The sequence below is a fragment of the Campylobacter sp. IFREMER_LSEM_CL1097 genome (assembly GCF_025772225.1).
Lineage (GTDB): Bacteria > Campylobacterota > Campylobacteria > Campylobacterales > Campylobacteraceae > Campylobacter_D > Campylobacter_D lari_D.
Genome location: NZ_JAKMRT010000005.1, coordinates 57,672 through 115,342, shown reverse-complemented (window position 1 = coordinate 115,342; position 57,671 = coordinate 57,672). Strand labels below are relative to the sequence as shown.

Below are 57,671 nucleotides of genomic sequence, written 5' to 3'. Positions count from 1 at the left end.
TTGGTAATCCTGCTAGGGTTAGACAAGGTGTGAGAGCGCTCGATCATTTTGTCAATGCTACTTTGTTTAATGGTTATGCTTGGGAGTCTTTATCGTCTCATGCTTGGAGAGAGCGTGATAAAAGATGGGCTAAAATAGTTATTAAAATCACAGATTTTTTTGATAAAAATCACTGCCAAAAGGCAAATAAAAGAGAACAACCTATAGTGGATTTAGTTTTAGAAAGAAAGCTTACCGAGCAAACTGTCGGTAAGCAGCTTTAGTTTTCTCCAAATAAAGCTTTAAGGTTTTTAAACGCTTCTTCTTGGTTATTAGTTTTATCCTCATTATTTACTTCATTAAGTTCTATCCCATATCCAAGAAGCATGCTAGCTAGGCGTATATTGATACCACTTTTTCCTATGGCTTTGCTTTTTTGCTCGCTATTTAGCGTTACAATAGCTTTTTTATCTTCAATACTAACTGAGTTTATAATGGCTGGAGCTAAGCTTCTAGTGATTAAAATTGCCATTTCGTTAGAATACTCAATGCAGTCAATATTTTCATTTTTTAATTCTTTGCTTACAGCATTGATTCTAACTCCTTTTATACCCACAGTTGCTCCTACTGCATCAACACTCGGGCTATTAGCTTGCAAGATGATTTTTGCTCTCTCGCCTGGAATTCTTGCACTTGCATAAATATTTATAAGGCCATCTTTGATTTCAGGAACTTCAGCTTTTAATAAAGCTTCTAGAAATTTAGGGCTAGTTCTACTAAGTTCCATTCTCATACCCGATTTATCAATATATACATGTCTAATAACAGCTTTAATCACATCGCCTACTTTAAATTTTTCACCTTTGATACGATTTTTTCTAGGTAAATATGCACGAAACTCATCAATTTCTACATAGGTATTTTCTTCACTATCTACTCTTACTACGCTACCAAAAACCATATGTCCTACCATTTTTTGGTATTTTTCATAGATTTTTTCTTCTAAGAGTTTTTGAATGTTATATTCTAATTCTTTATGTAAGATATTTACAGCAGTACGGCCTAAATTTTCCAAAGAACATTCATAAGTTAGCTCATCGCCAATTTCTACATCTTTAGCTTCAGCCCTTGCTTTACTTAAAGCGATAAAATGCTCATTTTCATTTTCTAATCTTTCATCATTATCAGCTACTACGATGATTTTTTGATAAAGTTGCAAATTTTTACCCGAATCAACAAAAAATTCATATTTATCGCCATAAATTTTCTTAGCAGTATTAATAAGTGCTTTTTTAACTCTTTCTCTTACATCTTCTATTTGTAAATTTTTCTCATTAGCAATGGATTCAATTATATCTGTGATTTTTTCCATAATGACAATACAACCTTAATTTTGGATTTTAAAAGTTTGAAGAATAAAATTATATCTTTAATAAGTTTAATTAAAAGTAAAATTTGCTATAATTTCAGATTAAAAAAAACTTGAGGATGATGATATGGACTTAAAAATAGCAAGAACCTCTGTTGATGAAAAGCCAAAAAGTATAAGTTTAGAAAGTATTGAAAAGGCTGTGGATAAAGAAGGTCAAAAATTTTTCTATTTCGATAAAGATAATGCCCATAAGCAATTAATCGCTTTGGTGGAGCATTTTGAAAAAAAAGGAAAATGTGTTTATCATAGAACAATCAAATATGGTTTAGATGATGCAGATTTTATGTATGAGGTACATATTCTTTGAGTAAAAAACTTTTTATACAAACTTTAGGTTGTGCTATGAATGTGCGTGATTCAGAGCACATGATAGCTGAACTTAAAGAAAAAGAAAATTATGAATTAACTCAAGATGCAAAAGAAGCAGATTTGATTTTAATCAATACTTGCTCGGTGCGTGAAAAGCCTGTACATAAGCTTTTTTCAGAAGTTGGAAGTTTTGAAAAAATCAAAAAAAATGGAGCTAAAATAGGAGTTTGTGGTTGCACTGCTTCACATTTGGGAGATGAAATTTTCAAGCGTGCTCCTAGTGTGGATTTTGTTTTGGGTGCTAGAAATGTTTCCAAAATCACAAAGGCCGTAAATACTCCAAAATTTTTAGGTAATGATATAGATTTTGATGAGAGTAATTATGCCTTTGCAGATTTTAGAAATAGCCTTTATAAGACCTATATTAATATCTCCATAGGTTGTGATAAGCATTGTACTTATTGTATAGTGCCTCACACAAGAGGAGATGAGATTTCTATACCTTTTGAGATTATTAAAAATGAAGCATTGAAAGCTGTTTCTAAGGGTGCTAAAGAGATTTTTTTACTAGGACAAAATGTTAATAATTACGGCAAAAGATTTTCTAATGCTCATGAAAAGATTAATTTTTCAGATCTTTTGGAAAAGCTAAGTGAAATTGAAGGTTTGGAGCGTATCCGCTTTACAAGCCCACATCCATTGCATATGGACGATAGATTTTTAGAGGTTTTTTCTAAAAATCCTAAAGTTTGTAAGTCTATGCATATGCCTTTGCAAAGTGGTTCAAGTGAAATTTTAAAGGCTATGAAACGCGGATATACTAAAGAGTGGTATTTAGATAGAGCATTAAAACTTCGTTCTATGTGTAAAGATGTGAGTATTTCTACTGATGTGATTGTGGCTTTTCCAGGTGAGAGTGATAAAGACTTTGAAGATACCATGGATGTGCTTGAAAAAGTGCGATTTGAGCAAATGTTTTCTTTTAAATACTCTAAAAGACCATTAACTAAAGCTGCAACTATGCCAAATCAAATTCCTGATGATATAGCTTCAAAACGCTTGAGTGTTTTACAAGCAAGACATACAGAAATTTTAGATGAAATTGTTGTAAAACAAAAAGACAAAGAATTTGAAGTTTTATTTGAAGAATTAAGAAGTGAAGGTTTTGTAGCAGGTAGAAGTGATAATAATTTTTTGATTCAAGTTAAAGGCAGTGAAGAGCTATTAGGACAAATGAAAAAAGTAAAAATCACCAATCCTAGGCGTATGGTGTTAAATGGCGAAATCCTTTAAGATTAATCTTTTAGCCTTTGGAATTTTTTTATTACAATGGCTAATTTTTTTAACTTGTAGAAAGGTTTATTTAGGGCAAAAGCTTCCAAAAAGATCATGTGTGATACTTTTTTGGCATGGGCGTCTTGCTCTAATGCCTTTTGCTTATCGTAAAATGGGTATTAAAGGAAAAAAGGCTTATGTGATGATTTCACACCATAAAGATGGGGAGATCATTGCTAGAAATATTGCTTTTTTTGGTTTAGATACTTTAAGAGGTAGCACAAGCAAAGGTGCTTTGGCTTTATTAAAACAATCTTTTAAAATTTTAGATCAAGGCGATGATGTGATTATCACTCCAGATGGGCCAAGAGGACCTTATCATAGTGTTTCAGATGGTTCTGTGATGATAGCTTTAAAAAAAAATGCTCCACTTTTTTTGCTAAATTATGAAGCAAGTTCTTTTTGGGAATTTAAAAGTTGGGATAAAATGATTTTACCTAAGCCTTTTTCTAAGATTACTTATAGATTAAGTGAAGAAATCAAAATACAAAATTTGAATTTAGAAGAAGCTAAAGTATTGATAAAAGAAAAATTTGATATGATAAGTCAAATAGACAAAGGATAAACACCATGTTATCTTTTTTTAGAAAGTATATTTTACAGCTTTTAATTTGTATTTGTTATGATGAAAAACAATACATTATAAGATGTCATACTTGGAAAAAATCTCAACCAGTTGATACTTTTGAAAAAAGTTTTGAAGATAAAGAAAAAGCAATAGAATATGTTAAAAATTTAAGTAAAGACTTTCAAATTTATTATATTTGTACCTTTTTTACACCTATTGCTCAAGGTGTAGTGCCAAGTTCAAATTTCAAAGAGCTTTCTAATTTTGGAGTAGAAGCAAATAATGTTAAATGTATTCCTTTTAATAATGCTTTGTTGTATGTTTCCAATCAATCTTTGAGTTCTTACAAAGAAGATTATGAAGCTTTTGGTGGTTTAGATTTGCTTTACTCACCTTTTTCTTTGCTTTATCATTGTATAGCAAATAGAGGTTTTGAAGAAAAAATAGGCCTTTATGTGTATAGATATCATGATTTTGTTGCGATGTTAATTTGTAAAAATGAGATTATATTATTTGGAAGTTATTTTAATATAGCTAGTCAAAATTATGACGAAGTTGATTTTTTTGATGACATTAAAGAAGAATTTGATTTGCAAATTGATGATGAAAGCCAAGAAGAAGAAAATGAACAAAATTATGATTTAAAAAGTTTAGAAGAGATGAGTAAAGAACTTGATAAGCTTGAAGATTTAGATGAGAATGAAGAGCAGCTTCCTATGGAATCTTTAGAAAATTTTAGTTCAGATATGAAAATGATTGAATACATCATTTCAAGTGTAAAAGAATTTTATCATAATCCCTTGTATGATAATAGTTTTTTAGAAGAAATTGTAATTTTTGATGAGGAAAGTTTTAGTGCAACCTCGCTAGATTATTTAGAAAATGAGCTTTTTATAAAGCCAAAAGTAGAGCTTATAGATACTTTAAATTTGATGAATGAGCTTGTAGTTAAGGATTTGAAGCTATGAGATATAGTTTAATAAAGCCTAAGATAAAACCAGTTTTTAATCTTTTTACTAGAATTTGGATTTATTTTACTAGTATTAGTGTGTCTTTGATTTTTGTGGTGTTTATTGTTGTTGTTTTTAAAAGCTACTATGCATCTGTGCAACTTGATGATAAGAAAAAAGAATTGGCTCAAATCATAGCTCAAATTAATTCCAATAAACTTAAATATCAAGAATTAGTAAGACAAAATAATAAAGCAGAAATGATTTTAGGGGATTTAGAACAAGAACGAGAGAATGGTAAAAATAAAGTTTTATTAAAAAGTATTCAAAACCTTTTTACTTTAGTGCCTAAAAATATATCTTTAGATGAGGTTTTAATGGAAGATAGGTCGCTTATTTTAAGAGGTATTACACCTACTAAAGAAATGTTTGCTTTGTTGTTAGAAGCCCCATTAAGAAGTATTTTTTCAAATTCTCAAACAAGCTATTATCAATTAGAAAATGGGTGGTATCGCTTTGTTAGTGTAAATATTACTATACCAGAGGAAATGTATGAACAAAAAAGATAAGAGCTTAGAAGAAGCTGATATATTAAAGATATTGATTTATTCTTTTTCATTTGTTGCACTTTGTGCAATATTGATTTTATTCTTAATTGTACCTTTTTTGAAGGATTATAAAATCGAACATTCCAGATTAGCCGCTCAACAAATTCAAAATACCAAAGCATTAAATGAATTACAAGCTTTGGAAAAGGTTATTAGAGATTTTCAAAGCACAAACGCGCAAAATTTAGCTCAAATCAATGCGGAATTTTCTCAAAAAGAATTAATGGATTTTATGAAAAATTATTTTGATGATGTTAAAATAAATCTTATTCCTATTAAAAAAAGACAAGAATATTTAAAATATCAATTTGGAGTTAGCGTAAAGATGAAAAATCCACAAGCTTTTTATTCTTTTTTAAATGATTTACAAAGATATAAAAATTTAATAGAAATAAGTACGCCTGTTGAATTTAAATCAGAAGAAAAACACATTGATCTTAAATTTAGAATCAAAGTGTTTCATGCTTTAGCTATTCAAAAATAATTACTTCATTATTTTGATAAGGAGAGGTTTTTTCTTCCTTTTTACTATCTTGTTTTATATCTTGAGCTTCTAAATTTTCTTGTGCTTTTGATTCTTCCTTGATTTCTTTTATATTGGTTTTTAAACTAGAAGTGATTTCTTTGTAAAAAGCAATAAAAACTTTATCAATTTCCAAAGCACTAGCCGCAAGACTTTCATTTACTTGGGTTGGGACAGCACTATAAACTTGTCTAAAACTTTCTATACTTGCTTGACCTTTTATAGGATAGTTTAAAATAATAGGATCATTTAATTTTGCAGAGCTTGTTGTGCTTTGGAAGGTATCTTCTTGATGCAAATTATTTAAATGACTTTGAGCTTCTAAAATAATCATAAAAGAAGATTCTACACTATCGCCTCCAAGACTTGAATTTCTTGTAACTTTATCCTCATATAAGTTAGCACTGATGGTAATATTAAAAGTATAATCAGGATTTTCATTATCTATAGTATATCCTTTACTTTCTAATAGTGCTTTACTATCTTTAAATAGCTGTTTTTTTAGTAATTCTAGGCTTTTATTGATTCTTTGATTTAGGGTAGATTGTTCAAAATAAGAACTGTAAAAAGTATTTTTAATAATTTCTATTTCATTGATTTTAACTTTTGGGCCATTTTCTTTTGTATTGTTATGTTCTTCAAAAGAACTTTTAAAACTTGGCATAGAAATATAATAAGTTTTTTGATTACCAGTGCAAGCACTTAAAAATAAAATTATGCTAAAAAATAATAATATTTTTTTCATTTTCTCTCCTTGTTATTTTTATAATTATACAATTTTTTGCTATATTATGTGTTTTATTATAAAGGCTTTTTTATGGAATTTTGGCAAAATATTTATGCAAATTTTGATGTAGTGGCTTTTGAAATTTTTGGTTTAAAAGTGCATTGGTATGGTATTATGTATGTATTAGCCTTACTTGTTGCTTTAATGGTTGCAAAATACTATGCTATTAAAGACAATATGGGAATTTCAAAAGCTATGCTTGATAGTTATTTTATATGGGTTGAAATTGGTGTAATTTTAGGTGCAAGATTGGGTTATATTTTAATTTATGATGCAAATACTTTATGGTATCTTACGCATCCTTGGCAAATTTTTAATCCTTTTTATAATGGAGAATTTGTAGGAATTAGAGGTATGAGTTACCATGGTGCTGTTATAGGATTTTTAATAGCAACTTATGCTTTTTGTAAAAAAAATAAACAAAATTTATGGAAATATTTAGATTTGGTTGCTATTAGTGTGCCATGTGGTTATATTTTTGGGCGTATTGGAAATTTTTTAAATCAAGAGCTATTTGGTAGAGCTACGGATGTACCTTGGGGTATTTATGTAGATGGGATATTGCGTCATCCTTCGCAACTTTATGAAGCATTTTTAGAAGGTTTTATAGTTTTTATCATTTTATTATTGATAAAAAAATATAAAAAATACAATGGAGAGCTTATTGCTTATTATACAATTTTTTATGCTTTAGCGCGTTTTGTTTGTGAGTTTTATAGAGAGCCTGACTTTGGTATAGGCTTTGTTGCTTTTGGTATGAGTATGGGTCAAATTTTAAGTATTATAATGTTTTTATTAGGACTAATTTTATCTTTTTATTTAAGAAATATTAAAAAAAATTTATAAATTTTTATTTTTTTTAAGAATAAAAGTTCTATAATTGCTCCGATATTATAAATTATCAACTTTTTAAAGGAGTAAATATGAGCCAACTCATTGAAGGTTTTTTAGGCAAGAGTGTTGATGGCAAAAAAAGCAAAATGCCAGCAAAACTTGACTATATTCAAAGTGCAACAGGCTTGATTTTAGGCTTGTTTATGTGGGCACATATGTTTTTCGTTTCTACCATTTTGGTTAGTGATGATTTTTTTGATTCAGTAGTTCACTTTTTGGAACTAAAATTTATCATTGATAGCCCTATGATGAGCTACATCACTTCTTTTTTAGCCGCCTGTGTTTTAGTGATTTTCTTTGTGCATGCAGGTCTTGCAATGAGAAAATTTCCTATCAATTTTAGACAATATCAACTTTGTAGAACACACTTAAAATATATGAATCATGGTGATTCTTCTTTATGGTGGGTTCAGGCTGCAACTGGTTTTGTAATGTTTTTCCTAGGTTCAGCGCATTTGATTTTTGTTATAACTAATGCAGATAAAATCAGTGCTGATATGTCAGGCGATAGAGTGGTAAGTCATTTTATGTGGTTATTTTATATTGCCTTATTAATCTGTGTTGAGTTGCATGGAAGTATTGGTTTATATAGATTATGTGTAAAATGGGGTTGGTTTGAAGGTAAAGATGCAAAAGAAAGTCGTAAAAAACTTAAAAAAGCAAAATGGTTTATTAGTATTTTCTTCTTAGTTTTAGGTGTATTAAGCTTAGCTGCTTTTGCAAAAATAGGTCTTAATAATTACCAAAACAACTCTGTAGCGCAAATAGTAAAAACTTATGATGGAGCTAAATATGAACATACAATATAGTGATGCTTTAGTTATTGGTGGTGGTCTTGCAGGTTTAAGAGCTGCTATTGAAGTTGCAAAAAGTGGTCAGAGTGTAACTTTATTAAGTATTTGTCCAGTTAAAAGATCTCACTCAGCTGCTGTACAAGGTGGTATGCAAGCAAGTTTAGGAAATAGTGTAAAAGGCGAAGGTGATAATGAAGATGTGCATTTTGCTGACACAGTAAAAGGATCTGACTGGGGCTGTGATCAAGAAGTAGCTAGAATGTTTGCGCAAACTGCTCCAAAAGCGGTTCGTGAGCTTGCTGCTTGGGGTGTGCCTTGGACTAGAGTTACAAAAGGACCTAGAACTGTTGTTATAAACGCTCAAAAAACTACTATCGAAGAAAAAGAAGAAGCGCATGGTCTTATAAATGCAAGAGACTTTGGTGGTACTAAAAAATGGAGAACATGTTATATAGCTGATGCAACAGGGCATTGTATGTTATATGGTGTGGCAAATGAAGCGATTAAACATCAAGTTAAAATTATTGATAGAATGGAAGCAGTAAGATTAATTCATGATGGTAAAAAATGTTTAGGAGCTATTGCTAGAGATTTAACTAATGGAGAATTAATTGCTTATGTTGCTAGAGGAACTATGATTGCAACAGGTGGTTATGGTAGAATTTATAAACAAACTACAAATGCTGTTATTTGTGAAGGTACAGGAGCTGCTATTGCACTTGAAACTGGACTTTGTAGACTTTCAAATATGGAAGCAGTGCAATTTCATCCAACTCCAATCGTGCCAAGTGGTATCTTGCTAACTGAAGGTTGTAGAGGTGATGGTGGTATCTTAAGAGATGTTGATGGTTACCGCTTTATGCCTGATTATGAGCCTGAGAAAAAAGAACTTGCAAGTAGGGATGTTGTAAGTCGTAGAATGATGGAGCATATTAGAAAAGGAAAAGGGGTAAAAAGCCCTTATGGAGATCATTTATGGCTTGATATTTCTATCCTTGGTCGTGCTCATGTTGAAAAAAATCTTCGTGATGTTCAAGATATTTGTAAAACATTTAATGGTATTGATCCTGCTGATGAGGGTCCAAAAGGCTGGGCGCCAGTTTTACCTATGCAACATTACTCAATGGGTGGTATTAGAACAAAACCAACCGGTGAAAGTCAATGGCTAAATGGTCTTTTTGCATGTGGTGAGGCAGCTTGTTGGGACATGCACGGATTTAACCGCTTGGGTGGAAATTCATGTTCAGAAACTGTTGTTGCAGGTATGATCGTAGGGGATTATTTTGCACAATATTGTAAAGAAAATGGTTCAGAAATTGATACAAACATCGTTAAATCTTTCCTTTCTAAAGAGTATGATTATTTAAAATCTCTTGTAAGTAAAGAAGGAAAACATGATGTATTTGAAATCAAAAACAGAATGAAAGACATTATGTGGGAAAAAGTAGCTATCTTTAGAACAGGTCAAGGTCTTGAAGAAGCGGTTAAAGAACTTGAAGAGTTATATCATAAATCACTTGATCTAAAAGTGCATGATAAAGAATTAAAATGTGCAAATCCAGAGCTTGAAGAAGCTTACAGGGTTCCAAGAATGCTAAAAATTGCTTTATGTGTTGCTTATGGTGCGCTTTTAAGAACAGAAAGCCGTGGGGCTCATTATAGAGAAGATTATCCAAAAAGAGATGACTTAAATTGGATGAAAAGAACAAATACTTACTGGGTAGAAGGTGAAAGTATGCCTAGAGTTGAGTATGAAGATCTTGACATTATGAAAATGGAAATTCCACCTGCATTTAGAGGTTATGGTGCTAAAGGAAATATCATTGAAAACCCATTAAGTGAAAAACGCCAAGCTGAAGTTGATGCGATCCGTGAAAAAATGGAAGCAGAAGGCAAAGGTAGATATGAAATTCAACATGCTTTAATGCCTTATGAATTACAAGCTAAATTTAAAGCACCAAATCAAAGAATAGGAGTTGATTATGAGTAGAAAATTAACAATAAGAGCATTTAAATATAATCCATTAAGTAAAATTTCTAAGCCTCATTTTGTTACTTATGAGCTTGAAGAAACTCCATTTATGACGATTTTTGTGTGCTTAACTCAAATCAGAGAAAAAATGGATGCGGATTTGAGTTTTGACTTTGTATGTAGAGCAGGGATTTGCGGAAGCTGTGCTATGATGATCAATGGTAAGCCAAAACTTGCTTGTAAAACATTGACAAAAGACTATCCAGATGGTGTTATAGAGCTTATGCCTTTACCTGCATTTAGACACATAAAAGATTTAAGTGTTAATACAGGTGAGTGGTTTGATGGTATGTGCAAACGCGTTGAAAGTTGGGTGCATAATGAAAAAGAAACAGATATTTCTAAACTTGAAGAGCGTATTGAGCCAGAAGTTGCTGATGAGACTTTTGAACTTGATCGTTGTATAGAGTGTGGAATTTGTGTTGCTTCTTGTGCGACTAAGTTAATGAGACCTGACTTTATTGCAGCTACTGGACTTTTAAGAACAGCTAGATATTTACAAGATCCACATGATCACAGAACTATAGAAGATTTTTATGAATTAGTGGGTGATGATGATGGTGTGTTTGGATGTATGTCTTTGCTTGCATGTGAAGATAATTGTCCAAAAGAACTACCTTTACAAAGCAAAATCGCTTATATGAGAAGACAGCTTGTCGCTCAAAGAAACAAATAATCTTAGCCCCCAAGAAAAGGGGGCACTTAAAACCTTACTAAAACAAATTTGGCAAAATCATAGTGTTTATCTTGATACAAATACACTTTTTGATGAAAGTTTAATTGATGCTCAAAAAGCAGCAATTCTTTTAAGTACTAATCTTGATAATTATGAAAGATTTAGCGCTTTAAATGAATTTAAAAATTTGATGAAAAGTTTAAATTTACGCTTAGATCTTTATGGTATACAGTATGCACAGGTTTGTTTTATTAATGCTTTAAATTTGGGAATTTTAGACAAAAACGAGCTTTTAAAAGCTTTGGAAAAACTTCAAAAAATCACCAATAATACTTTAATATGTGCTTTTGTATCTAGGCAAAAAGTTATTCAAAAAGATTACAAGCAAGAAGTTAAAAACTCACATCAAACACTAGATCTCATTAATCAAAACTTACAAGAGCTTTGCGAGGATGAAAAAGCTCAAAAACTCTTACAAGAAGCTTTGGTTAAATTTAGTAATATTGATTTTTCTATCGCGGTAACGGGTGTGGTAAATGCAGGTAAATCAAGCATGCTAAATGCGCTTTTAAAAAAAGATTTTTTAGGTGTATCTAATGTGCCTGAAACTGCAAATTTGAGTGTTTTAAAATACGGCAAAGACCAAAAAGCTAAGATATATTTTTGGAATGATGAAGAATGGCAAGATATTTTAAAAAGTTCTAAAGATAATCAAGATATGCAAGAGCTTATAAAACAATTAGAGCAAAATTATAATCTAAATGAGTATATTGAAAAAGAAAATAAAAATATAGAAATAAAAATTGAAGAATTAAAAAATTACACTAGTGCAAAAAACAAAATCTCAGCACTTATTAAAAAAATAGAGCTTTTTGCATCGCTTGATTTTTTAAAAGATAATGTTTGTATAGTTGATACTCCAGGACTTGATGATGTTATTATCCAAAGAGAGCTTTTAACAAAAGCGTATATAAGCAAGGCTGATTTTTTAATCCACCTTATGAATGTTTCTCAAAGTCTTAGTCAAAAAGATTGTGATTTTATTATAGAATGTTTGCTAACTTCAAGGGTAAGTAAGCTTTTGATTGTGCTTACTAAGGCTGACTTGCTTAGTCAAAAAGACTTGCAAGAAGTAATTAGCTATACTAAAAATAAACTCAAAGAAAATTTAGCACAAAAGCAGCTTAGCCAAGAATTATTAGATAATTTAGATTTTGTGTGTATTTCTTCAAAATTAGCTAATGATTTTTATCAAAAAAAAGGTGGGAATTTAGAACAAAGTAATATTTTAACACTAGAAGAACTTATAGCTAAAAGCTTATATGATAAAAACAAAATTGCTCTAAGTGCTTATAAAAAAGAATTATTATTACATTTAGAAAAAATAGAAGAAAAAATTAAATTTTCTAATAAAATGCTAAATTATGAAAGCTTTGAGCTTGATAAGCAAAATCAAACTATTATCAACGATTTTAAAGCAAAAAAAGAAAAATTAATGCAAGTAAAAGCAGAACTAAGTGCTATTTTTAACACAAAAGATGAAAATACTCAAGAAATTTTAACACTTTTGCATTTACTAGCTAAGAAATTAAAAGAAAAACTTATAGATGAGTTAAAATATAATCAAAATAATAAAATCAAAAACAACACTCAAAGACTAAATATTATCATTGATACGACTTTAAAAGATGGAATTTTTGATCTTTTAAGAGAGCTAAAACAGCAAAGTGAGTATAAAATTAATGAGCTTAAAAACACTCTAAGTGTGAAATATGATTTTTTAAAAGCTATTTTAGAGCAAAATTGTGATGATTTTAAAAGTAAGGTTGAAACAAAAATAGAAAGCATTTTTACCAATGATCTTTTTATGGCATTAAAAGCGGAGCTTTTAAAAAATTTAGAATCCACGCAAGATATTTATAAACTAGAAAGCTCTTTAGAAAATCAAATTTTAGAAAAATTACAAACATTTAATATAGAAAAAATCGCCCTAGATTTAAAAAATAATCAAGAATTTTTTGCTAATTTAGAGCTTAGTTTAAATTTATATGAAAAAGAGCAAAAAGAACAAATCAAAGACTTAAAAGACTTGATTTTACAAATAGAACAAAATGAGCAAAACTCCAAAGAACTTTTAGAAAAAAATAATACAAAATTACAAAGTTTAAAGACTTTAAAAACGGAGCTTTTAAATGCAAAATGATTTGATTAATGATTTTTTAAAAGCTTATGAAAATGCTTATTGTAAAAGTTTTGATGATAGTTTTGAAGGAAAAATTTTAGCAATCAAAAATGCATTTTTAGAACCGAGTTTGCATTTAAATGATGTCTTTTTAAAAGATCTTGAAATGATTATAGCTAGCTATAAAAGAGCCATTAATGTGGCTATTATAGGGCAATTTTCTAGTGGTAAATCTACGCTTTTAAATTTAATTTTACAAAAAGAATGCCTGCCAACAGGCGTGGTGCCAGTGACTTTTAAGCCCACTTTTTTACGCTATGCTAAGGAGTATTTTTTAAGAGTTGAATATGAAGATGGCAGTGATGAGATTGTTGATATAGACGAACTTTCTAAATTTAGTGATCAAAGAAATGAGCTAAAAGAAACTAAAAGTCTGCACCTTTTTGCACCTATTGAGCTTTTAAAAGATATCACACTTATAGATACCCCGGGTTTAAATGCAAACACCACCGATACGCTAACTACTTTTAAAGAGCTTTCTTTTATGCATAGTGCTATTTGGCTTAGTTTGATTGATAATGCAGGCAAAAAAAGTGAAGAAGAAGCCATAAAGGCAAATACTAAGCTTTTAGAGCGTGGTGGAATTTGTGTACTTAATCAAAAAGATAAGTTAAGTCAAGATGAGCTAGAAAATGTTTTAAATTATGCACATTTAGTTTTTGATAAGTATTTTGAAAAAATCATCGCAATTTCATGCAAAGAGGCAAAATTTGATTTGCAAAAGTCAAATTTACCTTTACTTTATGAGTATTTAAAAAAACTTGATTATGAGTGCATTAAAAAAGATTTTATTAAAGAAAAACTTAGTAATTTATGTGAACTTTTGTCAAATCAATATGATTTGTTTCAAAATGCGCTAGAGCAATTAGAGCTTAAATTTAATACTGTTTTGCAAACTTTCAAAGCAAGCAAACTAGAGCAAAAAATCAAAATTTTAAATCATAATTGTTTAGATAAATTAAAACTTGTTGGAGAAAAAATTGCTCAAGAAATTTTAAAATTTATCAAAGAAAAAGATAGTAGTTATTATAAAGAAGCTAAGGGTTTATTTAAGAAAAATCTTTATGAAAAAGTTGTTTATAAAGCACCATATCTTTCAAGTGATGATGCATTTTTGGCTATGTTTTATAACTCTGAAGCAATGAATAAGGAATTTAAAAGATTAAAAAATGAAATCGCTTTAGAATTTAGTCAAATTAAAGATGATTTTTCCTTATTTTTTACTCATTTAGAAGAGCAAATTTTGCTTTTTAAGGCTCAATTTTCAAATTTACAAAAAGAAAATGCCTTAGAAAGTGAAAAAGAATTTGCTAGTTTTAGAAGCTTTGCTAGTGCTAGTGAAGAACTTTTTTTAAAAGATTTTAAACAATTATTGTTTAAAAGCCAACTTGAACTTGATTTATTTTTAGAAAAGCTTAATCTAAAGGCTTTGGCAAATTATGAAAGTGCTACTAAACTTACTTTGGGATTTTTTAGCAATAAAATGAATGCAAGTAAAGAATTTTACGAGCTTGATAGCACTGAGTTTAGCTTGTATCATCCTAAAGCAAGTGAAGTACATCAAAGAGTATTAACCGAGCTTAATGTATATGAATTTGAAGATTTGCTTTTAAATAAGCCTGTAGTTTTAAAAATTTATAAAAATTATATGCAAAGTTTTGTTGATTTTATTGAGACTAAAAGACAGATTATTTTGAATTTAAAAAGTGAATTTGAGGCTAAAAAATCAATGATTTCTAGCATCAAATCCCAAATTTCTAAGCTTTAAAAATTTTTTCTAAGTGCGCTTTATAATTTGTGAAATATTCTTGTACTTGAGGATTTTTGATTACATCATTTGCTATGAAAGTAGGCAAAGCACTCATTCCTAAAAACTCATGTGCTTTGTGAAAGTGTAAATACACTCCATCAACTCCGGCTCCATTAAAGAATTCATTCTCATCATCAAAAGCTTGCATTGGAGCATTCCAAGTTAGCGAAAGCATGTATTTTTTATTTTTTAAAAGCCCACCTGTGCCATAATTCTTAGTAGGTTCATTATGACTTCTACCATCGTTTTTATAAAATACTCCATGTCCTGCTGTGAAAACATCGTCAATGTATTTTTTCACTATCCAAGGCTCTCCCATCCACCAACCAGGCATTTGCCAAATCAAAACATCAGCATTTAGAATTTTTTCTACCTCATCGTTTGTGTTATAGCCTTGATCTATGTGTGTTTGTTGAGTTTGTAAATCAAGCTCTTGTAAAGTCTTAAGTGCAAGCTCATGCAAGCTTGTGTTTAGTCTTCCTTTGGAGTGTCCAAATTCTTTTGCACCATTTAATAATAATACTTTTTGCATATTTTATCCTTTTATGTTTTTAAAATTATAATTTAACTATAATTTTATTTCAATACTGAAATTTATGTAAGATACTATATAAAAGGAAAGTATATGGAAGAAAAGTGCGATTTTACGGAATGCGGATTTAATTATACTTTATCTTTGATTTCGGGGAAGTATAAGATGAGTGTTTTATATTGTTTATTTCGTTATGAAGTTGTAAGATATAATGAACTTAAAAGATATCTTGGTAATATTTCTTTTAAGACCTTAACACATACTTTAAGAGAGCTTGAAAATGATGATTTAATCACGCGTAAAGAATACCCACAAATCCCTCCAAAAGTAGAATACCGCCTTGCTAAAAAAGGTCAAAGTTTAATTCCTATTTTACAAGCGATGTGTGATTGGGGCGAGGCAAATCAAAAGGAAGAAAAATGATAGAATTATTAGATGGTATAAATTTAGAAAAATACATGGGTACATGGTTAGAAATGGCTAGAAAACCTGCGTTTTTTCAAAAAACTTGCAAAAGTGCTAAGGCAGAATATGAGCTAGAGTATGAAGGCTCTACGCCTATAATCAAAGTCAAAAATATATGCACTAAAGAAAATGGAGAAATCTCTCAGGCAAATGGCAAAGCTAGGGTAAAATCTCCAAGATCTTTGGCAGTTAAATTTAGTATTTTTATGAATGTTTTTAACAAGCCAAATTATGAGATTGTTTACATTGACACAAATTATCAAGTTTCTATTGTAGGTAGTCCTGATAAAAAATATTTATGGATTTTATCAAGAGAGATTTTAGCAAAAGAGCAAATAAATTCTTTGCTTGAAATAGCCAAGCAAAGAGGTTTTGACACTAGCGATGTGATTTTTGATGAGTATTAATCCTCTGCGCTCATATCGATTACATAGCGGAATTTGGCTTTTCCTGAAGTGAGATTTTCATAAGCTTTGTCAATCTCGCTTGGTTTGATGAGTTCAATTTCAGGATAAATTCCATGTTCTAAAGAAAAATCAAGCATTTCTTGAGTTTCTTTAATGCCCCCAATAAGCGAGCCATATACTTTTTTACCTGCTTTATGTACAAAGTGAATGATGTTAATGCTAGGACTTACTTCATGTGGAGGTAATCCTACTATAGCCATCTCACCACCAAATTTTAATAAATCCATATAAGCTAGCGGATCATAAAGGGTTGGTATGGTAGAGATGATGAGGTCAAATCTTTCTTTCACCACACTTTTATCTGTACTAGTATAAAAATTACTCACACCCATAACTAAAGCTTGTGCTTTTTTATTTTCATTTCTTGCAAAAACACTTACTTTTGCACCCATTTTCACAGCATATTTTACTGCCATCATACCAAGTCCACCAAATCCTGCTACGGCTACACTTGAGCCTTCTTTGATGTTTGAAAATTTAAGCGGTGAATAGGTAGTAATACCCGCACACAGCAAAGGCGCCACTTTGTCAAGCGGTGCATTTTTTGGCACATTGATAGCAAATTTTTCACTTACTACGATGTTGTTTGAGTAGCCTCCATAGGTGTTTTCATTATCATGAAATACATCTTTGCAGTTATAAGTGTAGATGGTTTTACCATTTTCGCAAAATTGCTCTTGAGATTTTTTGCATGCTTCGCACTCTCCGCATGAGTTTACCATGCACCCAACCCCAGCATAATCACCTACTTTAAATTTACTCACATTTTCACCCACCGCGATAACTTCTCCTGCTATTTCATGGCCAGGTACGCAAGGGTAGGTTGCCTCACCCCATTCGCTTCTTGCAGTGTGTATGTCGCTATGGCAAATTCCTGCGTATTTGATAGCGATTAAGATATCGTTTTTGCCTACTTTATGGCGTGTAAATTCAAAAGGTGTAAATTTAGAATCCTTGCTAAGCATGGCATAACCTTTACTTTTAACACGACCATTTTCTAAAAATATTTTTGAGTCCATTTTCTCTCCTTTGTGATTTTTGAAATTATAATAAAGCTAGGTTTTTATTGCAATAGGGAAAATAAAGTAAGATACTATACTCAAGGTGAGTTTGTGGGTTTTGGTTTGATTTTTATGGTATAATTATTTAAATTTTTATCCATAAGGAAGCCATGGAACTTAAGCATTTTTCAGAAGATGATACTAGAGTTAAACTCATAGATGTAAAACTTCACGCTAGCTCTTGGAGTGAAGAAAATATCATAAGAAATTATTATTTTACTGATGGGCGTAAGCTTATAGGAAATAAAAGAGGCGAAAGAAAATTTGCAGATTATTTGCTGAAATTTCAAAACAATAATCTTGCTATCATAGAAGCTAAAAAACAAAGCAAAGATCCTTTAGATGGCTTATCTCAAGGCATAGAATATGCCAGAATTTTAAACGTAGCATTTGTATATAGCACTAATGGCGATAAAATTTACGAATACAACTTAAAAACTTCAAGCGGTGAGTACATAGAAAAATTTCCAACTCCAAGTGAGCTTTTTGCTAGGATTTATGGAAATTTAAAAGAATGGCAACACAAGCTTTTATCGCAGCGAGAATTATACATACCCCAAAAAGAATTAAGATATTATCAAAAGATCGCAGTTGATAAAGTCATAGAAGCTTTGATCAACGGTAAAAATAGAATTTTACTCACTCTTGCTACAGGTACAGGTAAAACCACCATAGCTTTTGCTTTGTGTTATCGTTTGCTTGAAGCTAGGTGGAATAAAACAAATCAAGACAAAAAACCTAAGATATTATTTTTATGTGATAGAGTGAGTTTAAGAGATCAAGCTTTAGGAGAGTTTAATCCTATAGAGGGCGATTGCGTGGCAGTGAGTGCGCAAGAGTTGAGAAAAAATAATGGCAGAGTGCCTACAAGTGCAAATGTGTTTTTTGGAATTTATCAAAGTCTAGCTTCAAATTCAAAAGAACAAGAAAATGCTAATGAAGAACAAGAAAGCAAATTCTACTTACAATACCCCAAAGACTTTTTTGATCTTATCATCATCGATGAATGCCACAGAGGTGGAGCGAATGAAGAAGGTAGCTGGGTAGGGGTGCTAGAGTATTTTTCATCGGCTACGCATTTAGGGCTTACTGCTACACCTAAAAAAAGCGATAATGTAGATACTTATAGATATTTTGGTGGGAGTGTGTATGAGTATAGTCTTAAAGATGGCATAGAAGATGGCTTTTTAACTCCTTATAAAGTTAAGCGTGTTACGACTACGCTTAGTGAAGGCTATGTGTATAACCCTGATGATATCATAGAAGGTGAGTTAGAAAAAGGCTTTTATAAGATCAATGAATTTGAAAGAAATATTCACTTACCTCAATACAACGATTTTCTAGCTAAAGAAATTTTAAAGCTCATCAACCCTATGGACAAAACCATCATCTTTTGTGCTAACCAAGCTCATGCAAGTGAAGTAAAAAGAGCCATTGATAAATTTAAAAGTGTAAAAAGAGATGACTACTGCGTGAGGGTTACAAGTGATGAGGGTAAAATAGGGCTTGAATACTTAAAGCAGTTTCAAGATAATGACAAAAGCTATCCTGTAATACTCACTAGTTCTAAAATGCTAACCACAGGAGTAGATGCTAGAAATGTCCGCAACATAGTGCTTTTGGCAAATATAGGTTCTATCATAGAATTTAAGCAAATCATCGGAAGAGGCACTAGGGCGTATGAGGGAAAAGACTTTTTTACTATACTAGATTTTACCGGAGTAACAAGACTTTTTTATGATCCTAAATGGGATGGCGAGCAGATCAAAGATGAAGAAAAAACCGAGGTAAAAACTATACAAAACAAAAGAGAGCAAAGCAACCCTAAAGAAGCAACCAAGCAAAAAGAAGTCACTGTGCATTTAAAAGGCACAAAACTAAAAGTGCTTGATATAACGACAAGCTACATAGGAGATAGCGACAAGCCACTTAGCACAAAAGAATTTTTGGAATTTTTAGTAGGAAAGCTAGCAGAATTTTATGATGATGAAGTAAAGTTACGCGAGATTTGGAGTAACCAAGCAAGTAGGAAAGAATTTTTACAAAAACTTGAAAAAGACCGCATAAGCGAGCAGGTTTTGGAAGAATTGACAGTGATTTTTGAGCAAAAAGACTGCGATGTGTATGATGTGTTAGCACACTTAAGCTTTAACAGCGAGATAAAAACACGCCATGAACGCGTGCTAAATGTAAAAAATAGTGCATTTTTAAAACGCTTCCAAAAAGAAAAAGCCTTAAAGCTTGTGGAATTTTTACTAGATAGGTATCAAGAGTATGGTATAAAAGACTTTGATAGTGGGTTAAAAACACTTATAGATCTTAGCTCTTTAGGTAGTGTAAAAGAGCTAGTGAGTGAATTTGAAGGTATGGAAAATTTAAAACAATGCATTGATGATTTACAAAGGGAGATTTATGCAGGATAAAAGAATAGAAATAGGTGAGTATAAAGGTATAGTTTCGCAGCATATAGATTTGGAAAATAGTGCAAATATTTTGCTAGTTGGTGAAAATGGTTGTGGGAAGTCAAGAATTCTAGAATCTATTTTTGAAAAATATATACAAGATGACAATTTTAATGTGATTTGTTTTTCTTCTGGACAAAATGAAAAATTTACTGAAATTTTTAAAAAACATAAAAAAGAAAAGATGCGAAATAAAAAGAACTACGATAATAATCGAAAAGTTGTTCATTCTTTTTATTTTGATAAAAATTGGATAATTTTATTAGTATTTTTTTCCATCTCTACAAAGCAAGACTCTTTGGTAAAAAGCTTTTTAATGGAAAAAAATATAAATATTGAGAATATAAGTTTATATTTTAAATTCAGAATTCTATCTGATTATATTCGAAGACTTGAAATTGAATTGATGCAAGAAGCAAAAGGCGTTGTAAAAAGAATTATAAGAGATACTATAGATTATAAAATACTAGAGAAGATAGCTGAAAAAAATTTGATCAACATTACTATGAAGATTTCAATAGTGAACCTTATCCTATAATAAAGCGAGGTATAAATTTTTCCATAAATCAAGCTAATGAAATTTTTGGCAAAGATAGCTCTGAAATTTTTACTTTTTTAAGTAATGCAACTCAAAATGATAGAAATATTGATATAAACACAGTAACACTTACTTTGGATAACGACCTTAAATTTGATGATTTAAGTGATGGCGAGTATCAGCTTTTAGCTATTTATGCTATTTTAGATATTTTCGATAAAGAAAATACTCTTTTTTTATTTGATGAGATTGATTCACATGTACATTATAAAAATATTGAAAAATTATGGAGTCGATTGGAAGACATTAAAGGTTATTGTATATCTACATCACATATTACAGAAAGTATTGTGAGAAAAAATATAGAAGATATTTATTTGGTTGACAATGGAAAATTACAAAGTAAAGATATTTTTAATGAATTATGCAAAAGGCTAGATAATTTCACATCAAATAAAATGTATCAATATCAAATAGCATCAAAATGTGAAAATATTGTTTTGATAGATGATTTGAATGATTGGGAGATTTTTAAAATGTTATGTGAAATTAAAATTGATAATGAAGATGATTTGAAAATATTAAATCAAATACAACCTTTTAAGTGTCCTTCTGGATATAGTAGAAATACTGATACTATTGGAAATAAAAAACTTGAATGGTGTAAGGATTATATTAAAATATTAGAAAATAAACATTTTAATAGTAAAAATATTTTTATAATATGTGATAAGGATAATTATATATTAAGTTCAATAGATAACGAATTAAAACCATCTGGCTTAAAATCACTCCTAAAAAGTCTTAATGATTATGCAAATTGTTTTTATTTGAGAGTCTGGAAAAGAAGAGAAATAGAAAATTATTTACTCTCATATACTATGCTAGAAAAATACAATGTTTTAAATTTGATAAATAATGATAATCTAGCTAAAAATGATCATATAAAAAAAGATGATAACTTGGATAATATTAATTCTTTAAAAGAATTAGATTGCAAGGATATTATTCAAGGATTGTATAGTGATGATAATGGAGATGATATAAACAAAATGAGACAAGTTATTTTTAGTATTCCAAAAGAAGAAATTTCAGAAGATATAGTAACGATGTTTAATTTTTTGAAAAGCAAGGTAAAAAAATAATGATAAAATTACCGCAGGGTTGGGAAGTTAAAAAGCTTGGTGAGATAGGTTTTTTTATAAGGGGCGTTTCTTACAAAAAAGAGCAACTATTATCCACAAAGAATGAAAAATCTGTTTATTTGTTAAGAGCAAATAATATTCAAAATGAATTGAATTTAGATGAACTACAAATCATTCCCAAAGAATTAGTAGTTGATAAGATTATTCAAAACAATGATATATTATTTGCAATGAGTAGCGGTAGCAAACATATTGTAGGCAAAAATATACTTTTAAACAATTTAAATGATTTTACTTTTGGGGCTTTTTGTGGATTATTTAGAATTATCAATCTAAATATTTGCCATAAATTTATAGCTTATTATTTAAGAAGCGATTCTTATAAAAATTATATTTTCAATATTTCTAAAGGTTCTAACATAAATAATTTAAGGTTTGTAGATTTAGAGAAATTTCAAATTCCGTTGCCGCCGCTCAAAGAGCAAGAAAGGATAGTGGGGATTTTAGATGAAAGTTTTGCAAAGATAGATGAGAGTATAAAAATCTTAGAGCAGAATTTACTAAATTTAGATGAGTTAATGCAAAGTGCCTTGCAAAAAGCTTTTAACCCTTTAAAGGATAATACTAAGGAAAACTACAAACTCCCGCAAGGTTGGGAATGGAAAAGCTTAGGGGAGATTTGCGAAATTATAGGTGGCGGCACTCCATCGAAACAAATAAAACAATATTGGGAAAATGGAACGATTAAATGGGCTACTGTAAGAGACATGAATACAGAAACTATTGAAGATACAGAATTTCGTATTACAAACTTAGGCTTAGACAATAGTTCTACAAATATTATTAATCAGGATTTTATATTAATTGCAACTAGGGTTGGATTAGGGAAAGTTTGTTTAGTAAAAGACACTTTAGCTATTAATCAAGACTTAAAGGGAATATTACCACACAAATCACTGAATAAAAAATATTTATTTTATTTTTTTAAGAAAAACAAAGATTTTTTAATAGAAAACGGTATAGGTGCTACTGTCAAGGGTGTATCAGTAGACTTTATCAAATCTCTACAAATCCCACTACCCCCACTCAAAGAACAAGAGCAAATCGCTTCGCATTTAGATGAGCTTTCTTCTCATGTAAAAAATTTAAAGCAAAACTATCAAGCACAGATAAAAAATCTACAAGAGCTTAAAAAATCCTTGCTAGATAAAGCTTTTCAAGGAAGATTATAAATGTTAAAATTTTTATCAAATTTTAACATAAAGACTAGATATGTTAAAAATTTTTGATTTTTTTAACATATTTTTTTATAATGTTAAAAATTTTAAAAAAATTTTAACATATGGAAAAATTATGAAAGAATTCATACCACCAAAACTTCCTTTAGATATAGAATTAAATGCAAATATTTATGGTCTCATCATTAGGGCTTCGAGAAAATTAGCGGAGTTAAATGGATTTAGCAAAAGCATGCCTAATCCAAATATATTAATCAATGCTTTGATCTTGCAAGAAGCTAAAGATTCTAGCGAGATAGAAAATATTATTACCACTCACGATGAACTTTTTTTATCTCAAATCGATGAAAGTAAACTTACAAGAGCGGTAAAAGAAGTAAAAGACTATGAAAATGCTTTAAAAAAAGGATATGAGCTTTTAAAAAAAGAGCAATTATTAAGAAATGCACATATTTTAGAAATTCAAAAAAGACTAGAAAGAAATAATGCAGGTTTTAGAAAACAAAGCGGAACTACGCTGATAAATCCTACCACAGGAGAAATCAAACACACACCCCCGCAAAATCCTAGTGATATACAAGAACTTATGGGAAATTTGGAGCGATACATCAACGATGATACTTTAGATGAACTTGATTTTTTGGTAAAAATGGCAATCATTCATTATCAGTTTGAAAGCATACATCCATTTTACGATGGTAATGGTAGAACAGGCAGGATTATCAATATACTTTATTTAGTTTATAAAGGCTTGCTTGATTTGCCTATCTTGTATTTAAGCGCTTATATAGTAAATAACAAAGAAGAGTATTACAATCTTTTACAAAAAGTACGTGATGAAGGTGCAATTTTAGAATGGATAGAATATATACTCAAAGGTGTAGAGCAAACTGCTATAAAAACGATAAAAACCATTACTATAATAGAAAAAATGATGTCTAATGTAGGTGAAATTTTGCAAAATAAAACGAATTTTTACAGCAAAGACTTTGTGGAGCTTTTGTTTTCTCATCCTTATACAAAGATAGACTTTTTGATAAATAAATTAGATATTTCTAGGCAAAGTGCCTCAAAATACCTTAAAATTTGTGAAAATTTAGGGGTGCTAGAGTGCATTAAAATGGGTAGAAATAATTATTATATTAATATAGAACTTTTAAGACTTTTTAGAAAGGGAATTTTTTAAATGCAAGGTAAAATCGATAAAATCACAGATATTCTAAGAAGAGATGATGGCATAAGCGGTGCTATGCATTATAGTGAGCAGATTAGTTGGGTGCTTTTTTTGAAATTTTTAGATGATTATGAAGAAGAGCTAAAGCTAGAAGCTGAGTTAGATGAAAAGCCTTATAAGGCTATTTTGCAAGAAAAATTCAGTTGGAGAGCTTGGGCAGCACCTAAAACAAGCGAAGGAAAGCTTGATGTAAAAAATGCTTTAAGTGGAAGTGATTTGCTAAGCTTTGTGAATGATGAGCTTTTTCCATACCTAAAAAGTTTTAAAGATAATGAAAATTTCAAAAGCATAGAGTATAAGATAGGTGGAATTTTTGAATTTATAGACAACCGCATAGCTAATGGCCATACTTTAAGAGAAGTTATAAATTTAGTCGATGAGCTAAGTTTTAGCAAAGAAAGTGATGTATTTGCTTTAGGTGAGGTTTATGAAAAGCTTTTAAAAGACATGGGAAGCGATGGGGGAAATAGTGGGGAGTTTTATACCCCAAGACCTTTGGTTAGAGCCATGGTGGAGGTGCTAGACCCTAAAGCAAAAGAGAGAATTTATGATCCTGCGTGTGGGAGTTGTGGGTTTTTAGTAGAGAGTTTTTTGCATATTCTTTATGAAGATAGGGCAAAAAAGAAAAAAGCAAATTTGAGTGTGGAAGAACTTGAATTTTTACAAAATGATGCCTTGTTCGGTAAAGAAAAAACTCCACTTAGTTATGCAATGGGTGTGATGAATATGATTTTACATGAGGTTAAGTCCCCAAATATCATCAAAACCAATACTCTAAATAAAAAAATCACAGACATAACTGAAAATGAAAAATACGAAGTGATTTTGGCAAATCCTCCTTTTGGTGGTAAAGAAAAAGATCAAATTCAAAATAACTTTCCTGTAAAATCAAACGCTACTGAGCTTTTGTTTTTACAACATATTTTAAAGTCTTTGAAAAACAATGGAAGGTGTGCCATAGTAGTGCCTGAAGGAGTGCTTTTTCAAAATTCAAATGCCTTTGTGAGTGTAAAAAAAGACTTGCTAGAAAATTTTAATCTTGAATGTGTTTTAAGCTTGCCAAGTGGGGTGTTTTTGCCTTATAGTGCGGTAAAAACTAATGTGCTTTTTTTTTCTAAAGGACAAAGAAGTATTTGTGGTGAAAATGATGAAAGTGTATATTACTATGAGCTTGTGCCACCTTTTAAATTGACTAAAAACAAACCTTTAGAATACACGCATTTGCAAGAATTTTTAAAATGTTATAAAGAAAGAAAAATCACGGCTAATTCTTATTTGGTAAGTAAAAAAGAACTTGAAGAAAGAAATTATGATTTAAGTGCTAAAAACCCAAACGTAAAAGAAGAAAAAACTTTGCGTGAAGTAGAGGAAATTTTAAGCGAGTTAGAGCAAAATCAAAAACAAGCAAAAATGCTTTTTGAAAAAATTCAAGCTAGTTTAAGAGGTAATAAATGATAGATATAAAAAAGAAATCTAAAAATGTGAGGGTTATAGCCCTTTTTTATTTAACTTTTTATTTATGTTCTTTTATGCCTTATATGGGTTTTTTAAGTGTAATTAGCGCGACATTATATATGATAGTTTTATATCAATTAAAAACTTATACTAGTGCTAAGAATTTATTCAAGAATTATTTTATAACACTTTTTATTTTATTTTTTTATTTTATTTTACTTTATTTTATGATTTTATTTTTTTATTATGTTTTTTTAAATGAAGAATATTTTTTATTAATGTTTTTTACTCCGTTTTTGTTGGCTATACATATTTTATTTTGTTTGCTATATTTTAAATTCTTAAAAAGAATTTTTTATGAGATAGCTAGAGTAGCTAATCAGTTTTATTTTATAAAAGTTTGTAAAATGTATTTTTATGGTTTTTTAACATTGCCTATTTTAATAGGATTTGTATTTTTTGTTATAGGATTTGTTTATAATGTCTTAGCTTGGTATAATTTTAAAGAATTTAATAAAAGCGAATTTATTAAAAATCAAGATTAAAAAATCTTTTTTAAAATTTAATAAAAGTTAAAAATTTATACCTTGTCATTAAAATTTTTTTATATCTTTGTTATAGCTAATATCAAAAGCTCTATAAATATCAAGCGAGCATTTTTTTATAGCATAGTCGATTTATAAAATGATTATAAACTTCCTTTGCATCCCATAGTTTTTGCTTTAGAAAAATCAAAAATATCAACTTTTTCCATTTTTGGTATGTGTTCATCAAAGAAAGTATAAAATTCTTTTCTTAATTTAAAAAAATCATTTAATTTTTTATCTATTTTATATCCTTGTTAAATTTTGCTTTAAATCATCAATTTTTAAAAATGACTAATTGGCTCTTGCGTTTTTTTTTTTTTTTGATATTATCGTCCTTCGATTTTAATTAAAGGAGAAAAAATGGCTATTACTTTGGCTAAAGTTAGTGGTTCGTGGGTAGAAGTTTATGATGGAAATAGGAGGCTTTATAGTAAGCCAGTAAATACAAACAAAGGTGATACTTTGATAGGATTTACAGGTTCTAGTGTTAGTATAAAAGAAGGTAGTTGGATTGTAACTTATGATGAAAAAGGACAACGCATAAGCTCTCATCCAGCGTAAATCAAGGCATAAAAATTATATCAACCAAATCATTTTCTTTTATATCATCATGTGCTATCATAAGTGCAGCCTTGTGGTTAAGGTTGTTGATGATAGCACTTGAGCCTTGTTTTTTGCCTTTTAAATTGGCATAAATTTTTCCATCTTTAAATTCCACATTACAAGCTACAAATTCTAAATGCGAACTTTTTTTCTTATAGTCAGTATTTGCAAATGCTTTAAATATATAGTCTTTTTCTTGTAAAAGCCAAGCATTTAAAAGTTCTCTTACATATAAATTAAACATCACCATAGCCGAGTATGGAAAACCCGGTAGAGCAAAGATGAATTTATCTTCAAATTTGGCTATTTTGATGTGTTTGCCAGGTTTTACATCGACTTTATCTAAGATGACTTCATACTCTTTAACAGCTTGCTTTAAAAAGTCAAAATCCCCCATGGAAACTCCACCAGTGGTAACTAAAATATCACACGCATTAAGTGCTTGTTTTAAAACACTTGGAGTTTTTTGCATATCATCTTTTAAAAGTGGAAAAATTCTAGCTTCAGCACCAAGTTTTTTTGCCATATTAGCTATGGCTACATGGTTTGATGAGCGAATTTGTGCGGGGTGTTCTAAGCTTTCGCCTAAGTCTTTGATCTCACTTCCACTACTTAGCACGCCTATGATAGGTTTAGCAAAAACACTAATGTGAAAATATCCAAGCTCAGCTAAAAGTGCTATCTCGCTATAGCCTAGCTTTGTGCCTTTTGTGAGTAAAATTTCGCCCTCGGTGTAGCTCTCGCCCACCTTTCTCACAGCAAAGCCTTGTGGAACTTTTTCTTTTATATAAATCACATCATTTTTAACTTCAACTTTTTCCACAGGCACTAAGGTATCACAACCTTCACTCATCAAAGAGCCTGTAAAGGTTTTAACACATTCTTTATTTTGTATTTTAAAGCTTGGAAAAACTCCCGCAGGTACTTCACCTATGATAGACAAAGGCTCATCTTGTTCGCTAAATTTGATCGCATAGCCATCCATAGAAGCAGTGGGAAATTGAGGGTTGTTAGTAGAAGCTTTGATGTCTATGGCTAAAATTCTATCTAAGCACAGTGTTAAGGCGATGTTTTCTATTTTTTCATATGCTTGTATGTGTGAATGAAGTATGTCTAAACTTTGGCTATAAGAAGTTAGCATTTTAGTCCTTAGTGCTTAAAATTCCTGCTCCTTGAAGTTTCAAAGAGCGTTCTTTGGCATAAATTTTTTCACCATTAATGATATCATATTTCCATATAGGCGCACTTGCTTTGAAATCTTCTACAAAATCATTAATCAGCTTAAGTCCTAATTTTCTTTGCTTGCTTAAAACCCCAGCAAAATAAGAACTCTCATGCACCTTAACTTCGCCGATAGAGTGAGCAAACATCAAGCTTACATTTTCATTTGCAAGTTTTTGGCACCACTTTTCAAACCAAGTTTTTAATAAAGGCTCATATATATCAAAACTCAAAGCCTCAATATCATCTTCAGCCCTCATTATACCGCAAAATGTGATCAAAGCTCCGCAGTTTTTGTCTTTAGCATATTCATACCATCTAGCATAAATGCTAGGAATTTCTAAGGCTCCTTGATGTAATTCAAACATAACTCATCCTCCACAAACCGGCGGAAGTAGGCATATTTTATCCCCATCTTTTAAGGTAGTTTCATCATTAAAAACCATTTCATCGTTTAAGGCAACTGCACAAAGCTCAAGCCATTCTTTTAAGCTTTCATCTTGTCCTAAAATTGCTTTTAATTCTTTAAGATTGCTTACATTTAGTTCTAAGCTTTCTTTGTTAATTGGCCCTAGAAATTCAACTTTTACCATTTTTTTACCTTTATTCTTTTATTTCTAAAATTCCCATCATTCCAAGATCTTCATGCTCTAAAATATGGCAGTGAAACATTCTAATACCGGTAAATTTTTGACTCATTCTAAGTCTTAATTCTTCCCCAGGTCTTACATTAATCGTATCTTGCAATGCTCTGAATTTTGCTTTTGTTATTTTACCCTTAAATTTAGAAGATATGAGTTCAAATTGTGTTCCGTGTATATGGAAAGGATGATCCATATGTGATTTGTTTTTTACTACCCATTCTTCTACTTCATTTAATTTTGAGGTTAAATCCGTTCTATTCATATCAAATGTTTTACCATTGATTAAAAACATAGAAGCAAGGCTTTTTTTGATTTCTTCTTCACTTTTTTTACTAATACCATGCATTTGCATGTGATCTTCACTCATAATCACTTCTTTAAAGCTTGTAGCTTCTTTTAAAGGTGGAAATTCGCGTAATTTCTCCGGTATGTTTTCTATAGTTTTTTCTACTTTAAGATCAGCTAACATAAGAGTGTAAGGTTCTTCTTTAACAAGCATTTTATCGCGGTCATAATAAGTACTTTCAAGTTTAAAATTACCTTTATTTGCTTTGATTAATACTTCTACTCTTGAAGCAGGACTTAAAAATAACTCATCTAATTCAACACCTTTTTCTATAAGCCCTCCATCGGTTCCTACTAAAATAAATTTAGCACCTTTAATGCGTAAATTTAAATATCTTGCCGCACAAAAATTATAAATACGAATTCTTTGAGCTTTGTCAAGCGTTATTTTTGGCTTTAATTGTCCATTGATAAGAACTAAATTTCCTTCTCTACCATTTAGCCAATCAAATAAATTATTATCAGGAATTTGTGCGTTTTCATCTAAACGCAAATCACTAATCACCCAATCTTGTTCTTGTAAATGCGACAGCGCATCTTTTCTAGCTTTTACTACAAATACCCCTGCTAAGCCTTTATAAACTTGCTTTGCTGTGGTGTAGTGTGGGTGTGGATGATACCAATAGGTTCCTGCTGAATTTTCTCCAAGTTTAAAGCGATAAATTCTTTCTCTACCAGGCATGATAGGATCATGTGGGTTACCATCTTGCTCAGGTGGTATGTCAAGTCCATGCCAGTGGATAGTAGTTGGTTCTTTTAAGCTATTTTTTACCAAAATTTCTACAGTGTCACCTTCATAAACTTCTATTTTAGGTCCAGGTATAGAGCCATTGTAAGTAAAGCATTTTGTTTTTTTACCTTTAACAAGTTCTATTTGACTTTCTTTGATTTCTATACTTGATCTAAAGAAATTTTTCTTTGCACTTGTATTTTTTAGAAGTTTTAAATTTGCTAATGTTCCTCCGCTAGGAAAGTCTTTTTCATCTAGTAATTTAATGTTTGGATTTTCTAGTTTTATAAAAGAAGTATTGATTTCTTTTGTGTCTTTTTGTGTATGTTTTGAGTGCATATTGTGATGAGAATGATCTCCCATTGCATAAGCACTGCTAATACTTGCTAAACCTAAAGCATTAAATTTTAAAAATAACCTTCTGTCCATTAAATTTTTACTCCTAAATTAATTTTGATTTGGATTTTGATTATAGCTATTATTTGATTAATGATTGTAAATTATAAAAACAAGATATAATTTTAATATGATTTGTTATACAAGTGGTTTTAAATCAAAAATTAAGGATAAATAATGCTAATTAAAAATCATCTAGATAAAGACTTTCAAACCCCTGCTTATATTTTAGAAGAAGATAAACTTAGAAAAAATTGTGAACTTTTGGCTAAAGTAAGTGAGCAAAGTGGAGCAAAAGTTTTGCTTGCGCTAAAGGGTTTTGCTTTTTCAGGTGCTATGGATATAGCGGGTGAGTATCTATCAGGCTGTACTTGCAGTGGGCTTTGGGAAGCTAAATTTGCAAAAGAATATATGGATAAAGAAATTCATACTTTTTCACCTGCTTTTAAAGAGGATGAAATAGATGAAATCATAGATCTTTCACATCATATAGTATTTAACTCTTTTAATCAGTTTAAAAAATTTAAAGATAAAGCAAGCCACAAGTCTCTTGGTTTGCGTTGCAATCCAGAGCTTTCAGTGGCTCCAAAAGAACTTTATAATCCTTGTGGTAGATTTTCAAGATTAGGAATTCGTGCGATTGATTTTGAAAATGAAGATTTAAGTGCCTTAAGTGGGCTTCATTTTCATGCTTTGTGTGAAGAAAGTGCGCATTCTTTAGAGCTTGTGTTAAATGCTTTTGAAGCTAAATTTTCAAAATTTATTAAAAATATGAAATGGGTTAATTTTGGTGGAGGTCATCATATTACCAAAGAAGGTTATGACACGCAAAAACTAATTGATCTTTGTAAAAAATTTAGCGATAAATACGGGGTGCAAGTGTATCTTGAGCCAGGTGAGGCTGTGGGTTGGCAGTGTGGAACTTTAGTTGCAAGTGTGATAGACATAGTAGAAAATGAGAAAAAAATAGCTATTTTAGATACTTCAAGCGAAGCTCATATGCCAGATACTATCATCATGCCTTATACAAGCGAGGTTTTAAATGCTAGAATTTTATCAAGCCGTGATGGACAAAATTACAGCGAGTTAAAAGAAAATGAATTTGCTTATTTACTTGGTGGTAATACTTGCCTAGCAGGGGATATCATGGGTGAGTATGCTTTTAATCAAGAGTTAAAAATAGGGCAAAAAATAGTATTTTTAGATCAAATCCATTATTCCATAGTTAAAAACACCACTTTTAATGGAGTAAGACTTCCAAATTTAATGTTCTTGGATAAGAAGGAAAATTTATCTATGGTAAGAGAATTTGGCTATGAAAATTATTCAAAAAGAAACTAAAAATTGAGTTTTTTTGTAGTTTTTTGCAAATTTATGTTTTTTAAATAAAACTTTTTTTAAAATAAAAATGGAAACTGAAAATTAACAAAACTACAACGCTAAGCTTTTTCTAGCGTGTAATGTTTAGGAGTAATTTATGCATAGGGTTATACTAGCTCTTTTAGCTTGTTTTAACTTTCTATTTGCTCAAGAAAATTTTGAAGTTAAAAATACTCAAATTTGGGATGTGCAAAGAGTGATGAATATAGAAAGTTATCAAAATTTTGGTGCTTTGTGGACTAAACTACAAGGTGAATATATTGCAAGTGCTGTTTTGATTATACTTATAGTGGTAATTTCAGCTTTTGCATTGCATTATATGGTCATAGGTCCAAAGAAATTTTCTCATGATGGTAAGAAAATTTATGCCTTTTCGGTATTTGAAAGATTGTTTCATTTTGTAGCAGCAATTTCTTGGATTATCCTTGTGCCAACCGGTCTTATTATGATTTTTGGATCATATTTTGGTGGTGGATTTTTTGTAAGAATGTGTAAAAACTTACATGGCATTGCTACTATTTTCTTTATCATTTCTATCATTCCTATGCTTTTATGTTGGATTAAAAGAATGCTTCCTGCAAGTTATGATTTAAGATGGATGATGATGGTTGGTGGATATTTAAGCAAAGAGAAAAAACCTGTGCCTGCTGGCAAGTTTAATTTTGGTCAAAAATCTTGGTATTATATAGCTGTTTTTGGTGGCTTTTTGATGATAATCACTGGTGCGTTTATGTTTTTCCTTGATTTTAATTCTACTTCTTTGCAATCTATTTTTGGAATTTCTCATATAGATATTTTAAGAGCTTCAGCTATCATCCATAATATTTTGGGTATTTTATGTGCGGTATTTTTTGCTATTCATATTTATATGGCCGTATTTGCTATTAAAGGAAGTATCCACTCTATGATTAGTGGCTATAAAGAAGAAGAGGAAGTTTATATTTTACATTCTTATTGGTATAAAGAATTAAGCGATAAAAAACAAATCAATCCATCGTTTACTTATGATTCTAAAACAAAATTTTAAAATCTCACTTGATTTTTTTAAATTTTCCTTGTTATAATCAAATAAAAATAACAAGGAAAATTAATGATACAAGATATTGATCTTTCGCGTAAATATTTTTATGAATTTTTTTCAAAAGCTTTTAATTTTATCGATGAAAATGAGTTTAAAATTTGGCATGAGCAAGTTTTAGTTTTAGCTCAAAGTCCTTTAGATGATAGTTTAAAGTCTGATTTTGAAAAACTTAGCGCATGTGATTTTGCAAGTTTTAAAGAAGAACAAAATGGAGTGTTTTTTGATTTTTCTTATGTGAATGTGCCTATTAGTGCTTCTTTTTATGATGAGGGTAGAGATGATGGCAAAATGAAGCTTCAAGCCTGTGAAATCATTAGAAAAACCAAATTTAGAAAAAAAGAAGATTGTAGGCAAAGTGAAGATGAATTTGGCTTTTTGTTTGCTTTTATGGCAAGTATTATTGAGCATGATTTAAAAGTTGCACAGCAATTATTTCGTTTTGTGATAAACCCTGTAATAGATGAGTTTATAGAAAAATTACAAATCCATAAAAACTCAAATTTTTACATTGCTATTGCCAATATTATGAAAGTCTTTTTTGCAAATGAAAGAGCTTATTTGGAAGTACAAGCACCTATAAAAAAAGAAGGTAAAAGTATAGCAGATGAGGCTTTACAAAGACTTCCTTATGAGCCAAGACTTCCTACTAAATTTAGCAAAACAAATATAGAAGAACTTAGTAAATTATAGAAATTAATATGTATTTTGTTACCAAAATACATATTATCAAAATCATCTTTTTATGAAAATAGAAATTAAATAAAATCTTAAGTGAAAATATGCAAAATTTATTTTGTTAAGTGTATAAATACTTTGAAAATAAGTATTTATAGTTATTCTTTACTTTTATTTCAAAGGAGAGAACATGGAGGCCAATCAAAGAAGGGATTTTTTAAAAAAATCTTTGAAAATTGGTGCTTTAGGGGTAGTAGCTGGGGCAAGTGTGAATGCTTTAGCTAAAGATGATTACCAAGAGCAAAATACCGTAGTTTTAGGAAAAAGTACTAAAAAAGAAGTGCTTTATAAAAAAACTATGCATTGGGAAAAATACTACAAAATAGCTTATTAATTAAGAAAGGAAGAAGATGGCATTAGCAAGAAGAAATTTTCTTAAGCTTGCTGGTATTGCTGGTCTTGGAACTGCGGCTTTTGGTAGTGAAAACAAAGCTATTAGAGCTGCAAGTGAACAAGAAGTAGCAAATCCTTATCCAGATTCTAAGATTGTTAGAACAATCTGTAGTATCTGTAGTGCAGGCTGTGGAATTAAAGCAGAAGTACAAGATGGAGTTTGGGTGCGTCAAGAAAACGCTATAGAACATCCTATTTCTCAAGGATCACACTGCTGTAAAGGGATAGATCAAATCGATCTTACTAAATCAAAGCAGCGTATTAAATATCCTATGAAAAAAGAAAATGGCAAATGGGTACGTTTAACTTGGGAGCAAGCTATCAATGAAATTGGCGATAAAATGCTTGAAATCCGTAAAGAAAATGGACCTGATAGTGTTATGTTTTTAGGTTCGGCTAAATTTAATAACCAACAAGCTTATTATTTTAGAAAATTTGCAGCATTTTGGGGTACTAACAATATAGACCACGTTGCTAGAATTTGACACAGCGCAACAGTCGCCGGTGTGGCGAATACATGGGGTTATGGCGCTATGACAAATCATTTTGGTGATGTGACTAAACACTCAAAAATGATGATTATTTTTGGTGCAAATACTGCTGTGGCAAATCCTATCGGATTTAAACACTTATTACAAGCAAAAGATCGTAATAATGCTAAATTGGTAGTTGTAGATCCTGTATTTACAAAAACTGCAGTACATGCTGATGAATATGTAAGAATTCGTCCAGGTACAGATATAGCTTTAGTTTATGGTATGCTTCATTTGATCTTCAAAAACGGTTGGGAAGATAAAGAATTAATCAAAACTAGAACTTATGGGGTTGAAGAAATAAAAGCGGAGGCTGTTAAATGGACTCCTGAAGTTGTAGAAGATGTAACAGGTGTTCCAGCTGCTCAACTTGAAAAAATCACAAGAATGTTAGCTACAATCAAACCTGCTACGCTATTTTGGGCTTTAGGTATTACTCAACACTCGGTAGGTAGCTCCAACACAAGAATTCTAGCTATCTTACAACTCGTTCTTGGTAATATAGGCAAACCAGGTGCAGGAACAAACATCATTAGAGGTCATGATAATGTTCAAGGTGCTACTGATATGGGCTGTTTGGCTGATACTTTACCAGCTTATTATGGGCTTGATGATAATGCGTGGAATCATTTTGCTAATTTTTGGAATGTAGATAGAGAATATTTAAATTCAAGATTTTATTCTAAAGAATGGATGCATGAAAAAGGTTTTTCACTAGCAAAATGGTGGCAAGGCGTTTTACATGAAGAAAAAACTTATTCTAACTCACCTATCCGTGTGCTTTGGGTGCAAGGAACGGGTATTACTTCTATGGCGCATACGGTAAAAATTCAAGAAGCGCTTAAAAAACTTGATATGATTGTAATCGCTGAACCTTTTGTAAATGAAGTAGCAGTTTTAGCAGATCGTTCTGATGATATTTATATTATCCCTGCTTGTACTCAATTTGAAACAGAAGGTTATGTCACTGCGACTAATCGTGCTATGCAATGGCGTTCTCAAGTAGTAAAACCAATTTATGAAAGCAAAGAAGATCAAGAGATTATGTTTGCTTTTGCTAAAAAATTCGGCTTTTATAAAGAATACACTCGCGGTATGAAAATGGAATTGAAAGATCATAAGCTTGTACAAACAAGAGATGATAATGATGATAATTTTATATGGCCTGATGATGCTACAAGAGAAATGAGTAATGGTCTTTTAAGTATAGGCTTAAGAGGTATTTCAGCTGAACGCTTAAGAAAACACCAACAAAATTGGGAACATTTTGATCCTGATACTCAAAGAGGTCTTGGTGGTGAAGTTAAAGGCGAATACTATGGCTTACCTTGGCCTTGTTGGGATGAACAACATCCGGGAACTTCTATATTATGGAATACTGATGTGCCTTATGAAGAAGGCGGTATGGGCTTTAGAAACCGCTTTGGTTTGGAGCATGAAGGACATTCTCAATTAGCAGATGATGCCTTTACTCCAAAAGGATGTAAAGTTAAAGGTGGTTACCCACAAATCACTAAGGCAAATATTGAAAAAGTATTTAATATCAAACTAAGTGATAGCGAAAAAGAATTAATGGGCGCTAGCTGGAGTACAGATATTTCAGGTATTATTTTAGAAAAATGTAGAGAAAAGAGTGCTTGCTGTTTAGGTAATGCAAGAGCTAGAATGAAAGTTTGGGAATTTGCAGATCCTATTCCACTACATAGAGAGCCTATTCACTCACCTCGTTGGGATTTGGTTAAAAAATATCCTACTTGGGGCGATCAAGAGAAAAACTTCAGAGTTGAGAGTAAATTTATCAGCGAGCAACAAAAGAAAGATTGGAGCAAAGAGTTTCCAACTATCATTTCAAGTATGCGTTTAGTAAATTTAAGTGGTGCAGGTATGCTTGAGAGAACTAGTAAATATCTTGCTGCAATTACACCTGAAATGTTTGCTAATGTTCACCCTGAACTTGCCTTAAAATATGGTATAAATGATGGAGATATGATGTGGATTCATTCACCGCAAGGCACTAAGATTAAAGTAAAATGTGTGCATAATCATTCTGTTACACCGGATAGAATTTGCTTGCCTTATAACTTTGCGGGTATTATGCAAGGAGTGGATTTAAGTTATAATTATCCTGAAGGCACTAGACCTTATACTATAGGTGAAAGTTCTAACACGGTTACTAACTATGGTTTTGATATAAATACGCAAATTTCTGAATTTAATGCAGGACTTTGCAGACTTGAAAAGGCTTAAGGGGTAAGTTATGGCTAGAATGAAATTTTATGTAGATAATAATCGCTGTATTTCTTGCTTTGCTTGTCAAGTGGCTTGTTCAAGTGCGCACGAAGTGCCAGTGGGGATTAATAGAAGAAAGGTAATCACTCTAAATGAAGGCATAGAAGGAAAAGAGTTTTCAACAACTCTTGCCTGCCAACACTGCACAGACGCTCCATGTGAGCAAGTTTGTCCTGTAAAATGCTTTTATATTAGAGCTGATGGTATTGTTTTACATGATAAAAAAACTTGTATAGGTTGTGGGTATTGTCTTTATGCATGTCCTTTTGGTGCTCCACAATTTCCAAGAGATGGTGCTTTTGGTATTAAAGGTCAAATGGATAAATGTACTATGTGTGCAGGTGGTCCTGAACCTACTAACTCTCATGAAGAAAGAGAACTTTATGGACAAAATCGTATTGCAGAAGGTAAAGTGCCTATGTGTGCTGCGGTTTGTTCTACAAATGCACTTTTGGTTGGTGATGCAGCTGAAGTTAGTGCAATGTATAGAAAAAGAGTTTTGCTTAAGGGCCAAAATTTAGGACTTGATGCAAAATAACCCAAAGGGTGTTTACAGGCACCCTTTTTTACTACTTATAATCCAAGGTTAATTCATGGAAGAATTAAATTTGCAAATTCAAAAAAATCTTGATGAAAATAATAAACTTACTTGTAAAAAAGCACTAGAGCTTTTAAAACAATACTCCAAAGAAGATTTTCAAGCTAGTATAAAAAAAATGGATGTAAAAATTTCAGATTGCGAGTTAGGTCAATTTGGAAAGTTAAATAAAAATATAGCAAAAAGTGAAATTTTAGAAAAATTAGAAACAAAACTAGATTCTAAGCGTCGCATATCATGTAAAGATGCTTTAGAATGTGCTAAAAACTTTAATATGGCTGATATGAGAGCTACGCTTAAAACTTATAAAATTGATGTTAAATACTGCGAACTTGGTTGTTTTGAAGAAAAAAAAGGTAAAAAATTTCATATAAAAAGCAAAATTTGGGTAGAAAATCCTGATGGAGAATTACTTTTTGGTAAAGGGAAAACAGATATTTTAGAATTAGTTGGAGAATGCGGAAGTATTTCCCAAGCGGCTAAACAACTAGGGATGAATTATAAAAAAGCTTGGCTTTATATACAGGATTTAGAAAAAAATATGAAAGAAGAATTGCTCATTGCTAAAAAAGGAAGAGGAAGTCAATCAGGTAGTAAGCTTACTCCTAGAGCTTATGAGCTAATTCAAAATTTTAAAATTTTACAACAAGATGTAGAAGAATACACTAATAAGCGCTTTAAAGAATTATTTTTCAAGAAAAATCAAGAAAAAGATAAAACTTAATTTGAATACAAGTTATAAAAATATATCATTAAGTAAAAAAGGTAAAAAATGAAAATTGATTGTAGAGATTTAGCTTGTCCGCGTCCTGTGATAGAGACAAAAAAGGCTTTAGAAGAGTTAAAAGAAAATGAAAATTTAGAAATTCTTTTAAATTCTCAAGCTTCTAAAGAAAATGTAACGAGGTTTTTAAAATCTTTAAATTTGAACTTTAGTGTGAAAGATGTAAATGATGAAAGTATTATTAGCATTATAAAAGATGGTGATATAGTTCAAATTCAAGAACAAAATTTACAAGAATATAATGTGTTGTTTTTAAAAAGCGATAAAGTAGGCGAAGGGGAACTTGGGAAAAATCTAATGCTAGGTTTTTTAAAAACCTTAAAAGATTTACCTAATAAACCTGTAAAAATCCTTTGCGTTAATGATAGTGTTTTAATGAATACTGATTGTTCTCATATGGCTTTTGAAGCTATGAAAGAGCTTGAAAATTTAGGGGTTGAAATTTATAGTTGTGGGGCATGTTTGGAATTTTTTGGTAAAACTAAAGAGCTTAAAATAGGCAAAATAGGTAATGCTTATGAAATTTTAAATGAACTTTTTGGAAAGGCAAAGATTATTTCTTTATGATATATAAAGACCAAAAACTAACTCAATATGTAAAAGCTGCGGGTTGAGCTGCCAAACTAGACTCGGTGGGTCTTGACAAAATTCTTGGCATTTTAAAACCGCATGAAAACATTTTAAGTGGTATTGATAATAACGAAGATGCAAGTGTTTATAAGCTAAATGAAGATTTAGCTTTAGTGCAAACACTTGATTTTATCACACCTGTGGTTGATAGTGCGTATCATTTTGGTGTTATAGCTGCTGCCAATGCTTTAAGTGATGTATTTGCTATGGGTGCTGAGGTGATTAATGCCTTAAATATTGTAGGCTTTGATACTTGTCATTTTAACAATGAAATTTTATTTGAAGTTTTAGAAGGTGCTAGAGCTAAGGTTGAAGAAGCTGGTGCTGTGCTAGTAGGTGGCCATACTATAGAAAATGATGAATTTATTTTTGGTCTTAGTGTGACAGGTGTAGTTCATCCTAAGAAATTTATAGCTAATAATAGTGCAAAAGATGGTGATGTTGTTTTACTTACTAAGCCTATAGGTAGTGGCATTATTAGCACTGCTATCAAGGCTGGTTTGCTAGAAAAAGCAAAGATTTTAAAAGCAATAGAGCAAATGAGTTTTTTAAATCTTTACGCAAGTCGTATTTTAAAGGGGTTTAAAAGTCTTAGTGCTTTAAGTGATGTTACTGGTTTTGGCCTTTTGGGACATTTAAAAGAAATGTTAAATGAAGAGATTATGATAGAAGTGTATAAAAATGAAATTCCTTTAATGGAGGGAGTTTTGCCAATGGCTAATATGGGGATAATCCCAGCAGGAGCTTATAAAAATAAAGATGGCCTAAAAATTTGGGTTGATAATTTAAATGAAAAAGATGAAGATATAGTGTATTTTGATCCTCAAACTTCAGGTGGACTTTTAGCTGCAATGAGTGAAAAAGATGCAAATGAGGCTTTGAAAATTTTGAAAGATTACAATATAGAGGCAAAGATTATTGCTAGATGTGTAAGAAATACTCATAATTATTTATTATTACGCTAATATTTTATTTACAATTAAAAATATATGTTTATATTTGTTACTTTTTTACATAAAAAAATAAATTATAAATAAATATATGTTGATTTTTGTGGCTATTTTTGTATCATAAAAGATATTAATTACTAAATGGAGGAAGAAATGATACAAAAAGCTTTGCAATTAGCTGAAGAATTACAAAGAAAAATAGAAAGTAATATCTCTCAAAGTGAAAAAGAATTTCACGCCAAAATGCAAAAACTTTTAAATAATCCTAAAAATAAAGTGATGTTGATTGAACTTTTAGATCGCTCTTTTAGATGTAAAAATAAAAGTGCGAGTTTCGAGCTTATAGAGCATACTTTAAACAAATATGGTATAGCAGATTTTTTTAGTGCTTTTGAAAAATTTTTGCTTTTTTCATTTTTAAATTTTGGAAAATTTGCACCAACTCTTAGTGTGCCATTTTTCATTAAGCATTTAAGAGAAGATACTAAAGCTATGGTTTTAGATGCAAACCCTAGTGTTTTAGAGCCTCATATGCGTAAAAGAAAAGATGAAGATAAAATTACCTTAAATGTAAATTTAATTGGTGAAGAGGTTTTGGGTGAGGCTGAGAGTGCTTATAGAGTAAAAAAATATGAAGAAGCATTAAAAACAAGCTATATTACTTATATTTCAATTAAAATCACTACCATTTTTTCTCAAATTAATATTATTGATTTTGAATACTCTAAAGATGAAGTGGTAAAAAGATTGGATAAATTATATGCTCTTGCTTTAGAAGAAGAAAAAAAGCAAGGTGTGTCTAAATTTATCAATCTTGATATGGAGGAATTTAGAGATTTAGAATTAACCGTTGAAGCTTTTATGGAAAGTATTGCAAAGTATAATATTAAAGCAGGTATCGTTTTACAAGCTTATCTTCCTGATTCTTATGAATATTTGAAAAAACTTTTTGCTTTTTCAAAAGAAAGAGTTTTAAAAGGTATGAAGCCTATAAAAATTCGCTTTGTTAAAGGAGCGAATATGGAAAGTGAAGAAACTATAGCTTTGCAAAGAGGTTGGGCTCTACCTACTTTTTATAAAAAAATTGACACAGATAGTAATTATAAGAAAATGCTTGATTTTGTCTTAGAGGGTGATAATTATAAATATATTAATGTAGGTATTGCGAGTCACAATTTATTTGAAATTGCTTATGCTTATACTAGAATTTCACAAGCAGGAGCTTTATCATCTTTTACTTTTGAAATGCTTGAAGGTATGAGCTTGCAATGCTCTTATGAGCTTTCTAAAATGCATGATCTTATACTTTATGCACCGGTGTGTGATGAAGCGCATTTTAATAATGCCATTGCTTACTTAGTAAGAAGACTTGATGAAAATACTAGTGAAGATAATTTCATGAGATATTTTTTCAACCTTAAAATTAATGATAAAAATTGGCAAATGCAAAAAGAATTATTTATAAAATCCTTAGAAGGCGTTGCTAGTTTGGATAATTCTACCCATAGAACTCAAGATAGAAATAATGAAACAAAGGCTATTAGTTCTTATGAGAGTAAAGAATTTAAAAACGAACCTGATACAGATTTTATCTTAAAAGCAAATAGAGAATGGGCTAAAAATATAAGAACTAAATATGAAAATTTAGAAAATTATGATGTGTATCCGGTTGCAAAAGAAGAAATTAAAAACGAAAATTTACAAGTGGTAGAAGTTAAGGATAAAATCAAAAATCGCACTATAGGTAAAGCACATTTAGCAGGCCAAAAAGAGATTAAATATGCTTTAGATGTAGCTAAGAGCTCAAATTTTAGTGATTTAAGTCATGATGAAATTTATAAGATTTTAGCAAAAACTGCTCAACTTGTTAGAGATCGTAGAGGAGATTTAATAGGTATAGCAGCTTTAGAGGTAGGAAAAACTTTCTTAGAGATTGATCCTGAAGTTAGTGAGGCTATAGACTTTTTAGAATTTTATCCACATTCTTTGGAAAAACTAAAAGAGCAAAATCCAAATACTACTTTTAAAGCAAAAGGCATAGGTGTGGTAATTGCACCATGGAATTTTCCAGTAGGTATTTCAGTAGGAACCATAGCAGCACCTTTGGCTGCAGGTAATAAAGTGATATATAAACCATCATCTTTATCCATGCTAACAGGTTATATGCTTTGTAAATGCTTTTGGGATGCGGGAATTCCAAAAGATGCTTTGATTTTCTTACCTGCTAAAGGTAGTGATATATCAAAATACTTGCTTGTTGATCAAAGTGTGAAATTTTCAGTATTAACCGGTGGAGAAGAAACTGCTTATGCAATGCTCAAAGCTAATCCAACCTTACTTTTAAGTGCTGAAACAGGCGGTAAAAATGCAACTATTGTTTCTAAATTTGCCGATCGTGATAGTGCGATTAAAAATATCATTCATTCAGCTTTTTCAAATTCAGGTCAAAAATGCTCTGCTACTTCTTTGCTTGTTTTGGAAGAAGAAGTTTATGAAGATGAGGAATTTAAAAAGACCTTAGTAGATGCTGCTAGTTCTATGGGGGTTGGAAATCCATTTGTATTTAAAAATAAACTTGGAGCTTTAGCAGATAAACCAGATGTAAAACTGCAAAAAGCATTAGATGAGCTAGCTCCATATGAAAGTTGGGCTTTAAAACCTAAATTTGTAGATGATAATCCTTATCTTTTAACTCCAGGGATTAAATATGGTACTAAAAAAGGTGATTTTACGCACATGAATGAGCTTTTTGCACCAATCTTAACTGTAATGAAAGCAAAAGATTTAAAAGAAGCTATTGATATAGTAAATTCTACAGGTTATGGACTTACAGCAGGATTTGAAAGTTTAGATGAGAGAGAATGGGAATACTTCCACACTCACATAGAGGCAGGAAATATTTACATCAATAAACCAACAACAGGAGCTATAGTTCTTAGACAACCTTTTGGTGGTATTAAAAAATCAGCCATTGGTTTTGGTAGAAAAGTTGGAATTTATAATTACATCACTCAATTTTTAGATATAGAGCAAAGTCAAGCTGATCAAAATGTTTTAGATAATGAATTAGTATCAAATTTAAATGCTTTAAGCTTGGATTTAAATGAAAAAGATAAAGCCGATTTTGAAGTCATTAAAGCTATGGCAAGAAGCTATGCTTATCATGCAAAACATGAATTTGCAAGTGCAAAAGATTATGTCAATATAAGAGGCGAGGATAATATTTTCTCTTATACAAAGGTTAAAAATATTGCTTATAGAGTACATAAAGATGATAGTTTAAAAGATATTTTAGGAGTTATTTTAGCAGCTAGTGTGCTAAATATTGATCTTATTTTAAGTTATGATGAGCATGAAAAAATAGATCTTGTGCAAAAGATTAATCAAAAAATTAGTTCAAAAACTTTATTCCTTAAAGAAAGTAAAGAAAATTTCATTAGCAAAATAGCTGATTATGAAAGAATTCGTTATTTTGCTCCATTAGATATTAATGATGAAATTTTCATAAAAGCAGCAAGTTGTGCAAAAATCATTGCCAATGCTAAGCCTTTAATGAACGGACGTTTTGAGTTGCTTTTATATCATAATGAAAAAGCTTTAAGTATATCTTTCCACCGTTATGGAAATTTAGGCATTCGTGCTTTAAAATAAAAAGGAGAAAAAATGGAGGTTGTGCACATTAATACTCAAATTGCGATAATGTTTGTCGCATATTCAGCATTAATGCTTTTTATTGGATTTTATTTTTATAAACAAAATAAAAATTCAGAGGATTATTTTTTAGGTGGTCGTTCTATGGGGCCGGTAGTTTCAGCACTTAGTGCTGGAGCTTCTGATATGAGCGGTTGGCTTTTAATGGGTTTACCGGGAGCTTTATATGTAAGTGGTTTAGCTGAAAGCTATATTGCAATAGGTCTTAGTATAGGAGCATTTTTAAACTGGGCTTTTGTAGCAAAAAGACTTAGAATTTATACTAGTGTGATTGCAAATTCTATTACAATTCCAGATTATTTTGAAACAAGATTTGATGATGATAAGCATATATTAAGAGTGGTTTGTGCTATTGTTATTTTGATATTCTTTACTTTTTATGTTTCTTCAGGACTTGTAGGTGGAGCAAAGCTTTTTGAAGCAACTTTTGGAATCCAATATGATTATGCGCTTACTACAGGAACTGTGATTATAGTTGCTTATACATTTTTGGGTGGATATAAGGCAGTTTGTTGGACGGATTTGATTCAGGGTTTATTAATGATGAGTGCCTTGATTATCGTACCTATAGTGATGATTTATCATTTGGGTGGCTTTAGTGAAGCTGTTAATATAGTCAAAGAAATTAAGCCAAATACTTTTTCTATGGGGGAAGGATTAAGCTTTTTGGGTATAGTTTCAGCGCTTTCTTGGGGGCTTGGGTATTTTGGTCAGCCACATATTTTGGTGCGTTTTATGTCTATAAGATCAACTAAAGATATTCCAACTGCTACTTTTGTAGGAATTTCTTGGATGGTTATATCTTTAATTGGAGCTTGTTTGATAGGTATTTTAGGTATAGCTTATGTGAGTAAATTTGAGCTTAGTTTGCAAGATCCTGAAAAGATTTTTATCGTAATGTCGCAATTGCTTTTCAATCCTTGGATAGCAGGTGTTTTATTAAGTGCTATTTTGGCAGCCATTATGAGCACAGCAAGTTCGCAATTGCTTGTTTCAAGTTCAACTATAGCAGAGGATTTTTATAAAAGAATTTTTAACAAAGAAGCGTCCAATAAAACAGTGATGACTTTGGGTAGATTTGGTGTTTTAGCAGTAGCTGTGATAGCTTTTATTATTTCTACTGATAAAAACTCAAGCGTATTAAGTATAGTAGCTTATGCTTGGGCAGGGTTTGGAGCAAGTTTTGGTTCTGTAATGCTCTTTTCGTTATTTTGGTCAAAAATGACTAGATATGCTGCTATTGCAGGTATGATTACCGGTGCAGTTGTAGTTGTAGTATATAAAAATTTCTTAGCAGAGTGGCTTGATTTTCCTATTTATGAAATCATTCCAGGATTTTTAGCTGCTTCTGTTGTGATTATTTTAGTGAGCATGGTAACTAAAGTTCGCCCAGGAACTAAAGCAGCTTATGAAACAATGCTAAAACATCTCTAATACTCTCGCAATATGCGAGAGTAACTATGAAAAAATATTAATCAAATAAGTATTTAAAGGTATTGCAACAATATCAATTAAAACAGCACCGCATAAAGGTACTATTAAAAAAGCTTGTCTTGAAGTTAAATTATATCTAGAACAAACTGCATTCATATTTGCTACTGCATTTGGTGTTGCACCTAGACCATGTCCCATAAGTCCGGCACACATAATCGCACTATCATAATTTTTTCCGCACAATCTAAAAACTATAAAAATTGTAAAGAATAGTAAAGCTAAAACTTGCACAATCAAAGTAATAAAAAGAGGTGTAGCAACAGCACTTAGTTCGTTTATTTTTAAATTTATCATAGCCATAGTTAAAAAAATACCAAGGCTTAATTCACTTATAGTATCTATTGTATATTGATTTAGCTTGAAAATATTAAAAGAATCATTAATATTTCTTACAACAATAGCAACAAGCATAGCACCAACATAACTAGGCAAAGAATAGCCGCTATATTGTGTAAATTTGGAACTTAAAAAAAATCCAATACACATAATACATAATATTAAAAATAAAGATTTTAAAAAATCTTTATAATTTGCATTGTGAATTTCATGCTTTAGAGGATCTATATCTTTAATATCTTGATTAGTTGTGATTTTTAATTTGTGTTTATTTATAAGATATTTTGCTACAGGACCTCCGAGCAAAGACCCTGAAATCAGTCCAAAGGTTGCCGCTGCCACTGCTAAAACTTTAGCGTTATTTAAGCCACTTAACTCTTCAACCATGCCTCCAAAAGCTATAGCATTTCCATGTCCTCCTTCCAAAGAAACAGCACCACATAAAATTCCATATAGTTTATTTAAATCAAATAAACTCATCATGGAAATGCCGATAAAATTTTGCATTAAAGCCATAAACCAGCAACAACCTAGATAGATTAAAAGTACTTTTCCTCCTACTTTTAAGAGTTTAAAACTTCCACTTAATCCTATTACGGTAAAAAAAGCCACCATTAAAGGAGTTTGTAAACTTGTATCAAAATCAACTTTAATCTCAATAAAACTTAAAATCCAAATGATTATACTGATTAAAAATCCACCTATAACTGGCGCGGGAATGCAAAATTTTTCTAAGATTAAAAAGCGTTTTTTCAAAAACATACCAAACAATAAAACCCCGATACTAATAGCCAATACACTTAAACTATCAAATTTCATATCATTCCTTTACTTAATAAAAAATATGCTAGATAAGCAGCGATTTTTGCAGTGTGATTGTCTATATCAAATTTAGGATTAAATTCACAAATATCTGCTAAAGCAACTTTTTTGCTTTCAAAAATAATTTTTATCGGAGTTAAAATTTCTTTTAAATTGATACCAAAAACAGCAGGGGCGCTTACAGCAGGAGCTATGCTTTGTGAAAATACATCCATATCAATACTTAAATAAACAACTTCATTTTGTTTTAAGAAGTTTTTAATGACTTCTATACATTTTTCAAATTCAGTATCTAAAACATAACTTGCTTTCATATTATCCATAGTTTGAAAAAGTGCTTTTGTGTTAGATAATTTACTTGCACCCAAGCAAAGATAAGAAAAATTATAATTATTTTCTTTTGCATATTCATAAGCTTTGTAAAAAGAATTTCCAGAAGTATGTAACTCCTGAATTCTTACATCAAAATGTGCATCAAAATTTATAACTCCTACACTTTTTTTGTAATCTAAAAGCGCTTTGATACAAGCTAAAGATGTTTCGTGTCCACCTCCTAAAATTACACCATAATGATTATTATGTAAAATTTCTAAGCACTTGTGATAAAGTAGTTCATCGCCTAATTCTAGGGTATCAAAATTTTCAATATCTCCTAAATCATCAAAATCAAAATCATCATGTATAGCAAAATTTGCCATATTCTTTCTTATAATTTTTGGTGCTAATTCACTTCCAATTCTACCATTATTTCTCTGCACACCCAATGATGAACAAAAGCCTAATAATTTATTATTTGAAGAGTGATTTAAACATTTAAATAATCGTTTATGGATAATTTCATCACCATCATTTCTCCCTTGCCACATGTATTCCTCCTTTTTTGTGTTTAATTTCAATGTAAGATATTTTTTTAAATATTTTTGTATTTTGAGAAATAACATTATTTATTTGTGTATTTTAGTAGCAATAATTTATTGATTAAATAATTTTTTATTATAGTAAAAAATATTTGAAAATACTAAGGTATGGCTTTTAATGCATTTATGATAAAAGTTTCTTTAAGTTTTATTTTAAAATAAGAAAATACTATATATTTACTACTTGAAACAAAAAGGAGATTTATGCAAAAAAATAATCAAAAAACTTATGATTTATTTTTGATAGTGACATCTATCTTGGCGGTTTTTATGGTGATTGTAATTTTACTTATAAATCCTAGTAAAGCTTTAGAAGTAGCAAATTTTCTTTTTAGTAAGCTTACACATATGTTTGGCTCATTTGTTCAACTTTTTGAGTTTATTTGTGTAGTTTTTATTTTCTACTTGGCTTTTTCTAAAATAGGTAATATTAAATTAGGCGATGGGATAAATCCTTATTCAAATACTGCTTGGATTTTTATGTTTATTTGTGCAGGACTTGGATCTGCTACTATGTATTGGGCATTTATGGAATGGGCATATTATTATTTAGCACCTGGATTAAATATTACTCCAAAATCTGCAGAAGCTTTAAGAAGTGCAACTTCTTTTGTGTATTTGCATTGGGGTATTACGCCTTGGGCTGTATATGCTTTAAGTTCTATTGCAATGTGTTTTCATTTTTATATTTTTAAAAATAAAAATTTAAAAATTTCAAGTTTAATAGCAAATATCTTGCATATTAATCAAAATATAGTGCTTGATAAAATCATCGATGTTGTGTTTTTATTTAGTACTTTTGGTGGACTTGTGCTTACTACAACCCTTTCTATAATTACAATTAGTGCTGGACTTTCTGGAATTTTTGATATTAATGATGGTTTTTATTTAAAATTTATTCTTTTAGCTATTGTTACAGCTGTTTTTACCTTTTCTAGTTTTGTTGGATTATCAAGTGGTATGGCAAAACTTGCTAAAATATCTTGTATCTTGTGTTTTGTGTTTGCAATATTGGTATTTATTTTAGGAGATAGTGTATTTATATTAAATAATATAATAAATAGTATAGGGGTATTTTTTAGTAATTATGTTTCAATGAGCTTATATAATGATATTGCTGGTGTAAGTAGCTTTAATTCTGATTGGACAGTTTTTTATTGGCTTTATTGGATTACTTACACTCCTGCTGTTAGTATTTTTGTGACAAAAATTTCTAAAGGAAGGACCATTCGTCAAGTAATTTTTGGTCTTATTGTGGGTGGATGTATTGGGACTTGGTTTTTCTTTGGAGTTTTGAGTTCATATGCAATAGATATTTTTCAAAGTGGAATCTTAGATGTTCCAAATTTTATTAGTTCAAATGCTGGAGAAGCTGGAGTGGTAGCATTGATAAAAACACTACCATTTGGTACTATTTTTGCTCTTTTTTATTTCCTGCTTATGATGGTATTTTTGGCTTCTCATATGGATGCTACTGCATTTACTATTTCTTGTGTAAGCACAAAAATAGATAGTGAAAATCCTAGTAAATATTTAAAAGTTTTTTGGTGTATTATGCTTGGATTAATTCCTTTAGCAATGCTTTATATAAATGCAGATTTAAATACCTTAAAAGTTGCAGTTGTTTTGAGTGCTGCTCCTTTTTTGGTAATACTTGCTATTAGCTTTTATGGGCTTATTAAATGGATAAAAAGGATGGATAATGAAAATTACTAAGGTTGAACCTATATGGTTAAGGACAAAAACTTTTGATGAGTCTTGTGAGTGGGGTGAAGATGCCTTTATATTAAGAATTTATACAGATAATAATCTTTATGGAATAGGAGAAAGTGATAGTGCTGCAGCAGTTTTAAAGATAATGTTTGAGCAACCTAGTACTCATGGATCTTGCAGAAATTTAAGTGAAATTTTAATAGGACAAGATCCAAGAAATATTAAGAAGATTATGGATGATTTGATTGAGGGAAGTGCGTATTATGGACTTAGCGGAGCATTAATTTGTGCTTTAAGTGCAATAAATATTGCTTTATATGATTTACTTGGAAAAATTTATGGTGTAAGTGTAGCTACTATACTTGGTGGAAAAAGAAAAGACTTTTTAAATGCATACGCTACTTTTATTCCGAGTGAAAATATGGAAGAAAATATTTCTAGAGTAAAATACTTAAAAGAAGAAGGTTTTAAACTATTAAAATTTGGTGGTGCAGGCTTTGGTAATAATGCATTATCTGATAAAGAGATTATTAAGAATATTAGAGGTGCAGTGGGTGATGATATTAAACTTAGTATTGACTTAGTAGGGCTTTGGAAAAATTTTTCTTATGCAAGAGAAAGATTTTTGGAAATTGAAGAATATAACTTAGAGTGGATAGAAGAACCAGTTGGTGCAAATAATGTTTATGATTATGCAAGACTTAGCGAACACTTACCTTGTAAGATTACGGGTGGAGAGAGTTTTTACACGCTAAATGAGTTTGAAAATTTTATTAAAAAGTCAAAAGTTTCTATTGTGCAACCTGATATTACTAGATGTGGTGGTTTTGACACTATGTTAGAAATTGAAAAAATATCTTTAAAATATGGTTGTGATTTAGTCCCGCATGGTTTTTCTACAGGAATTTTACTTGCTGCTACGGTGCAGTTTCTAGCAAGTACTAAATATTGTAATTTGATAGAGTATTCTCAATCAACAAGTGTGCTTTTTACTCATTTGGTGAAAAATTTAATCCCTTGCAAAGATGGTATAGTTGAAGTCAATGATGCTGTGGGTATAGGAGTGATATTGGATGAAAATTTAATAGAAAAATATCGTATAAATATAAAGATTTGAGTAAATACTCAAATCTAATTTTTAAGGTTTTTGAATTAAAAATCTAAGCGTTGGTCCATCTTGATCTATCTCTAAAATTTCAAATCCGCGATTTTTCGCATCTTGAGGTATAGAATTAATACTTTGTGGGCAATCACATAAAATTTCTAAGACCTCACCTGATTTTAATTCTTTTAATGCATCAATGGTAGCTATAGCAGGATATGGGCATGCCTCACCTTCTAAATTTAAACTATAATGAATAATCATAATTTTCCTTTGTTGTGTTGGAAGAATAATCTTTTAAATTTTAAAACAAACAAAAATAAAATAGCAAACAAAGCTAAATTGATTAATAAGCCATTAAAATAACCAAAATCATTTAAAAGATGAATTTTTATACCATTTGTTAGTATTTTTGGGAAATGATCATAATTTAAAGCTAAGATCATAGTACCGATGATATTGGCAATACCCACTATAATAAAATGACTTTGCCCCTCGCAAGCTCTATACATCCAACCACACTCGCATCCTCCGGCAAAAACTATTCCAAATCCAAATAAAAAAGCACCTATAGCAAGGTTTGGTGATATTTCTATTACTTTGCTAGTATGCCCTTGTAATATAAAAGCAAAAGCTATTAAACAAGCTATGATCATACCTATTAAAGCGCCTTTTATAGCATTGTCTCTACCAAATAAAAATAAATCTCTAAAGCAAGAAGTGAAGCAAATTTGAGCCCTAGAAATGATAAAACCAAAAACAAAACCAAATATTAACGCTAAAGGAAAAAAACTTTCTTTGTTTTTAATATCAATATTTTGTTTTTGTAGTATAAATACAACATAAGTTATAAAAATTATAAATACACCAAGTCCTATGTAAAAATATATTTTTGAAATTTTATTTTGTGTTTTTAATTTTTGATTTTCTTTGCAAACGCGTTGTAACTTTGCTTTTGGCTTAAATAAGGCAAGATTACAAACCTTAACACCTAGATAAATTCCTAAAATCATAAATAAAGTAAAAACCCAAGTATGTAAAGAAAAATAAGGTAAACCTGTAAAGAAATTTGCTAAATTACAACCAAAAGCAAGTCTTGCACCAAAGCCTGATAAAATTCCTCCTATAATAGCTTGAAAAATTCGAATTTTGCTAGCAGGCAAACGCCATTTAAATTTATTTGCTAAAAATGCAGCTACTAAGCATCCTATAAACATACCTATGAGCATGATACCATCAATTCTTGTTAAGGGACTGCCACTTAAATTTTGCTTTTGGTAGTAAGTGTAGGAGCTTAAATCCATACCAAAAAATTCTAAAATTTCTCCACCCCAGCGTGTCATTTCACCTGTAACAGCCCAAACACTACCAAAAATTCCAAAATAAATAGCACTTAAAATTCCAAGTATAATCATGCCTTTGGAATTATCCCAAAAATTTATAAAAAAAGATTGTTTGAAAGAATGCATTGATATATCCAAAAATTGTAATTGTCAAAACTTGACACTGAAAAACAAACATTATAACTAAAAAATATAATATTTCAAAGTATTTTACACGCTTATAATTTCATATGTTTAATTTTTGTTTCAATTAAAAATATTAAGATATAATATCATTTTTGGAAGGTTAGCTTATCTGGTGATGGCCACTGACTTCAAATCAGATGAAAGGGTAGTTGACTACTTTTTGGGGAGTTCGATTCTCTCACCTTCTCGCCAAATTTAAGTCAAAATGGAGTTTTTTTATGAGTAAAGCAGATATTGTCGTTGGTATCCAATGGGGTGATGAGGGTAAGGGTAAGATAGTTGATAAACTATGTGAAAATTATGATTATGTTTGCAGAAGTGCAGGTGGACATAATGCAGGTCACACTATATGGGTTGATGGTATAAGATATGCTTTACATTTAATGCCATCAGGTGTTTTAAATAAGCAATGTATTAATGTTATAGGTAATGGAGTTGTAGTTAATCCTGATGTATTAATTAGTGAAATGGCTCAATTTGAAAATTTAGAAGGAAGATTATTTATAAGCGATAGAGCTCATTTAAATTTAAATCATCATGCTTTGATTGATCAAGCAAGAGAAAGACTTAAAGGTGATAAAGCTATAGGAACAACAGGCAAAGGTATAGGGCCAAGCTATGAAGATAAAATAAGTCGTAATGGACATAGAGTAGGGGAATTGCTAGAGCCTGAAAAGCTTTGTGAAAATTTAATGAAAGATTTTGAACTTAAAAAAACTTATTTTGATGTTTTAGGTATTGCAATGCCTAGTTATGATGAAATTTTAAAAGATTTAAAACGCTTTAAAGAAGTGCTAGCGCCATATATTACAGATACTACAAGAATGCTTTGGAAAGCTTTAGATGAGGATAAAAAAGTATTGTTAGAAGGCGCGCAAGGTTCTATGCTTGATATTGATCATGGAACTTATCCTTATGTAACTAGTTCAACGACTATTTCAGCTGGAGCTTTAAGTGGTTTGGGATTAAATCCAAAAGAAATTGGAAAAGTTATAGGCATAGTAAAAGCTTACACAACAAGAGTGGGAAATGGAGCTTTTCCAAGTGAGGATTTAGGCGAAGATGGTGAAAAAATAGGACTTATTGGTAAAGAAATTGGAGTAAGCACAGGTAGAAAAAGAAGATGTGGTTGGTTTGATGCGGTTGCGGTAAGATATACTGCAAGATTAAATGGCTTAGATACTTTATCATTAATGAAACTTGATGTATTAGATGGTTTTGAAAGTGTTAAAATCTGTAAAGCATATGAATATAAAGGACAAGAAATAGACTATGTACCTTGTGATTTAGAAAACGCTAAACCTATTTATGAAGTAATGGAAGGTTGGGATAAAGTTGCAGGGATTAGAGATTATGATTTGCTACCTGAAAATGCTAAAAAATACATTAAGCGTTTGGAAGAATTAAGTGGCGTTAGAGTAGGTTATATCTCCACAAGTCCTGAAAGAGAAGATACTATCATTTTATGAAAAGCAAATATTCTTCTGTGATTAAGCTTAGAAAACAACAGCTTGATAAAGCAGAGGCAAATTTGACTAGAACAAGACAAAAGCTTTTGTTGTGTGAAGAAGAATTTAAAGAAGCTTTAAAAACATGCGAAAGCTTGACTTTGGCTGATAAAGGTTCAGTAGCTTTGTTAAGATCGTCTTTAAAAATGCAAGAGATTGCAAGAGAGGGTAAGCAAAGAATTAAACAAAAATTAGACCTAACTAAAAAAGAACTTGCACATCATCAACATTTATACAAAAAGGCTCATTTGGAATTTGAAAAAATTAAGGTTTTAGAAAATGAAGAATTAAAAAAAATCCAAAAAGCTTTACAAAAAGAAGAAGAAAAATTTATAGATGAACTTGCTATAACAAGACATTTTAATAAGGATAAATGATGAAAAAAATAATATTTTTATTGATTTTCTTAAATTTTGTAAATGCACAGCAAAATTGCGAGCAGTATTTTGAAGCAAGAAAAGAGCAAATGCAAGAGCAAATTAGAGAATATGATGAAGCAAGACAAAGTTTAGAGGCTTATAGAGCTTCTTTTGAAGCTTTGCAAAAAGAAAAAATGCAAGCTTTGGAGCAAAAAGAAGCTGATGTTAATGCAAGTTTAGAGCAAATAAAAAGTTTAAAAGAGCAAAATGAGCGTATATTAGAAGCGACTAAACAAAATCTTCAAGTTATTAATGATAAAACTATGGGGCGTATTACAGAAATTTATGCTAAAATGAAAGATGTGGCCGTGGCAGGTATATTAAGCGAAATGGAACCGGATGAGGCTTCAAAAATTCTACTTTCGCTAGATCCTAGAAAAATTTCATCCATTATGGCCAAGATGGATCCAAAAAAAGCTTCCGATTTAACACTACTTTTGAAAAATTTAGATCAAAATGCAAGTTCGCAGTAAGTTTTAAGCAGTTTTTACCTTTTTTTTAGTATTATTTCAAAATAAAAATAAAAAGGTGAATAAATGCGTATCAAACCAGCTCATATACCTTATATAGCAAATAAAATAATACTTGATTTAATGCATTCTTCTTTTGTTAAAATTAAAGATGATAGTCAAAAACTTTTAAAAACAGCAAAAGAAATTATAGAAATAGATGTTTTAAATGAGCGTAAACTTGATGAAAAAGCAAAAGAAATTTTAGAAAGCCAAGAAGATGAAATTGAGTTTATGCAAATAGATAGAAAAAGTATGTTTTGGATGATTAAGAAAAAACTAGCAAATGAGTTTAAATTTATGCTTGATAGTGAAGATAGATACAATAATCTTTCTCATAAAATTTTAGAAAATTTAGTGGAAGAAGATTTGATAAACTACAATGTGTCAGAAAATCGTGTTAAAAATCTCATTTTTTCAAGTATTATGTCTTATTTAAAAGAGTATGAAAATTTAGAAGATTTAGTCTATGAAAAAATTTCAAACTATAAAAGAAAACTTATTCCAGGTTCTGAAGAATATGAATTGGTATTTGAAAAGCTATATCAAGAAGAGCTTAGAAAAAAAGGACTTTTATGAAAGCATATATTTATATAGAAAATGATGTTTTTTTAAGTGCAAAGGCTTTTGGACAAAGTGGAACTTTTTTTGGAGAGCTTGTTTTTAATACTTCTTTAACGGGGTATCAAGAAATTATTTCTGATCCATCATATGCAGGTCAGTTTGTAGTATTTTCAATGCCAGAAATTGGTATAGTTGGTATTAATGATGAAGATAATGAAAGTAAAAATGTATTTGCTAGCGGAATGATTATAAGAGAATTAAATGAAGATTATTCTAATTTTAGAGCCAATGATTCTTTAAGTGCTTATTTGAAAAAGCATGAAAAAATAGGGCTTTGTGAAATTGATACTAGATTTTTAGTTAAAATGATCAGAGATCAAGGAAATTTGAGAGCGGTAATATCTACTGAAATTAAGGACAAAGAAGAGCTTAAAAAAATGCTTCTTTCTAGTGCTAAAATTGATGAGGTAAATTATGTAGCACAGGTTAGCACTAAAAGCTCTTATAAACATAGTAAAGGTGCTTGGGATCATAGCAACAAAGCTTATGAGAATGTAAAAGCAAATGGTAAAAAAGTAGCTGTGATTGATTATGGTGTAAAAGAAAATATTTTAAATGAGCTTGTAAGTGTTGGACTTGAGGTGGAGGTTTTTCCTTATAATACCAAGGCAAAAGATTTGATTGATTTATATCAAAAAGGTAAAATTCATGGTGTATTTTTATCAAATGGACCAGGTGAGCCAAAAATTTTAAAAGATGAAATCGCAGAGATTAAAAAACTAGCAGAAGCTAAAATTCCTATGCTTGGTATTTGTTTAGGGCATCAACTTTTAAGTAATGCTTTTGGTTATGAAACTTATAAAATGAAATTCGGCCAACATGGAGCAAATCATCCTGTTATTAACCTTACTAATAACACAGTAGAAATTACAGCACAAAATCATAATTATAATATTCCTGAAGAAATAGCAGAGGTTGCAACTATTACTCATAGAAATTTGTTTGGTGATAATGTAGAGGGTGTGAGATATAAAAATTATCCTATTATATCGGTGCAACATCACCCAGAAAGTTCTTCAGGACCACATGAGAGCAAGTATATTTTTAAAGAATTTTTAGAGCTTTTGTGAGTTTAGATTTTATTGCTTTAGCAAGTATAGCTTTTCTTTCTAGTTTTGGGCATTGTTATGGAATGTGCGGAGGTTTTGTTTTAGCTTATACTCAGCTTTCAAAGCAAATCAAACTCCCTTTTTTTCTTTTAATTTTCTCATATCATCTATCTCGAATTTTTGCTTATGTTTGCTTGGGTATATTTTTTGGAGTTTTTGGAAGTTTGCTTTCATTTAGTGAATTTTCAAAAGGCATAATGTTTTTTATAATTGGAATTTTTATGATAACATTAGCACTTGCTTTGAATTTTAAAGGAAAATTTCTAAGTTTTTTTGAAAATTCTTTATTTTTTGAATGCGTAATTAAAAAAAACATCTCTAGATTGATTCAACAAAAATCTTTCAAGAGTACTCTTTTTTTAGGATTTTTAAATGGCTTTGTGCCTTGTGGTTTGGTGTATTTTTATATAGCCTTTGGAATGAGTGTGCAAAGTGTGTATTTATCGGCTTTAATTATGCTTGTTTTTGGTTTTTCAACTTTACCAGCATTGATATTTCTTGCGTATTTTTCTAAAACATTAAATGAAAAATTTCAAAAAATAGCTAGTTTAATTTCCTATATTTTAATTTTTTGTTATGGTGTGTATTTTTCTTATATAGGCTTTGTTTTTACGCGATAATTTATTAATAAATAATAAATAATTAGACATAGTTTAAGCTAAAAAAGATATTAAGTATCGTATAATATAAAGATCGCATAATGCAGAAAAAAACTTAAGGAGAGGAAATGCACCCAGGAAATGCATTAAACTATGACTATACGGTTGCTAAATATTTTATGTTTGCTACCTTATTGTTTGGTGTTATTGGTATGGCTATTGGAACGCTTATTGCCTTTCAGATGGCTTATCCGGATTTAAATTATTTAGCCGGTGAGTATGGTACTTTTTCAAGACTTAGACCATTGCACACTTCAGGTGTAATTTTTGGTTTTATGCTCTCAGGAATTTGGGCTACTTGGTATTATATTGGTCAGCGTGTGCTAAAAGTTAGTATGGCAGAATCAAGCTTTTTAATGTTCATTGGTAAATTGCATTTTTGGCTTTACATGATCACTATGATTATAGCTGTTATTACTTTGTTTGCAGGTGTTAGCACTTCAAAGGAATACGCAGAGCTTGAATGGCCACTTGATATATTGGTAGTTTTAGTTTGGGTTTTATGGGGTGTAAGTATTTTTGGGCTTATTGGAATTCGCCGTGAAAAAACTTTATATGTTTCACTTTGGTATTATATAGCTACTTTCCTAGGTATAGCAATGCTTTATTTATTTAACAATATGGCTGTGCCTACTTATTTTGTGAGTGGAATGGGTGATTGGTGGCATAGTGTTTCTATGTATGCAGGGACAAACGATGCATTAGTTCAATGGTGGTATGGACACAATGCAGTTGCATTTGTATTCACTGTTGGTATTATCGCTCAAATTTATTATTTTCTACCAAAAGAAAGTGGACAACCAATTTTCTCATACAAATTATCTTTATTTGCATTTTGGGGCTTAATGTTTGTTTATTTATGGGCAGGTGGACACCACTTGATTTATTCTACAGTGCCTGATTGGATGCAAACTATGGGTTCAGTTTTTTCAATCGTTCTTATTTTACCTTCTTGGGGTTCAGCAATTAATATCTTACTTACTATGAAAGGTGAGTGGAGTCAATTAAGAGAAAGTCCATTAATCAAATTTATGATTTTAGCTTCAACTTTCTATATGTTCTCAACTTTGGAAGGACCTATTCTTTCTATTAAATCAGTTAATGCATTAGCACACTTTACAGATTGGATTCCAGGACATGTTCATGATGGTACTTTAGGTTGGGTTGGCTTTATGACTATGGCTGCACTTTATCACATGGTGCCTAGAATGTTTAAAAGAGAATTATATAGTAAATCGCTAATGGAAGCTCAATTTTGGATCCAAACTACAGGTATAGTATTGTACTTTAGTTCTATGTGGATAGCAGGTATTACTCAGGGTATGATGTGGAGAGCTACAGATGAGTATGGTAACTTGCTTTATACTTTCATTGATACTGTTGAAGCTATTATTCCTTATTATTGGATTAGAGCTGTAGGTGGGTTGTTGTACTTAGTAGGATTTTTCATGTTTGTTTATAATATTTATAAATCAATTTCAGTGGGTAGAGTGCTTGATAAAGAGCCAAAAAGTGCTTCACCTATGGCAGCATAAGGAGGAAAAATATGTTTAGTTGGTTAGAAAAAAATCCATTCTTTTTTGCTGTGGCAGTATTTATAGTGATCGCATATGCAGGTATTGTGGAAGTTTTACCTGATTTTGCTCAAAATGCAAGACCAATTGAAGGTAAAAAGCCTTATACGGTTTTACAACTTGCAGGACGCCATGCTTATATTAAAGAAAGTTGCAATGCATGTCATTCACAACTTATTCGTCCTTTTAAATCAGAAACAGATCGTTATG

The 57,671-nt window shown here is 30.5% G+C and carries 56 protein-coding genes and 1 tRNA gene (2 of these 57 cut by a window edge); 45 read left to right on the top strand and 12 right to left on the bottom strand.

Annotated elements, in window-relative coordinates; translation table 11 throughout:
* Positions 1 to 263: the 3' portion of a membrane protein gene (locus tag L8W64_RS03545; protein ID WP_012661066.1), read on the top strand. It extends 91 nt beyond the left edge of the window; 263 of the gene's 354 nt are visible here — the last part of the coding sequence; its start codon lies off the left edge, out of view; the stop codon is at positions 261 to 263.
* Here the strand turns inward: L8W64_RS03545 and nusA are convergent.
* Entirely contained in the window at positions 260 to 1,351 is a 1,092-nt protein-coding gene (gene nusA, locus L8W64_RS03540; RefSeq protein ID WP_263672870.1) for a transcription termination factor NusA, read from the bottom strand. The two genes, L8W64_RS03545 and nusA, sit on opposite strands and share 4 nt — an antisense overlap.
* A gap of 124 nt (positions 1,352 to 1,475) precedes the next feature.
* Between nusA and L8W64_RS03535 the strand changes: the two genes are divergently transcribed.
* From L8W64_RS03535 to L8W64_RS03510, 6 genes are read left to right on the top strand one after another with little or no spacing between them, the layout of a single operon-like run.
* Entirely contained in the window at positions 1,476 to 1,718 is a 243-nt protein-coding gene (locus tag L8W64_RS03535; RefSeq protein WP_070255886.1) for an HP0268 family nuclease, read from the top strand.
* Positions 1,715 to 3,013: a tRNA (N6-isopentenyl adenosine(37)-C2)-methylthiotransferase MiaB gene (gene miaB / locus L8W64_RS03530; protein ID WP_220566266.1), complete on the top strand. Its 1,299-nt coding sequence runs from the start codon at positions 1,715 to 1,717 to the stop codon at positions 3,011 to 3,013. The genes L8W64_RS03535 and miaB overlap by 4 nt, the downstream gene beginning before the upstream one ends.
* On the top strand, positions 2,997 to 3,620 hold the full coding sequence (locus L8W64_RS03525; protein WP_039617569.1) for a lysophospholipid acyltransferase family protein: 624 nt from the start codon (positions 2,997 to 2,999) through the stop codon (positions 3,618 to 3,620). The genes miaB and L8W64_RS03525 overlap by 17 nt, the downstream gene beginning before the upstream one ends.
* 5 nt (positions 3,621 to 3,625) lie before the next feature.
* Positions 3,626 to 4,591, top strand: coding sequence for a hypothetical protein (locus L8W64_RS03520; RefSeq protein WP_133319440.1), 966 nt, complete (start codon positions 3,626 to 3,628; stop codon positions 4,589 to 4,591).
* Positions 4,588 to 5,142, top strand: a complete 555-nt coding sequence (locus L8W64_RS03515) for a hypothetical protein (protein ID WP_220566268.1) — start codon at positions 4,588 to 4,590, stop codon at positions 5,140 to 5,142. The genes L8W64_RS03520 and L8W64_RS03515 overlap by 4 nt, the downstream gene beginning before the upstream one ends.
* Complete coding sequence (locus L8W64_RS03510) at positions 5,126 to 5,665, top strand: hypothetical protein (protein ID WP_070255897.1); 540 nt, start codon at positions 5,126 to 5,128, stop codon at positions 5,663 to 5,665. Before L8W64_RS03515 ends, L8W64_RS03510 begins: the two co-directional genes overlap by 17 nt.
* On the opposite strand, the gene L8W64_RS03505 is transcribed toward L8W64_RS03510, so the two are convergent.
* Positions 5,652 to 6,449, bottom strand: a complete 798-nt coding sequence (locus tag L8W64_RS03505) for a membrane lipoprotein lipid attachment site-containing protein (RefSeq protein WP_263672869.1) — start codon at positions 6,447 to 6,449, stop codon at positions 5,652 to 5,654. The genes L8W64_RS03510 and L8W64_RS03505 overlap by 14 nt on opposite strands.
* Before the next feature lie 72 nt (positions 6,450 to 6,521).
* Here L8W64_RS03505 and lgt point away from each other — a divergent pair, with 72 nt between their 5' ends.
* The 6 genes from lgt (at position 6,522) to L8W64_RS03475 (ending at position 14,897) form a co-directional block, all read left to right on the top strand.
* Positions 6,522 to 7,337: a prolipoprotein diacylglyceryl transferase gene (lgt, locus tag L8W64_RS03500; protein WP_263664654.1), complete on the top strand. Its 816-nt coding sequence runs from the start codon at positions 6,522 to 6,524 to the stop codon at positions 7,335 to 7,337.
* Between the two features lie 77 nt (positions 7,338 to 7,414).
* Complete coding sequence (locus tag L8W64_RS03495) at positions 7,415 to 8,194, top strand: fumarate reductase cytochrome b subunit (protein WP_070255907.1); 780 nt, start codon at positions 7,415 to 7,417, stop codon at positions 8,192 to 8,194.
* Positions 8,178 to 10,169, top strand: a complete 1,992-nt coding sequence (locus L8W64_RS03490; RefSeq protein ID WP_220566271.1) for a fumarate reductase flavoprotein subunit — start codon at positions 8,178 to 8,180, stop codon at positions 10,167 to 10,169. The genes L8W64_RS03495 and L8W64_RS03490 overlap by 17 nt, the downstream gene beginning before the upstream one ends.
* Entirely contained in the window at positions 10,162 to 10,887 is a 726-nt protein-coding gene (locus L8W64_RS03485; protein WP_012661078.1) for a fumarate reductase iron-sulfur subunit, read from the top strand. Before L8W64_RS03490 ends, L8W64_RS03485 begins: the two co-directional genes overlap by 8 nt.
* Positions 10,865 to 13,090 (top strand): dynamin family protein, encoded by a 2,226-nt coding sequence (locus L8W64_RS03480; protein ID WP_220566272.1) that lies wholly within the window; start codon positions 10,865 to 10,867, stop codon positions 13,088 to 13,090. The genes L8W64_RS03485 and L8W64_RS03480 overlap by 23 nt, the downstream gene beginning before the upstream one ends.
* Positions 13,080 to 14,897: a dynamin family protein gene (locus L8W64_RS03475; protein ID WP_263672868.1), complete on the top strand. Its 1,818-nt coding sequence runs from the start codon at positions 13,080 to 13,082 to the stop codon at positions 14,895 to 14,897. Before L8W64_RS03480 ends, L8W64_RS03475 begins: the two co-directional genes overlap by 11 nt.
* Here L8W64_RS03475 and L8W64_RS03470 read toward each other — a convergent pair.
* Positions 14,887 to 15,471, bottom strand: coding sequence for an NAD(P)H-dependent oxidoreductase (locus L8W64_RS03470; RefSeq protein ID WP_263672867.1), 585 nt, complete (start codon positions 15,469 to 15,471; stop codon positions 14,887 to 14,889). The genes L8W64_RS03475 and L8W64_RS03470 overlap by 11 nt on opposite strands.
* A gap of 93 nt (positions 15,472 to 15,564) precedes the next feature.
* Between L8W64_RS03470 and rrpA the strand changes: the two genes are divergently transcribed.
* Together rrpA and L8W64_RS03460 are read left to right on the top strand one after the other, a co-directional pair.
* The gene (gene rrpA, locus L8W64_RS03465) at positions 15,565 to 15,894 is read left to right on the top strand and encodes a MarR family transcription factor RrpA (protein ID WP_087700365.1); all 330 of its coding nucleotides are present in this window, start codon (positions 15,565 to 15,567) and stop codon (positions 15,892 to 15,894) included.
* Positions 15,891 to 16,343 carry a lipocalin family protein gene (locus L8W64_RS03460; RefSeq protein WP_220566275.1) on the top strand — a complete coding sequence of 151 codons (453 nt, stop codon included), beginning with the start codon at positions 15,891 to 15,893 and terminating at the stop codon, positions 16,341 to 16,343. The genes rrpA and L8W64_RS03460 overlap by 4 nt, the downstream gene beginning before the upstream one ends.
* On the opposite strand, the gene L8W64_RS03455 is transcribed toward L8W64_RS03460, so the two are convergent.
* On the bottom strand, positions 16,340 to 17,422 hold the full coding sequence (locus tag L8W64_RS03455) for an NAD(P)-dependent alcohol dehydrogenase (RefSeq protein WP_263672866.1): 1,083 nt from the start codon (positions 17,420 to 17,422) through the stop codon (positions 16,340 to 16,342). The two genes, L8W64_RS03460 and L8W64_RS03455, sit on opposite strands and share 4 nt — an antisense overlap.
* Positions 17,423 to 17,574: 152 nt before the next feature.
* Between L8W64_RS03455 and hsdR the strand changes: the two genes are divergently transcribed.
* The 8 genes from hsdR to L8W64_RS03415 all read left to right on the top strand — a co-directional run bounded on the left by hsdR (position 17,575) and on the right by L8W64_RS03415 (position 26,684).
* On the top strand, positions 17,575 to 19,887 hold the full coding sequence (gene hsdR, locus L8W64_RS03450) for an EcoAI/FtnUII family type I restriction enzme subunit R (protein WP_263672865.1): 2,313 nt from the start codon (positions 17,575 to 17,577) through the stop codon (positions 19,885 to 19,887).
* Positions 19,877 to 20,464, top strand: coding sequence for a hypothetical protein (locus tag L8W64_RS03445; protein ID WP_263672864.1), 588 nt, complete (start codon positions 19,877 to 19,879; stop codon positions 20,462 to 20,464). Before hsdR ends, L8W64_RS03445 begins: the two co-directional genes overlap by 11 nt.
* Positions 20,461 to 21,609: an AAA family ATPase gene (locus L8W64_RS03440; protein ID WP_318529422.1), complete on the top strand. Its 1,149-nt coding sequence runs from the start codon at positions 20,461 to 20,463 to the stop codon at positions 21,607 to 21,609. Before L8W64_RS03445 ends, L8W64_RS03440 begins: the two co-directional genes overlap by 4 nt.
* Positions 21,609 to 22,841: a restriction endonuclease subunit S gene (locus tag L8W64_RS03435; protein WP_133319426.1), complete on the top strand. Its 1,233-nt coding sequence runs from the start codon at positions 21,609 to 21,611 to the stop codon at positions 22,839 to 22,841. Before L8W64_RS03440 ends, L8W64_RS03435 begins: the two co-directional genes overlap by 1 nt.
* 121 nt (positions 22,842 to 22,962) lie before the next feature.
* The gene (locus L8W64_RS03430) at positions 22,963 to 24,033 is read left to right on the top strand and encodes a Fic family protein (protein ID WP_133319425.1); all 1,071 of its coding nucleotides are present in this window, start codon (positions 22,963 to 22,965) and stop codon (positions 24,031 to 24,033) included.
* Positions 24,034 to 25,536 (top strand): N-6 DNA methylase, encoded by a 1,503-nt coding sequence (locus L8W64_RS03425; RefSeq protein WP_039627987.1) that lies wholly within the window; start codon positions 24,034 to 24,036, stop codon positions 25,534 to 25,536.
* The gene (locus tag L8W64_RS03420; protein ID WP_133319424.1) at positions 25,533 to 26,081 is read left to right on the top strand and encodes a hypothetical protein; all 549 of its coding nucleotides are present in this window, start codon (positions 25,533 to 25,535) and stop codon (positions 26,079 to 26,081) included. The genes L8W64_RS03425 and L8W64_RS03420 overlap by 4 nt, the downstream gene beginning before the upstream one ends.
* A gap of 402 nt (positions 26,082 to 26,483) precedes the next feature.
* The gene (locus L8W64_RS03415; protein ID WP_133319423.1) at positions 26,484 to 26,684 is read left to right on the top strand and encodes a hypothetical protein; all 201 of its coding nucleotides are present in this window, start codon (positions 26,484 to 26,486) and stop codon (positions 26,682 to 26,684) included.
* 1 nt (position 26,685) lies between these two features.
* Here L8W64_RS03415 and L8W64_RS03410 read toward each other — a convergent pair whose 3' ends face one another.
* From L8W64_RS03410 to L8W64_RS03395, 4 genes are read right to left on the bottom strand one after another with little or no spacing between them, the layout of a single operon-like run.
* The gene (locus tag L8W64_RS03410) at positions 26,686 to 27,867 is read right to left on the bottom strand and encodes a molybdopterin molybdotransferase MoeA (protein WP_263672863.1); all 1,182 of its coding nucleotides are present in this window, start codon (positions 27,865 to 27,867) and stop codon (positions 26,686 to 26,688) included.
* Position 27,868: 1 nt separating this feature from the next.
* On the bottom strand, positions 27,869 to 28,315 hold the full coding sequence (locus tag L8W64_RS03405) for a molybdopterin synthase catalytic subunit (RefSeq protein ID WP_263672862.1): 447 nt from the start codon (positions 28,313 to 28,315) through the stop codon (positions 27,869 to 27,871).
* Between the two features lie 3 nt (positions 28,316 to 28,318).
* Complete coding sequence (locus tag L8W64_RS03400) at positions 28,319 to 28,540, bottom strand: MoaD/ThiS family protein (RefSeq protein ID WP_263672196.1); 222 nt, start codon at positions 28,538 to 28,540, stop codon at positions 28,319 to 28,321.
* A gap of 10 nt (positions 28,541 to 28,550) precedes the next feature.
* Complete coding sequence (locus L8W64_RS03395) at positions 28,551 to 30,095, bottom strand: multicopper oxidase family protein (protein WP_263672861.1); 1,545 nt, start codon at positions 30,093 to 30,095, stop codon at positions 28,551 to 28,553.
* 144 nt (positions 30,096 to 30,239) lie between these two features.
* Between L8W64_RS03395 and nspC the strand changes: the two genes are divergently transcribed.
* The 11 genes from nspC to putP all read left to right on the top strand — a co-directional run bounded on the left by nspC (position 30,240) and on the right by putP (position 44,580).
* On the top strand, positions 30,240 to 31,403 hold the full coding sequence (gene nspC, locus L8W64_RS03390; RefSeq protein WP_263672860.1) for a carboxynorspermidine decarboxylase: 1,164 nt from the start codon (positions 30,240 to 30,242) through the stop codon (positions 31,401 to 31,403).
* A 136-nt stretch (positions 31,404 to 31,539) separates the two neighbouring features.
* A complete protein-coding gene (locus L8W64_RS03385) occupies positions 31,540 to 32,469 on the top strand; it encodes a formate dehydrogenase subunit gamma (protein ID WP_263672859.1) in 930 nt (309 codons plus the stop codon).
* Positions 32,470 to 32,532: 63 nt separating this feature from the next.
* Positions 32,533 to 33,213, top strand: coding sequence for a molecular chaperone (locus L8W64_RS03380; RefSeq protein WP_220566424.1), 681 nt, complete (start codon positions 32,533 to 32,535; stop codon positions 33,211 to 33,213).
* Between the two features lie 175 nt (positions 33,214 to 33,388).
* The gene (locus tag L8W64_RS03375) at positions 33,389 to 33,592 is read left to right on the top strand and encodes a twin-arginine translocation signal domain-containing protein (protein WP_012661099.1); all 204 of its coding nucleotides are present in this window, start codon (positions 33,389 to 33,391) and stop codon (positions 33,590 to 33,592) included.
* Between the two features lie 16 nt (positions 33,593 to 33,608).
* Positions 33,609 to 36,431, top strand: coding sequence for a formate dehydrogenase subunit alpha (locus L8W64_RS03370; RefSeq protein ID WP_263672858.1), 2,823 nt, complete (start codon positions 33,609 to 33,611; stop codon positions 36,429 to 36,431).
* 10 nt (positions 36,432 to 36,441) lie between these two features.
* Complete coding sequence (gene fdh3B / locus L8W64_RS03365) at positions 36,442 to 37,011, top strand: formate dehydrogenase FDH3 subunit beta (protein ID WP_133319414.1); 570 nt, start codon at positions 36,442 to 36,444, stop codon at positions 37,009 to 37,011.
* Positions 37,012 to 37,066: 55 nt separating this feature from the next.
* Positions 37,067 to 37,795 (top strand): winged helix-turn-helix domain-containing protein, encoded by a 729-nt coding sequence (locus L8W64_RS03360; protein ID WP_133319413.1) that lies wholly within the window; start codon positions 37,067 to 37,069, stop codon positions 37,793 to 37,795.
* Positions 37,796 to 37,843: 48 nt separating this feature from the next.
* Positions 37,844 to 38,422 carry a sulfurtransferase-like selenium metabolism protein YedF gene (gene yedF / locus L8W64_RS03355; protein WP_263672857.1) on the top strand — a complete coding sequence of 193 codons (579 nt, stop codon included), beginning with the start codon at positions 37,844 to 37,846 and terminating at the stop codon, positions 38,420 to 38,422.
* Positions 38,419 to 39,450 (top strand): selenide, water dikinase SelD, encoded by a 1,032-nt coding sequence (gene selD / locus L8W64_RS03350; protein ID WP_263672856.1) that lies wholly within the window; start codon positions 38,419 to 38,421, stop codon positions 39,448 to 39,450. The genes yedF (L8W64_RS03355) and selD overlap by 4 nt, the downstream gene beginning before the upstream one ends.
* A 138-nt stretch (positions 39,451 to 39,588) precedes the next feature.
* Complete coding sequence (locus L8W64_RS03345) at positions 39,589 to 43,086, top strand: bifunctional proline dehydrogenase/L-glutamate gamma-semialdehyde dehydrogenase (protein ID WP_263672855.1); 3,498 nt, start codon at positions 39,589 to 39,591, stop codon at positions 43,084 to 43,086.
* A gap of 12 nt (positions 43,087 to 43,098) precedes the next feature.
* Positions 43,099 to 44,580, top strand: a complete 1,482-nt coding sequence (gene putP, locus L8W64_RS03340; protein WP_220566430.1) for a sodium/proline symporter PutP — start codon at positions 43,099 to 43,101, stop codon at positions 44,578 to 44,580.
* Positions 44,581 to 44,604: 24 nt separating this feature from the next.
* Here the strand turns inward: putP and gltS are convergent, their stop codons facing one another.
* Positions 44,605 to 45,795 carry a sodium/glutamate symporter gene (gltS, locus tag L8W64_RS03335; RefSeq protein ID WP_133319408.1) on the bottom strand — a complete coding sequence of 397 codons (1,191 nt, stop codon included), beginning with the start codon at positions 45,793 to 45,795 and terminating at the stop codon, positions 44,605 to 44,607.
* On the bottom strand, positions 45,792 to 46,664 hold the full coding sequence (locus L8W64_RS03330; protein ID WP_263661071.1) for a formimidoylglutamase: 873 nt from the start codon (positions 46,662 to 46,664) through the stop codon (positions 45,792 to 45,794). The genes gltS and L8W64_RS03330 overlap by 4 nt, the downstream gene beginning before the upstream one ends.
* A 255-nt stretch (positions 46,665 to 46,919) precedes the next feature.
* On the opposite strand from L8W64_RS03330, the gene L8W64_RS03325 reads away from it, so the two are divergent.
* Positions 46,920 to 48,431: a BCCT family transporter gene (locus tag L8W64_RS03325; protein ID WP_263672854.1), complete on the top strand. Its 1,512-nt coding sequence runs from the start codon at positions 46,920 to 46,922 to the stop codon at positions 48,429 to 48,431.
* On the top strand, positions 48,418 to 49,545 hold the full coding sequence (locus L8W64_RS03320; protein ID WP_263672853.1) for a mandelate racemase/muconate lactonizing enzyme family protein: 1,128 nt from the start codon (positions 48,418 to 48,420) through the stop codon (positions 49,543 to 49,545). Before L8W64_RS03325 ends, L8W64_RS03320 begins: the two co-directional genes overlap by 14 nt.
* A gap of 21 nt (positions 49,546 to 49,566) precedes the next feature.
* On the opposite strand, the gene yedF (L8W64_RS03315) is transcribed toward L8W64_RS03320, so the two are convergent.
* Both yedF (L8W64_RS03315) and yedE read right to left on the bottom strand, forming a co-directional pair.
* Entirely contained in the window at positions 49,567 to 49,794 is a 228-nt protein-coding gene (gene yedF, locus L8W64_RS03315; RefSeq protein WP_133319404.1) for a sulfurtransferase-like selenium metabolism protein YedF, read from the bottom strand.
* Positions 49,791 to 50,999, bottom strand: a complete 1,209-nt coding sequence (gene yedE, locus L8W64_RS03310; protein ID WP_263660526.1) for a selenium metabolism membrane protein YedE/FdhT — start codon at positions 50,997 to 50,999, stop codon at positions 49,791 to 49,793. The genes yedF (L8W64_RS03315) and yedE overlap by 4 nt, the downstream gene beginning before the upstream one ends.
* Before the next feature lie 154 nt (positions 51,000 to 51,153).
* On the opposite strand from yedE, the gene L8W64_RS03305 reads away from it, so the two are divergent.
* From L8W64_RS03305 to ccoO, 9 genes are all read left to right on the top strand, one after another.
* Positions 51,154 to 51,251, top strand: a tRNA-Sec gene (locus tag L8W64_RS03305).
* Positions 51,252 to 51,277: 26 nt separating this feature from the next.
* Complete coding sequence (locus L8W64_RS03300) at positions 51,278 to 52,528, top strand: adenylosuccinate synthase (RefSeq protein ID WP_133319402.1); 1,251 nt, start codon at positions 51,278 to 51,280, stop codon at positions 52,526 to 52,528.
* Positions 52,525 to 52,944 (top strand): flagellar FliJ family protein, encoded by a 420-nt coding sequence (locus L8W64_RS03295; protein ID WP_133319401.1) that lies wholly within the window; start codon positions 52,525 to 52,527, stop codon positions 52,942 to 52,944. Before L8W64_RS03300 ends, L8W64_RS03295 begins: the two co-directional genes overlap by 4 nt.
* Positions 52,941 to 53,459 carry a MotE family protein gene (locus L8W64_RS03290; protein WP_165955271.1) on the top strand — a complete coding sequence of 173 codons (519 nt, stop codon included), beginning with the start codon at positions 52,941 to 52,943 and terminating at the stop codon, positions 53,457 to 53,459. Before L8W64_RS03295 ends, L8W64_RS03290 begins: the two co-directional genes overlap by 4 nt.
* Positions 53,460 to 53,522: 63 nt before the next feature.
* Entirely contained in the window at positions 53,523 to 54,074 is a 552-nt protein-coding gene (locus L8W64_RS03285; RefSeq protein ID WP_133319399.1) for a DUF507 family protein, read from the top strand.
* Positions 54,071 to 55,189, top strand: a complete 1,119-nt coding sequence (gene carA, locus L8W64_RS03280) for a glutamine-hydrolyzing carbamoyl-phosphate synthase small subunit (protein WP_263661068.1) — start codon at positions 54,071 to 54,073, stop codon at positions 55,187 to 55,189. The genes L8W64_RS03285 and carA overlap by 4 nt, the downstream gene beginning before the upstream one ends.
* Positions 55,186 to 55,848, top strand: a complete 663-nt coding sequence (locus L8W64_RS03275) for a sulfite exporter TauE/SafE family protein (RefSeq protein WP_263672852.1) — start codon at positions 55,186 to 55,188, stop codon at positions 55,846 to 55,848. The genes carA and L8W64_RS03275 overlap by 4 nt, the downstream gene beginning before the upstream one ends.
* 107 nt (positions 55,849 to 55,955) lie before the next feature.
* A complete protein-coding gene (ccoN, locus tag L8W64_RS03270; RefSeq protein WP_039617631.1) occupies positions 55,956 to 57,422 on the top strand; it encodes a cytochrome-c oxidase, cbb3-type subunit I in 1,467 nt (488 codons plus the stop codon).
* An 11-nt stretch (positions 57,423 to 57,433) separates the two neighbouring features.
* Positions 57,434 to 57,671, top strand: the start of a protein-coding gene (gene ccoO / locus L8W64_RS03265) for a cytochrome-c oxidase, cbb3-type subunit II (protein ID WP_087700416.1). Its footprint extends 428 nt past the window's final position; only the first 238 of its 666 coding nucleotides appear in the window; its start codon is at positions 57,434 to 57,436; the stop codon falls past the right edge of the window.

Coding starts and splice junctions, on each gene's coding strand:
- carA (WP_263661068.1), top strand. CDS start 54,071: ATGAAAGCATATATTTATATAGAAAATGATGTTTTTTTAAGTGCAAAG.
- rrpA (WP_087700365.1), top strand. CDS start 15,565: ATGGAAGAAAAGTGCGATTTTACGGAATGCGGATTTAATTATACTTTA.
- yedF (WP_133319404.1), bottom strand. CDS start 49,794: ATGATTATTCATTATAGTTTAAATTTAGAAGGTGAGGCATGCCCATAT.
- L8W64_RS03375 (WP_012661099.1), top strand. CDS start 33,389: ATGGAGGCCAATCAAAGAAGGGATTTTTTAAAAAAATCTTTGAAAATT.
- L8W64_RS03520 (WP_133319440.1), top strand. CDS start 3,626: ATGTTATCTTTTTTTAGAAAGTATATTTTACAGCTTTTAATTTGTATT.
- L8W64_RS03435 (WP_133319426.1), top strand. CDS start 21,609: ATGATAAAATTACCGCAGGGTTGGGAAGTTAAAAAGCTTGGTGAGATA.
- L8W64_RS03295 (WP_133319401.1), top strand. CDS start 52,525: ATGAAAAGCAAATATTCTTCTGTGATTAAGCTTAGAAAACAACAGCTT.
- L8W64_RS03400 (WP_263672196.1), bottom strand. CDS start 28,540: ATGGTAAAAGTTGAATTTCTAGGGCCAATTAACAAAGAAAGCTTAGAA.
- L8W64_RS03495 (WP_070255907.1), top strand. CDS start 7,415: ATGAGCCAACTCATTGAAGGTTTTTTAGGCAAGAGTGTTGATGGCAAA.
- L8W64_RS03455 (WP_263672866.1), bottom strand. CDS start 17,422: ATGGACTCAAAAATATTTTTAGAAAATGGTCGTGTTAAAAGTAAAGGT.
- L8W64_RS03425 (WP_039627987.1), top strand. CDS start 24,034: ATGCAAGGTAAAATCGATAAAATCACAGATATTCTAAGAAGAGATGAT.
- L8W64_RS03285 (WP_133319399.1), top strand. CDS start 53,523: ATGCGTATCAAACCAGCTCATATACCTTATATAGCAAATAAAATAATA.
- fdh3B (WP_133319414.1), top strand. CDS start 36,442: ATGGCTAGAATGAAATTTTATGTAGATAATAATCGCTGTATTTCTTGC.
- L8W64_RS03535 (WP_070255886.1), top strand. CDS start 1,476: ATGGACTTAAAAATAGCAAGAACCTCTGTTGATGAAAAGCCAAAAAGT.
- L8W64_RS03445 (WP_263672864.1), top strand. CDS start 19,877: ATGCAGGATAAAAGAATAGAAATAGGTGAGTATAAAGGTATAGTTTCG.
- L8W64_RS03460 (WP_220566275.1), top strand. CDS start 15,891: ATGATAGAATTATTAGATGGTATAAATTTAGAAAAATACATGGGTACA.
- lgt (WP_263664654.1), top strand. CDS start 6,522: ATGGAATTTTGGCAAAATATTTATGCAAATTTTGATGTAGTGGCTTTT.
- yedF (WP_263672857.1), top strand. CDS start 37,844: ATGAAAATTGATTGTAGAGATTTAGCTTGTCCGCGTCCTGTGATAGAG.
- L8W64_RS03290 (WP_165955271.1), top strand. CDS start 52,941: ATGATGAAAAAAATAATATTTTTATTGATTTTCTTAAATTTTGTAAAT.
- L8W64_RS03510 (WP_070255897.1), top strand. CDS start 5,126: ATGAACAAAAAAGATAAGAGCTTAGAAGAAGCTGATATATTAAAGATA.
- L8W64_RS03345 (WP_263672855.1), top strand. CDS start 39,589: ATGATACAAAAAGCTTTGCAATTAGCTGAAGAATTACAAAGAAAAATA.
- L8W64_RS03515 (WP_220566268.1), top strand. CDS start 4,588: ATGAGATATAGTTTAATAAAGCCTAAGATAAAACCAGTTTTTAATCTT.
- L8W64_RS03470 (WP_263672867.1), bottom strand. CDS start 15,471: ATGCAAAAAGTATTATTATTAAATGGTGCAAAAGAATTTGGACACTCC.
- nspC (WP_263672860.1), top strand. CDS start 30,240: ATGCTAATTAAAAATCATCTAGATAAAGACTTTCAAACCCCTGCTTAT.
- L8W64_RS03405 (WP_263672862.1), bottom strand. CDS start 28,315: ATGTTTGAATTACATCAAGGAGCCTTAGAAATTCCTAGCATTTATGCT.
- L8W64_RS03490 (WP_220566271.1), top strand. CDS start 8,178: ATGAACATACAATATAGTGATGCTTTAGTTATTGGTGGTGGTCTTGCA.
- L8W64_RS03525 (WP_039617569.1), top strand. CDS start 2,997: ATGGCGAAATCCTTTAAGATTAATCTTTTAGCCTTTGGAATTTTTTTA.
- L8W64_RS03485 (WP_012661078.1), top strand. CDS start 10,162: ATGAGTAGAAAATTAACAATAAGAGCATTTAAATATAATCCATTAAGT.
- L8W64_RS03325 (WP_263672854.1), top strand. CDS start 46,920: ATGCAAAAAAATAATCAAAAAACTTATGATTTATTTTTGATAGTGACA.
- L8W64_RS03300 (WP_133319402.1), top strand. CDS start 51,278: ATGAGTAAAGCAGATATTGTCGTTGGTATCCAATGGGGTGATGAGGGT.
- L8W64_RS03505 (WP_263672869.1), bottom strand. CDS start 6,449: ATGAAAAAAATATTATTATTTTTTAGCATAATTTTATTTTTAAGTGCT.
- yedE (WP_263660526.1), bottom strand. CDS start 50,999: ATGCATTCTTTCAAACAATCTTTTTTTATAAATTTTTGGGATAATTCC.
- hsdR (WP_263672865.1), top strand. CDS start 17,575: ATGGAACTTAAGCATTTTTCAGAAGATGATACTAGAGTTAAACTCATA.
- L8W64_RS03330 (WP_263661071.1), bottom strand. CDS start 46,664: ATGTGGCAAGGGAGAAATGATGGTGATGAAATTATCCATAAACGATTA.
- L8W64_RS03385 (WP_263672859.1), top strand. CDS start 31,540: ATGCATAGGGTTATACTAGCTCTTTTAGCTTGTTTTAACTTTCTATTT.
- L8W64_RS03420 (WP_133319424.1), top strand. CDS start 25,533: ATGATAGATATAAAAAAGAAATCTAAAAATGTGAGGGTTATAGCCCTT.
- L8W64_RS03395 (WP_263672861.1), bottom strand. CDS start 30,095: ATGGACAGAAGGTTATTTTTAAAATTTAATGCTTTAGGTTTAGCAAGT.
- L8W64_RS03360 (WP_133319413.1), top strand. CDS start 37,067: ATGGAAGAATTAAATTTGCAAATTCAAAAAAATCTTGATGAAAATAAT.
- L8W64_RS03320 (WP_263672853.1), top strand. CDS start 48,418: ATGAAAATTACTAAGGTTGAACCTATATGGTTAAGGACAAAAACTTTT.
- gltS (WP_133319408.1), bottom strand. CDS start 45,795: ATGAAATTTGATAGTTTAAGTGTATTGGCTATTAGTATCGGGGTTTTA.
- L8W64_RS03475 (WP_263672868.1), top strand. CDS start 13,080: ATGCAAAATGATTTGATTAATGATTTTTTAAAAGCTTATGAAAATGCT.
- L8W64_RS03410 (WP_263672863.1), bottom strand. CDS start 27,867: ATGCTAACTTCTTATAGCCAAAGTTTAGACATACTTCATTCACACATA.
- nusA (WP_263672870.1), bottom strand. CDS start 1,351: ATGGAAAAAATCACAGATATAATTGAATCCATTGCTAATGAGAAAAAT.
- ccoN (WP_039617631.1), top strand. CDS start 55,956: ATGCACCCAGGAAATGCATTAAACTATGACTATACGGTTGCTAAATAT.
- putP (WP_220566430.1), top strand. CDS start 43,099: ATGGAGGTTGTGCACATTAATACTCAAATTGCGATAATGTTTGTCGCA.
- L8W64_RS03380 (WP_220566424.1), top strand. CDS start 32,533: ATGATACAAGATATTGATCTTTCGCGTAAATATTTTTATGAATTTTTT.
- L8W64_RS03415 (WP_133319423.1), top strand. CDS start 26,484: ATGGCTATTACTTTGGCTAAAGTTAGTGGTTCGTGGGTAGAAGTTTAT.
- L8W64_RS03430 (WP_133319425.1), top strand. CDS start 22,963: ATGAAAGAATTCATACCACCAAAACTTCCTTTAGATATAGAATTAAAT.